At 44.8% G+C, this 57,671-nt stretch carries 55 protein-coding genes (2 of these 55 only partly in view); 8 read left to right on the top strand and 47 right to left on the bottom strand.

The genetic code is table 11. The features are described 5' to 3' along the window. The 14 genes from vasI to AC6R00_RS14420 form a co-directional block, all read right to left on the bottom strand. On the bottom strand, positions 1-523 hold the 5' portion of the coding sequence (gene vasI, locus AC6R00_RS14355; RefSeq protein WP_500640850.1) for a type VI secretion system-associated protein VasI. It extends 122 nt beyond the left edge of the window; only the first 523 of its 645 coding nucleotides appear in the window; the start codon lies at positions 521-523; its stop codon lies off the left edge, out of view. Next, the gene (locus tag AC6R00_RS14360; protein ID WP_500640851.1) at positions 520-2,115 is read right to left on the bottom strand and encodes a sigma-54 interaction domain-containing protein; all 1,596 of its coding nucleotides are present in this window, start codon (positions 2,113-2,115) and stop codon (positions 520-522) included. Before AC6R00_RS14360 ends, vasI begins: the two co-directional genes overlap by 4 nt. Before the next feature lie 2 nt (positions 2,116-2,117). Continuing rightward, entirely contained in the window at positions 2,118-4,727 is a 2,610-nt protein-coding gene (tssH, locus tag AC6R00_RS14365; protein ID WP_500640852.1) for a type VI secretion system ATPase TssH, read from the bottom strand. 29 nt (positions 4,728-4,756) lie between these two features. Further along, positions 4,757-5,530, bottom strand: coding sequence for a type IVB secretion system protein IcmH/DotU (gene icmH, locus AC6R00_RS14370; protein WP_171382080.1), 774 nt, complete (start codon positions 5,528-5,530; stop codon positions 4,757-4,759). A 3-nt stretch (positions 5,531-5,533) separates the two neighbouring features. Beyond that, positions 5,534-6,868 (bottom strand): type VI secretion system baseplate subunit TssK, encoded by a 1,335-nt coding sequence (gene tssK, locus AC6R00_RS14375; protein WP_500640853.1) that lies wholly within the window; start codon positions 6,866-6,868, stop codon positions 5,534-5,536. Positions 6,869-6,873: 5 nt separating this feature from the next. Next, a complete protein-coding gene (gene tssJ, locus AC6R00_RS14380) occupies positions 6,874-7,353 on the bottom strand; it encodes a type VI secretion system lipoprotein TssJ (RefSeq protein ID WP_500640854.1) in 480 nt (159 codons plus the stop codon). Positions 7,354-7,355: 2 nt separating this feature from the next. Continuing rightward, a complete protein-coding gene (tagH, locus tag AC6R00_RS14385) occupies positions 7,356-8,840 on the bottom strand; it encodes a type VI secretion system-associated FHA domain protein TagH (protein WP_500640855.1) in 1,485 nt (494 codons plus the stop codon). Positions 8,841-8,842: 2 nt separating this feature from the next. Further along, positions 8,843-9,859 (bottom strand): type VI secretion system baseplate subunit TssG, encoded by a 1,017-nt coding sequence (tssG, locus tag AC6R00_RS14390; RefSeq protein WP_500640856.1) that lies wholly within the window; start codon positions 9,857-9,859, stop codon positions 8,843-8,845. Then, positions 9,823-11,592 carry a type VI secretion system baseplate subunit TssF gene (gene tssF / locus AC6R00_RS14395; RefSeq protein ID WP_500640857.1) on the bottom strand — a complete coding sequence of 590 codons (1,770 nt, stop codon included), beginning with the start codon at positions 11,590-11,592 and terminating at the stop codon, positions 9,823-9,825. The genes tssG and tssF overlap by 37 nt, the downstream gene beginning before the upstream one ends. Positions 11,593-11,597: 5 nt before the next feature. Next, on the bottom strand, positions 11,598-12,035 hold the full coding sequence (tssE, locus tag AC6R00_RS14400; RefSeq protein ID WP_500640858.1) for a type VI secretion system baseplate subunit TssE: 438 nt from the start codon (positions 12,033-12,035) through the stop codon (positions 11,598-11,600). Positions 12,036-12,040: 5 nt separating this feature from the next. Next, positions 12,041-13,516, bottom strand: a complete 1,476-nt coding sequence (gene tssC, locus AC6R00_RS14405; RefSeq protein WP_500640908.1) for a type VI secretion system contractile sheath large subunit — start codon at positions 13,514-13,516, stop codon at positions 12,041-12,043. Positions 13,517-13,565: 49 nt separating this feature from the next. Further along, positions 13,566-14,063, bottom strand: coding sequence for a type VI secretion system contractile sheath small subunit (tssB, locus tag AC6R00_RS14410; protein WP_500640859.1), 498 nt, complete (start codon positions 14,061-14,063; stop codon positions 13,566-13,568). Between the two features lie 331 nt (positions 14,064-14,394). Continuing rightward, complete coding sequence (locus AC6R00_RS14415) at positions 14,395-15,402, bottom strand: SEL1-like repeat protein (RefSeq protein WP_500640860.1); 1,008 nt, start codon at positions 15,400-15,402, stop codon at positions 14,395-14,397. After that, positions 15,386-15,670, bottom strand: a complete 285-nt coding sequence (locus AC6R00_RS14420; RefSeq protein ID WP_500640861.1) for a type VI secretion system PAAR protein — start codon at positions 15,668-15,670, stop codon at positions 15,386-15,388. The genes AC6R00_RS14415 and AC6R00_RS14420 overlap by 17 nt, the downstream gene beginning before the upstream one ends. 591 nt (positions 15,671-16,261) lie before the next feature. Here AC6R00_RS14420 and AC6R00_RS14425 point away from each other — a divergent pair. Together AC6R00_RS14425 and AC6R00_RS14430 are read left to right on the top strand one after the other, a co-directional pair. After that, positions 16,262-16,510: a YkgJ family cysteine cluster protein gene (locus AC6R00_RS14425; RefSeq protein ID WP_500640862.1), complete on the top strand. Its 249-nt coding sequence runs from the start codon at positions 16,262-16,264 to the stop codon at positions 16,508-16,510. Between the two features lie 92 nt (positions 16,511-16,602). Next, the gene (locus AC6R00_RS14430; protein ID WP_239826242.1) at positions 16,603-17,244 is read left to right on the top strand and encodes an outer membrane beta-barrel protein; all 642 of its coding nucleotides are present in this window, start codon (positions 16,603-16,605) and stop codon (positions 17,242-17,244) included. A gap of 92 nt (positions 17,245-17,336) precedes the next feature. Here the strand turns inward: AC6R00_RS14430 and recR are convergent, their stop codons facing one another. The 7 genes from recR to AC6R00_RS14465 all read right to left on the bottom strand — a co-directional run bounded on the left by recR (position 17,337) and on the right by AC6R00_RS14465 (position 23,089). Then, positions 17,337-17,939 (bottom strand): recombination mediator RecR, encoded by a 603-nt coding sequence (recR, locus tag AC6R00_RS14435; RefSeq protein ID WP_500640863.1) that lies wholly within the window; start codon positions 17,937-17,939, stop codon positions 17,337-17,339. 14 nt (positions 17,940-17,953) lie between these two features. After that, complete coding sequence (locus AC6R00_RS14440; protein WP_004748326.1) at positions 17,954-18,283, bottom strand: YbaB/EbfC family nucleoid-associated protein; 330 nt, start codon at positions 18,281-18,283, stop codon at positions 17,954-17,956. Between the two features lie 72 nt (positions 18,284-18,355). Next, positions 18,356-20,491, bottom strand: a complete 2,136-nt coding sequence (gene dnaX, locus AC6R00_RS14445) for a DNA polymerase III subunit gamma/tau (RefSeq protein WP_500640864.1) — start codon at positions 20,489-20,491, stop codon at positions 18,356-18,358. 29 nt (positions 20,492-20,520) lie between these two features. Then, positions 20,521-21,066 (bottom strand): adenine phosphoribosyltransferase, encoded by a 546-nt coding sequence (apt, locus tag AC6R00_RS14450; RefSeq protein ID WP_500640865.1) that lies wholly within the window; start codon positions 21,064-21,066, stop codon positions 20,521-20,523. 168 nt (positions 21,067-21,234) lie between these two features. Next, positions 21,235-21,627, bottom strand: coding sequence for a YbaN family protein (locus AC6R00_RS14455; RefSeq protein ID WP_038197396.1), 393 nt, complete (start codon positions 21,625-21,627; stop codon positions 21,235-21,237). A gap of 19 nt (positions 21,628-21,646) precedes the next feature. Continuing rightward, positions 21,647-21,778: a hypothetical protein gene (locus AC6R00_RS14460; RefSeq protein ID WP_004748332.1), complete on the bottom strand. Its 132-nt coding sequence runs from the start codon at positions 21,776-21,778 to the stop codon at positions 21,647-21,649. A 210-nt stretch (positions 21,779-21,988) separates the two neighbouring features. Next, positions 21,989-23,089, bottom strand: a complete 1,101-nt coding sequence (locus tag AC6R00_RS14465) for a response regulator (protein ID WP_500640866.1) — start codon at positions 23,087-23,089, stop codon at positions 21,989-21,991. Positions 23,090-23,330: 241 nt separating this feature from the next. Between AC6R00_RS14465 and AC6R00_RS14470 the strand changes: the two genes are divergently transcribed. Continuing rightward, positions 23,331-24,206: a LysR family transcriptional regulator gene (locus AC6R00_RS14470; RefSeq protein WP_004748335.1), complete on the top strand. Its 876-nt coding sequence runs from the start codon at positions 23,331-23,333 to the stop codon at positions 24,204-24,206. A 51-nt stretch (positions 24,207-24,257) separates the two neighbouring features. On the opposite strand, the gene AC6R00_RS14475 is transcribed toward AC6R00_RS14470, so the two are convergent. The 3 genes from AC6R00_RS14475 to fadI all read right to left on the bottom strand — a co-directional run bounded on the left by AC6R00_RS14475 (position 24,258) and on the right by fadI (position 28,330). After that, positions 24,258-24,806, bottom strand: a complete 549-nt coding sequence (locus AC6R00_RS14475; protein ID WP_069665855.1) for an NAD(P)H nitroreductase — start codon at positions 24,804-24,806, stop codon at positions 24,258-24,260. Between the two features lie 93 nt (positions 24,807-24,899). Next, entirely contained in the window at positions 24,900-27,023 is a 2,124-nt protein-coding gene (gene fadJ, locus AC6R00_RS14480) for a fatty acid oxidation complex subunit alpha FadJ (RefSeq protein ID WP_500640867.1), read from the bottom strand. Then, positions 27,023-28,330, bottom strand: coding sequence for an acetyl-CoA C-acyltransferase FadI (fadI, locus tag AC6R00_RS14485; protein ID WP_500640868.1), 1,308 nt, complete (start codon positions 28,328-28,330; stop codon positions 27,023-27,025). Before fadI ends, fadJ begins: the two co-directional genes overlap by 1 nt. A gap of 658 nt (positions 28,331-28,988) precedes the next feature. Between fadI and AC6R00_RS14490 the strand changes: the two genes are divergently transcribed. From AC6R00_RS14490 to AC6R00_RS14505, 4 genes are all read left to right on the top strand, one after another. Next, positions 28,989-29,495, top strand: coding sequence for a sigma-70 family RNA polymerase sigma factor (locus AC6R00_RS14490; RefSeq protein WP_253649379.1), 507 nt, complete (start codon positions 28,989-28,991; stop codon positions 29,493-29,495). Beyond that, positions 29,488-30,216, top strand: coding sequence for a DUF3379 domain-containing protein (locus tag AC6R00_RS14495; protein WP_500640869.1), 729 nt, complete (start codon positions 29,488-29,490; stop codon positions 30,214-30,216). Before AC6R00_RS14490 ends, AC6R00_RS14495 begins: the two co-directional genes overlap by 8 nt. Positions 30,217-30,482: 266 nt before the next feature. Next, positions 30,483-31,781, top strand: coding sequence for an outer membrane protein transport protein (locus tag AC6R00_RS14500; RefSeq protein WP_500640870.1), 1,299 nt, complete (start codon positions 30,483-30,485; stop codon positions 31,779-31,781). 332 nt (positions 31,782-32,113) lie between these two features. Then, on the top strand, positions 32,114-33,418 hold the full coding sequence (locus tag AC6R00_RS14505) for an outer membrane protein transport protein (protein WP_500640871.1): 1,305 nt from the start codon (positions 32,114-32,116) through the stop codon (positions 33,416-33,418). 63 nt (positions 33,419-33,481) lie between these two features. Here the strand turns inward: AC6R00_RS14505 and AC6R00_RS14510 are convergent, their stop codons facing one another. The 23 genes from AC6R00_RS14510 to sixA form a co-directional block, all read right to left on the bottom strand. After that, a complete protein-coding gene (locus tag AC6R00_RS14510; protein WP_500640872.1) occupies positions 33,482-34,237 on the bottom strand; it encodes an MlaA family lipoprotein in 756 nt (251 codons plus the stop codon). Between the two features lie 65 nt (positions 34,238-34,302). Further along, positions 34,303-35,520: a c-type cytochrome biogenesis protein CcmI gene (gene ccmI, locus AC6R00_RS14515; RefSeq protein ID WP_500640873.1), complete on the bottom strand. Its 1,218-nt coding sequence runs from the start codon at positions 35,518-35,520 to the stop codon at positions 34,303-34,305. After that, positions 35,520-36,005, bottom strand: coding sequence for a cytochrome c-type biogenesis protein (locus tag AC6R00_RS14520; protein ID WP_500640874.1), 486 nt, complete (start codon positions 36,003-36,005; stop codon positions 35,520-35,522). The genes ccmI and AC6R00_RS14520 overlap by 1 nt, the downstream gene beginning before the upstream one ends. Then, positions 36,002-36,556 (bottom strand): DsbE family thiol:disulfide interchange protein, encoded by a 555-nt coding sequence (locus AC6R00_RS14525; protein ID WP_239851930.1) that lies wholly within the window; start codon positions 36,554-36,556, stop codon positions 36,002-36,004. Before AC6R00_RS14525 ends, AC6R00_RS14520 begins: the two co-directional genes overlap by 4 nt. Then, positions 36,556-38,514 carry a heme lyase CcmF/NrfE family subunit gene (locus tag AC6R00_RS14530; protein ID WP_500640875.1) on the bottom strand — a complete coding sequence of 653 codons (1,959 nt, stop codon included), beginning with the start codon at positions 38,512-38,514 and terminating at the stop codon, positions 36,556-36,558. Before AC6R00_RS14530 ends, AC6R00_RS14525 begins: the two co-directional genes overlap by 1 nt. Further along, positions 38,511-38,996, bottom strand: coding sequence for a cytochrome c maturation protein CcmE (gene ccmE / locus AC6R00_RS14535; protein WP_500640876.1), 486 nt, complete (start codon positions 38,994-38,996; stop codon positions 38,511-38,513). Before ccmE ends, AC6R00_RS14530 begins: the two co-directional genes overlap by 4 nt. Further along, complete coding sequence (ccmD, locus tag AC6R00_RS14540) at positions 38,993-39,199, bottom strand: heme exporter protein CcmD (protein ID WP_004748648.1); 207 nt, start codon at positions 39,197-39,199, stop codon at positions 38,993-38,995. The genes ccmE and ccmD overlap by 4 nt, the downstream gene beginning before the upstream one ends. Positions 39,200-39,201: 2 nt before the next feature. After that, entirely contained in the window at positions 39,202-39,954 is a 753-nt protein-coding gene (locus AC6R00_RS14545) for a heme ABC transporter permease (protein ID WP_500640877.1), read from the bottom strand. Positions 39,955-40,057: 103 nt separating this feature from the next. Further along, positions 40,058-40,726: a heme exporter protein CcmB gene (ccmB, locus tag AC6R00_RS14550; RefSeq protein WP_004748646.1), complete on the bottom strand. Its 669-nt coding sequence runs from the start codon at positions 40,724-40,726 to the stop codon at positions 40,058-40,060. 2 nt (positions 40,727-40,728) lie between these two features. Then, positions 40,729-41,349, bottom strand: coding sequence for a cytochrome c biogenesis heme-transporting ATPase CcmA (gene ccmA, locus AC6R00_RS14555; RefSeq protein WP_500640878.1), 621 nt, complete (start codon positions 41,347-41,349; stop codon positions 40,729-40,731). A gap of 192 nt (positions 41,350-41,541) precedes the next feature. Next, on the bottom strand, positions 41,542-42,033 hold the full coding sequence (locus tag AC6R00_RS14560; RefSeq protein WP_500640879.1) for a DUF2802 domain-containing protein: 492 nt from the start codon (positions 42,031-42,033) through the stop codon (positions 41,542-41,544). Next, positions 42,033-42,527, bottom strand: coding sequence for a chemotaxis protein CheW (locus tag AC6R00_RS14565; RefSeq protein WP_004413313.1), 495 nt, complete (start codon positions 42,525-42,527; stop codon positions 42,033-42,035). Before AC6R00_RS14565 ends, AC6R00_RS14560 begins: the two co-directional genes overlap by 1 nt. A 37-nt stretch (positions 42,528-42,564) precedes the next feature. Next, a complete protein-coding gene (locus AC6R00_RS14570; protein ID WP_500640880.1) occupies positions 42,565-43,560 on the bottom strand; it encodes a chemotaxis protein CheW in 996 nt (331 codons plus the stop codon). After that, a complete protein-coding gene (locus tag AC6R00_RS14575) occupies positions 43,553-44,329 on the bottom strand; it encodes a ParA family protein (RefSeq protein WP_500640881.1) in 777 nt (258 codons plus the stop codon). The genes AC6R00_RS14570 and AC6R00_RS14575 overlap by 8 nt, the downstream gene beginning before the upstream one ends. Positions 44,330-44,338: 9 nt before the next feature. After that, a complete protein-coding gene (locus tag AC6R00_RS14580) occupies positions 44,339-45,460 on the bottom strand; it encodes a protein-glutamate methylesterase/protein-glutamine glutaminase (protein WP_500640882.1) in 1,122 nt (373 codons plus the stop codon). Between the two features lie 24 nt (positions 45,461-45,484). Further along, positions 45,485-47,728: a chemotaxis protein CheA gene (locus tag AC6R00_RS14585; protein ID WP_500640883.1), complete on the bottom strand. Its 2,244-nt coding sequence runs from the start codon at positions 47,726-47,728 to the stop codon at positions 45,485-45,487. 9 nt (positions 47,729-47,737) lie between these two features. Beyond that, positions 47,738-48,457 (bottom strand): protein phosphatase CheZ, encoded by a 720-nt coding sequence (locus AC6R00_RS14590; protein WP_500640884.1) that lies wholly within the window; start codon positions 48,455-48,457, stop codon positions 47,738-47,740. 39 nt (positions 48,458-48,496) lie between these two features. After that, complete coding sequence (cheY, locus tag AC6R00_RS14595) at positions 48,497-48,865, bottom strand: chemotaxis response regulator CheY (protein ID WP_006879571.1); 369 nt, start codon at positions 48,863-48,865, stop codon at positions 48,497-48,499. Between the two features lie 45 nt (positions 48,866-48,910). Continuing rightward, positions 48,911-49,645, bottom strand: coding sequence for an RNA polymerase sigma factor FliA (locus tag AC6R00_RS14600; protein ID WP_500640885.1), 735 nt, complete (start codon positions 49,643-49,645; stop codon positions 48,911-48,913). Next, complete coding sequence (locus tag AC6R00_RS14605; protein ID WP_038197399.1) at positions 49,638-50,525, bottom strand: MinD/ParA family protein; 888 nt, start codon at positions 50,523-50,525, stop codon at positions 49,638-49,640. Before AC6R00_RS14605 ends, AC6R00_RS14600 begins: the two co-directional genes overlap by 8 nt. A gap of 13 nt (positions 50,526-50,538) precedes the next feature. Then, complete coding sequence (flhF, locus tag AC6R00_RS14610; RefSeq protein ID WP_500640886.1) at positions 50,539-52,017, bottom strand: flagellar biosynthesis GTPase FlhF; 1,479 nt, start codon at positions 52,015-52,017, stop codon at positions 50,539-50,541. A 29-nt stretch (positions 52,018-52,046) separates the two neighbouring features. After that, complete coding sequence (gene flhA, locus AC6R00_RS14615) at positions 52,047-54,140, bottom strand: flagellar biosynthesis protein FlhA (protein WP_500640887.1); 2,094 nt, start codon at positions 54,138-54,140, stop codon at positions 52,047-52,049. A 156-nt stretch (positions 54,141-54,296) separates the two neighbouring features. Beyond that, positions 54,297-54,761: a phosphohistidine phosphatase SixA gene (sixA, locus tag AC6R00_RS14620; RefSeq protein WP_500640888.1), complete on the bottom strand. Its 465-nt coding sequence runs from the start codon at positions 54,759-54,761 to the stop codon at positions 54,297-54,299. A gap of 306 nt (positions 54,762-55,067) precedes the next feature. Between sixA and AC6R00_RS14625 the strand changes: the two genes are divergently transcribed. Beyond that, positions 55,068-57,671: the 5' portion of an insulinase family protein gene (locus AC6R00_RS14625; RefSeq protein WP_500640889.1), read on the top strand. Its footprint extends 171 nt past the window's final position; 2,604 of the gene's 2,775 nt are visible here — the first part of the coding sequence; the start codon lies at positions 55,068-55,070; its stop codon lies off the right edge, out of view.

The following is a 57,671-nucleotide window of genomic DNA, read 5'->3' on the forward strand; positions in this document are numbered from 1 at the left end:
CCTTCATCATCGATATCGCAGGAACTCCTCGTGCCGAAGAGAACAACACACCAATATCATCACTTCTCCAGCTTTGATTAGGACCACCAGCCACAGAGACTCTAATTCGAGCATCTTCCATCGCTTGAGGAAGCGCCAGTTCGATACGACTAATTTTGTTGATACAACTCATCATCAGAACAGGGGAAGGTACTCCATCAGAATGCTTAGCCGTTACAGTGACCCAAGCATCCCCTTCTTTCTCGGTACCTTTCTCAACAACATTCAAAGGCCCATTCCCTTTCGAGCTATCAAACGCGGTATGCCAGGCGGGCGGTCTATCATCAGACTTAACCGCAAGATTCGACACTGTTGGCGTTTGGAATGCCTCGTCAAAACAGCTCAAGCGTTCTAACCGCTCTGATATAGAGGTGCATTGCTGCGCTTTTTCTAGCAGCATAGTAGTCGTTGTATCCGCAGCACTAACTCCTGTTGCAAACACACTGGCGGTAAACACCAAAGCAAGCGAGTTCAGCATCTTCATACAGCTTTGATCTCCAGCTTTTGGCATTTATAAGCAAGCGTTCGCTTGGGAATACCCAAGCTTTTTGCAGCCTTGCCTCTATCACCAGAGAACTGATTTAAACGCTCGCGAATGATACTTTCCTCGTAGTCATTCATGGCTTGTTTCAAATCGTTGATAGCTGAGAAATCACCTTGTTGTGCTGGGTATGGGTTATCAGTAATAAATGTCGATTGAGAAAGTGCTTGAGTCATGGCTGGCTGCTCCGCACTTTGTAACTCAAAGTTGAGGCAGGCAATACGATTGGCAAAGCTTCCTTCACTGACTTCTAACTCATCGCGACATTGAGCACAGCCAAATTCAATTAAGTGCTTTAGCTCACGCACATTGCCAGGGAAAGTGTATTGTTTTAAGCAATCTAACGCTCGATAGTGCAAACCACGAATCTGCGTACCATGTTGTAAGTTGAACTCTTTGACAAAGTGCTGGCTTAAAAGATCAATATCCTCAAGACGCTCAGATAGTTTGGGTAACGTCAACGGATACTGGAACAAGCGGTAGTATAGATCTTGCCTAAACTGTTTATTTCTCACCTGAGCAAGCAGGTTAACGTGGGTTGCAGAAACAAGGCGAAAGTCTGAACTGAGCTCCTCTTTACCACCGATAGGTCTGAACTGTTTTGTCTCGAGAACACGGAGTAACTTCGCCTGAAGAGACAGCGGCATATCACCGATTTCATCCAAGAACAGTGTTCCACCATCTGCCTGTGCAATTAAGCCTTTTCTATCCGACTCAGCCCCAGAGAACGCCCCTTTGGAATACCCAAACAGTTCACTTTCGAGCAAGTTTTCTGGAATCGCCGCACAGTTGATCGCCACTAAAGGCTCTGAATTGCGGCTCGATAGCTGGTGAATAGCTTGAGCGACTAACTCTTTACCTGTCCCCGTATCACCTTGCACCATAACGGATAACTGAGATTCAGCTGCACTGACTATCTGCTGACGTAACCTCTGCATCACTGGGCTCTGACCAATCAGGGACTGAGAAAGTTGATCGGCTTGATCTCTTTGCTTGGTATCTCGCTGCATGTCATTTAATGACTCAGTAAGCACTTGAATATCTCGTTGCTCACGCTCCATTTCTTCAAGCAAATTCCACTGCTTAGTAAATACATCAATAAATTTGATGCCATCTGCATTGTTAAACGCTTTAGAAATGGCTCCCTCATCACCCAACATAAACAACACGAGCTGAACCTGATTGGAACGCAGTGGTAAAGGTTGAATGCAGACACTTTCAAACATACCAACATTTGACACTAATTCAGCAAATGCTCGATCGGATTGCCAAAATAAAAGTTCATCGGCAGTGAGCGACATACTCTTCGCGCTTTGGAGTACATGCGCAAATGGATTGTTTAAGTCATTCACTGCCCAAGACGCGTCGATTTGACCTTCATGAGGTACCAATCGACGACCATCTGATGTCGGCATTAGAATCAAGCATTGTGATAGACTGAGTTCATCACTAAGAATCACTGCAAACTTCGCCGTAAGCTCATGTTTGGTTTTGATTCCGATTAGGTCAGTCACTCGTTCTAGCCAATTAGACATAGCTACTCTACCTCTCCGATAAACTCACCGTCTTGAGCTGCTAAATAAATCCGTGTGATTGGTTGCTGCTCAGAAAGCTTATTCAATAGGGCCAGTGATATTGGCGGAAGCAGTTGGCCTTCGATAATTGCCTCGAGCATACGAGCGCCATTTTCAGAACGCGTTGCTCTCGACAGGATTTCATCGATCAACGAGTCTTCAATAACCACTTCAGCGTCGTAACGTTCTCTAAACAGTTTCTCTAGACGAGTCAGTTTGCCACGCACAATTTGCTCTAGAACTTCTGGGTTGAGTGGCATGTAAGGAATCACTTCCATACGAGCAAGCAATGCAGGTTTGAAGAAGGCTGCTAGCTCAGGATAAAGCGCATCATCGAGTTCATCTAACTTCTCTTCATGATCAACAATCGTCTGGAAGCCTAAGTTTGAGGTAAGGAAAAATACAATGTTTTGACAATCAATTAAGCGACCTTCGCCGTCGGCAAGCTCGCCCTTATCAAACGCTTGATAGAAAAGATTGAGTACTTCTGGATGCGCTTTCTCAACTTCATCAAGCAGGACAACAGAATATGGCATCTTGCGGATTGCTTCGGTCAGTACACCACCTTCACCATATCCAACATAACCCGGAGGAGAGCCGATCAAGCGTGATACAGTATGCTTTTCTTGGTACTCTGACATATTAATCGTCGTCAGGAACTGCTTACCTCCGTAAAGGTTTTGAGCAAGCTGAACAACGGTTTCGGTTTTACCAACCCCACTAGGCCCAACAAGTAAGAATGCCCCCTTCGGACGACCTGGTCGACGCAAATCAGCTCGAGCAGTCAGAAGATGTTTATGAACGCGTTTAATCGCCACATCTTGCCCTTTAATGGCTTCACCAAGAATCGAAGTAAGGTGAGTGATCTTGTGTAGCTCGTCACTGTTCATCTGGTCGACAGGCACACCCGTCCAGTCAGCGATCACCTCAGCCACCTGCTGGGCGTCAACTTGAGGGTGGATCAAACGTTCATCATGTGGAATCGCTTCTAACTCTTCATACTTAGTACGAATTTGAGCTAGAGTTTCACTGCGTTGCTCTTCAGTAAGCGGCTCTTCACCGTTGACTTCATTGAGTGAAGCTCTAAGTTCAATAATCTCTTCAACTAATTGCTTTTGTTGCTGCCACTGCTCGGTTAAACGTTCACGTTCTTGCCCGTCAGCGACTTCTTCTGTTTTGAGTTCATCAAGTCTTTGTTGATTAACATCTTTGCCCAATAGCTGAGCACGCTCGAGCATATCAATTTCAAGTTGGCGTTGATGACACGCAGTTTCAATAAATGCCAAACGTTTTGGCGGTGCCGTTAGGTTAATAGCAATCCGTGCGCAAGCCGTATCAAGAACATCAATCGCTTTATCCGGTAACTGTCTACCTGAGATATAACGTACAGAAAGTTCAGCTGCTGCTTTTAGCGCGTCATCGGTAATAAGAACATCATGAGTTTTCTCGTATACCGAGTTCAGCCCACGCAGAATGTCCACCGCTTGCTCTACACTTGGTTCGTCAAGCTTAACCAGTTGGAATCGACGCGTTAACGCTGGGTCTTTTTCGAAATACTTTTTGTACTCTTTCCATGTGGTAGCAGCAATGGTCGATAGCTCACCACGAGCCAAAGCAGGCTTAAGCAAGTTAGCCGCATCACCACCACCTTCTTGGTTTCCGGCACCGATCAAGGTATGAGCTTCATCGATAAATAAGATGATTGGCTTTGGAGAGTGCTTAATGGCATCAATTACCCCTTTTAAGCGCTTTTCAAATTCACCTTTCACTGACGCGCCTGCTTGCAGTAGCCCCAAGTCTAGAGAATAGAGCTCAACACCTTGAAGCTGCATAGGCACTGTGCCTGCTACGACACGAAGTGCTAGTCCTTCGATCATGGCACTTTTACCAACACCTGCATCACCGACCACAATAGGGTTGTTTTTACGACGACGGCAGAGGATATCAATCATCAAATTGATTTCACTTTCACGGCAGAGAACAGGGTCTAACTCGTCCTGACGCGCTTGCTCGGTCACATTTGTACAGTACTTTGCTAAAACAGAGGTATCTGCATTGGCGTTTGTCGGTAAAGCACCCTTGGTTTGTTCAACCACTTGGGTTTCTGAAGATTCTGACAAAATCACATCGAAGTGCTTTTTCAAACTTTCTCGGTTAATCACATCCAATAGACGAACCAGCTTCTGCTCCATGTAGCGATCCGCGCGAGTTAAAGCGGCAAGCAGAATCGCACCAGAGCGAAGTTCCGTTTGATTCAGTTCTGTCGTCGACAGCAACCAAGCTTCTTGAAGAAGTTCAACAAGTAATGGAGAAAACGCAGGGTAGCTATCTAAAGACTGATCACGCACAAAGCTACTGGATATGGCTTGCTTAACATCGTCCATCGCCAGTTCAGACTGCTTAAAAATGACTCGAATATCTGAAAGAGGGTTGTCTAAAAGAACCTCAAGGTAATGTTCAAACGTAATTTCACTGTGCTGGCGCTCCATACACACGGTCGCAGCTTGTTCTAGTGCAAGCTTACTTTGTTCATTTAGTTTTGAGATTAGTGTCGGTAGTTCAATACGTATCACGGCAATCACCTAGCCTTTAATTATTCTATTTATAAGATTTGATTTAGTTGTTCGATAACGTCACTGGTTTTGACGTGTAGTAGGTAGCTATAACCAAGGAAAGTCCCGACCCAAAGCAATACAAAACCAGCAAAAATCGACCATAATGGGATTTGCTTGCTTAGCTTGTATTTCGAACGCACAACGTGTTCAGTCGCACTGGTTAAATGAGCGATATCGACTTCTTGATCTTGATTAATCAGTTTATGTAAGTGAGCAATGACTTTTTCTCGCTCTAACTTGCCTGACTCAATAACACGATATTTGCCTTCAAAACCCAAAACTAGGCACTGGTAGATAAACTCAAGCAGTGGTTTGTATTGCTGCGGTTCCGCCTCTAATCGTTTCAGAATGGTAAAAACCTTTTCTCCACCCCAGGTTTCATTATGGAAGCGTGACAGCATCGAGTGCTCAGCCCAGACCGTGGAAGAACCCCACTCGGTTCCCATTACCGCTTCATCTAGAAACGTACATAAGATGTAGCGGTAAGCCATCAATACTGCATGTTCGAAGCCCTGCTCAGTGAGCTCAATTTCGATGGTTTTAATCTCTTCAATCGTTTGCTCGTAAATCGCTTCAATATTTTCGCACTCAGACAACTGTCTAACACGCAGTGACAAGCCTAGCAGTGGCGTCGCTGCATCAATTAAAGGGTTAGACAAACTCCCTCTAAGTTGAAACCAATAATCCTGATCATGGTTTATTTTTTCTACATCATCGAAAAGTAAGCTGCTGTACTTACTCTCTTTTTTATTGATATCCATGGATTAACTCCTAATGGCCCAGAACTGAAGGTCGAGTTCTTCAAAGGCAGCAGCAACATGGAAAGCAAATCCACTAGAGTGCGTTAGCATCTCCCACTCACTGCTCGATTTATCAAGTTGGTAATAGGTATAGCCAGCGTGGTATGGCAATTGACGAGGAGCAACCGGCAACACCACCAAAGGGATACCCGGTAATTGCAATGAAATAAGCTCACGAATTTTCTCAACTGAAGAAACTTTCGTTTGTTGAGTAAACTGACGGCGCAGCTCATCCATTGGCATACGAGCCTTAACAGCAATGATGAAATCTGCCGTCTCCATTAATTGAGGGTCTTGAATCGGTGCAACCATCAAGCCGTACTTACGTTTATCTAACTGAATAGATACGGCTCTTGGCTCAAGAACCACACTGAGAGACTGACGTAGATTACGGATCAACGGCCAAAAAGACTCTGTTGGCATGTCGTGGTTGTAACTTATCGCTTTAGGTGGTAAACGACTTTCGTCAGTAAAGGTGGCTAACTCACCCGCAATAGTAGACAAGCACTCAAATAAACGCTCAGGGTGTAGGCTTCTAAGCTCTGCCAAATGCTGAATTTGCGGCTGTAAACGGTTTAGCGCTTGTAGCAACATAAAGTCCGACACATCAGCAACACCGCCTTGAGATGGAGAGCTAATACGTTGAGCGATGTTTTTGGCTCGCTCACGCATCAAACCAGATATCTCATTAACGAAACGGTGCAACGCCAAATTGCCAACGACATTGAGATGACATGGAATAAAATCAGGATCCATGACCACACTACCATCTGGTCGTTTCTCTAGAATGCGCCCCACTGCCATCGATGCATAAGCACTTCTGTCTTCTTTTTCCAACATGAGTTGGATTCGCATTGGTGACACATCTATGGTCGTCATATCACCTTGCACGGTATGGACATCGCGCACTTCAAGACGGCGGCTTTCGTAACGGCCTGTACCTTGCATATCTGGCCAGTTGATTTCCATCAACGACTCACTGCGCAGAGGAATCGCTAAATAAACTAGCTGGTTAGCCAAAGACGCGTCATCAATTTCTAGCGCATCAGGTAGCGTATCTTCTTGAGGAATACGAAAAGCCGTTCCATCAGGCATGATGCCAACGGCACGCTCAATAGCGATACGACCAAACGATAAATATTCTGGGTTGAGAGAAAACTCTGAAACACCATACAAGTAGCGACTGACAGAACTTAAACGCTCATCTATGTAATATTCCGTATAGCGTTGCTGTTGTTGGAAATGCTGTGGTTTGATGAACAAACCTTCGTTCCAAATAACACGATTTCGTGAAAACATCTTGTTTATTCCACCTTTTCCAACTTGACGTCATAGTCGCTAAGAAGCATCAACAGGTGATACTCCCTACCTTTGTTCAACACTTTGACAGCTTTTTTCCATTCACTCAGTTCGATATCAGAGAAGTTAGCCATAATCCCGATATAGTTGGTCTCTTCATCAACTTCTATTTCGTTAACGAACTTGAACTGACCTGGAGTCAAAACGTAGTCGTAACTTTTGACAAAGTTACTTTTCAGCGCTTTCTTATAATCTTCTTTCATCTGGTCATAGCTCGATGACATAAACATCGAGTCATCCACCAGCTCGAACACCTGGATCTCTACCGGAGAAGCCTGCCCCCAGATACTTGGGTTCACTCCCTCTTGAGCAACAATGCTGAAAGTCACTTTTGTCGGTAATTGAGTCGGGTCGTAGGGTTCAGGTTCACTACTGCAAGCCGTAAGAAAAATCGAGAGAAAGCACATCCATAGCAAATTTCTCACGTTTAAAACTCCAACTGTTTCTCGCGGATTTTTTTATCGTAAGCTTGCTCAAAAATCTCCCAGAACAACTTTTCAAAACCTTGTTGACGATGTGATGTCAGTTCTTGGTAGTAATTGCAGTACATATTCCACGCCCACTCGTCACCGTTTTGCGAGATGTCTTGGTGTGAACGCTTATAGTTTTGGAATCGACGCAGAAGTACTTGTGGTGAAAATGCACCTAGAATTTGAGTCAACGCCTCGCCTGTCGCATGCTGCATCGCTTCATTGTGAGCTTGTACATTTTTTAAACTCTCTTCAATGGCGGCGGGCGCTGAAAGGTGTACAGCACTTTTCTCGGAGTCGTAGAGCGTTTTGATTGTCTCTTCATAGGACAGACCAAGGCGAAGAGGATTATCTTCAATAGGCTGAAGGTTGCGATTTAAGGTACCAAATCGCCCTTCACTTACCTGTTGATGGAGATCTAAAATCCCTTGAATACAGGCTTGTAATGATTCACCCATTTCCTGTGACAACATATGCATACGCTCAATGTCGTCAGTATGGTTAACATTTGCTCCTAAACCATTAAGCATTGGCCCCGTTAACAGATGCCCGCCTGTCGTCGCAGGGCTTTTAACTGCCGTCTGCTCTGGTTGAATACTCTTCGCTACTTCTTCCTCTAGCAAATCTAGTGTTTGCTCATCCATTTGAAAGCCCTCTGAATCGTTGTTTGTCGTTGTTTGTTGAGACTCAAGCTCTACTGCTTGGTCTGAATTGAATACTTGTCGGTCTGATTTAGCGCTATGCTGCTTAGGCTGCTTCTTGCTACCAAAGCCGAAACTGAGAATTCGTTTTAGTGACATTGACGATGAAATCTCGTTATCGCTGTCAGCTTGCACGGTAAAATTGGGGTCTCTTAAAGTGAGATCTTCTTCAGGCACTAATCCTTGAGGTTCTAGCTCGTCATGCGATTTGGAAACCTCATCGCCAATCAGCGACTCTTCATCATTGGTTGCCATCAGTTCATCCAGTGCCGCCAAAGGTTCTGCGTTTTCATCTGTCTCATTCTTATCATCTTGCTCGATATCGAGTTCTTCATCTGAAAGCAGGTCATAGTGTGTGGTTTCGAATAAGCTCGTTAATGACCCCGTAGCGCTGTCATCCTCTAGATCCCCTAAAGCGACACGTATTTCGTAAGGTCCGATTTGTATTTGATCTTTATGGACCAACTTCGCGAGTAACCCTTTACCGACCGGCATTTCTGTACCATTGATGTAGGTTTCACCACATAAATCTCTTAGGCAGAAGGCACCATCAAACATAACGATTTCGCAATGTTCTGGATAAATACGCCCACTGGAATCTTTAAGGACCCATGCAGAAGCTGTAGACGAGCCAATCACGCCGCCGTTAGCATCCCAGTGCATTAGCGCTGTCAACCCAGACTCTAACTTTTGCGCATTGATAACCAAAAGATTTAAATTAAGTGTTTCAGTCGTTTCCATCTTTACTGCCTTACCTGAATTAGTACGCTTTTTTCTTGTTCACTGGATCCAAGGAATGAAGTCCATCCAAGGGCAATATCCGCAGAACTGCCTAACACGAAATCTGGCGCTTCGTTATCGTCCATTGTTAGCTCTAGGTCATAAGCCATTTGCTCACGTAAGATTAATTCAACCAATTTGCACAACGGCCCGTACTCTTGTCCTGAAGGTAAAAAATCAGAGAACTTCTTTCTCGATAACTGTTTAATGCAAATAGTGAATTTACCATTGCAGTCGACCACTGATTCCCCAACCATTGATGTCACACCTAACTGGGAGTTTGCACCTCCGACGCGAGATTGCTGTGAAGGGTCAATTTTTACGGTACGCCTTGTCCATTGGCGGATCTCTACTTCTTCGAGATCAAAGCAGTGCGCAATGATCCCCGATACCACTTGTGGAGAGCGACTACGTCCAGCCAACGTTCCCGAGTAAGCCAGCATCTTGCACCAGTTAATCGGGGTATCTCCGCGCAATTCTGGAGATCCCAAACCGACTAGCGAAAGCAACTGCGCTGAGAAATCATCCTGTGCATCCGGCTGAAAACGTACAAAGTAGCGGTACTTACGCCAGATTCGATAAACTAAGTTGATCAAGCGATTGTTGAAGAAGTCAAAAAACGGCTTCTTGAATCCACCAGGTTCTTCATTTAATAGCTGCTCAACCACATAACCTGGTAGTGGTGACTGCGCCCCAGACAGACCAAAAAAGTTAGTCATCATGACCATTCTCTCGTCGTTGAGCGTGTCTAGACGACTTACATCTGAGGGCGAAAAGCCTAAGCTTGGGTTAGCACTAAACACCAATTTGCACTGGCGCTCCCAATCGTCACCCTCCGGGTTCATCTCATTGAGTTTTTGCAGTAACTCAACCAGTTGATAAAAATTGTAATCATGGACGTCACTTGGCATAACAACCTCCTCAGGCTGTTCTGCTTGGTCCACTAAATCAGTGGCTGCATCCCCGCCTGAGTACCCCATGTATACCTCTCTTGATTAGTGACATTGACCACATTCAGTTCATGAAATGAGTTAATGCTCGCGTACAACGCAAAGAAATGGCTTAAAACAGTACCAAACAGGAATAAGTCGCCTTCAGAGCCAAACCCTGCCTGATCGATATATAAAGTCGATTGAAGACCACGTACGGGCAGTCCCCTAAGAATTTTATCTACGGGTTTCGATTCGATTTTTTGAATTGCTTCGAGACGCTGTCTAGAAACTCTTTCAGCCTGTCTGTCGACCAGAGCCTTAAAATCGTAGGCTCTAAGGACGCTGCTAAGGGCATCTTTTGATAACAATGACAAATAGTTGAGCGATAAGTTAGAAATCAATGTCCATAGCAAACTGCCATCCAAAACTGGCCTAAGCGATTGAGACGGCACAGAGATGTTAGCGAATGTCGCAAACGGTGGTGACGTATCGGTTGGCTCGCAAATGTCTCCAATTCCTAACTCCAGAGGCAGCAGTCGATTGGTACAATTCAATTTAATCGATACAGCTTCATCAACATCAACAGAAGTTGTTTCATCACTTCGAACAAATGAGATGAAAGATTCAAAGCCATCTCCTCTTATGCTCTGCTTTACTCGTGCTCGGTAGTAAAGCGCTGTTCTATTTCTGACTCTTTCCACTTCATGTTGGAAACTTTCAAAAGAGGAATACACACGCTTTGCACCTCGAATTCGTTTACCTTTCGATGTGGTGTCTTGCCACCCTGACACACTTTCTATATTGAACACTTCATAGTGAGATGGATAACGGCTCGAGGGTACAACTCGATATTCTGACTGACGACCAGAGAGCGAGATTGGATCGGCATCATGCTCAAACAAGTTGATAATGGGCGTACAGTAGAGCTGGAAGTTTTCTTTGGTCACCCGCACGTCGACAGGCAAAGTCTTCGAGAAATGAAGCTTTATCGTAAACCGCCCTGATACACTTTTCGGAATCGCCCTATCAAGCCCTGACAGATCAAAGAAATGAAAAGCCTCGGAAAATGACAAGTACTCTTGCAAGATGCGATAGCCTTCATAAACATTGGTTGGATAAGGCAGCAAAGCGTCTTCGCTCTCAAACCCCACCGTCTTAAAGTTGCCTTCTGCTAACGGAAATTCAGTGCCATTGACATCGATGCTCACTTTATCAAGGTAGTGATTTAGCCATAGATAAAGCATCTGAGAACTATATTTATCTCCCCCCAAGTAGAAGCGAAGATTATCAAGCATAGAGCTGCCGATATTGATATCACCATGCAAATCTAAAGTAAGATCAATGGTTGTCGCTTCACGAGTATGTTGCGCCTTAACATCGTTACAGCCCAATGGGTAAAGCTCTACCTCACGACAGGTTTGGAAGTGACACTTAGTACCAAAAACAGGCTTACTATCCACTTGTGTCCCTTTACGAATAACCTGTTTTTCACTAACACTTTTATCCGGAGAGAATGCCAGAATACTCATACTTGGAATCGGCCTTAGATAATTGGGCCAAAGCATGTTGATCATTGAATGAGTGAGTTCAGGGAATTCATCTTCCACTTTTTCTCGGAGCCTAGCGGTCAAGAAAGCAAAACCTTCGAGTAGACGCTCTACATCCGGATCCATGGTTCTGCCGTGGAGAAAGCGAGATAGCTGTGGGTGAATTTCAGTGAATTCACGCCCCTGCTCCTTTAAAAAGGCGAGTTCCTCTCTGAAGTACTTATCTTGAGTCATAATCCCTAAATCACTCGGTATTTTCTGTTTTGATCTAGTAACAAACTAATCTGAACACGATCATGTATCGCTTCACTATTGATCTGAGCTGTAATCTTGAACTGCAAAGACAAGGGGCTAAAGCTATCGGTATGGGCAGCAACTTCGATGTTTTTCAACCTTGGCTCAAAGTTGGATAAACAATCTTGGATGGCAAGTTTGACCTTAAGAGACAAATCAAGCGTATCTAGAGTCGCATCATTGAAATCGATTAGCCCTAACTCCGGCGAGCTTTGAGAGCCACCAACACGAGTGTTGAGTATCTTGGAGACATTGAGCTTAATCGACTCTAGTACATCACTCGGGTCCGGTCCTTGAGTTAAAGAGACGTTATTGGAATTGGCTTCTAAGCGTTCAAAGAAGCCAACACCAAACGTACTTTCTTCTGGTGCAAAGTACGTCATATCAATTAAGCCTGATCTAAACGACCAACCAGAGACAGCTCAAAGTTCGCACCCATGTACTTGAAGTGAGGACGCACAGAAAGTGAAACCTGATACCAACCTGGGTTCCCTTCTACATCAGCAACTTCAATCTTCGCAGCGCGAAGTGGGCGACGACTACGTACGTCTGCCGGCGGGTTCTCCTGATCAGCTACGTACTGCTTAATCCAAGTATTTAGCTCTCGCTCTAAGTCTTGACGCTCTTTCCACGAACCAATTTGCTCACGCTGCAATACTTTGATGTAGTGCGCTAAGCGGTTGATGATCATCATGTAAGGCAGTTGAGTACCCAGTTTGTAGTTGGTTTCTGCCTCTTTACCTTCTTTAGTATTCGGGAAGATTTTTGGCTTCTGGATAGAGTTAGCAGAGAAAAACGCCGCGTTATCACTGCCTTTACGCATCGTCAGTGCAATGAAACCTTCTTCAGCAAGTTCAAATTCTTTACGGTCGGTGATCAGCACTTCGGTAGGAATCTTGGCCTGCAGGGCACCCATAGATTCAAATACGTGTACAGGTAAATCTTCAACTGCACCGCCGCTTTGTGGACCAATGATATTTGGACACCAACGGTATTTGGCAAAGCTGTCAGTCAAACGGGTAGCAAACGCAAACGCTGTATTGCCCCATAGGTAGTGCTCATGAGATTGAGCAACACTCTCGGAGTAGTTGAAAGATTTGATTGGGTTTTCTGTTGGATCGTACGGTACACGCAGAAGGAAACGTGGGGCTGTTAAACCAAGGTAACGTGCATCTTCTGATTCGCGCAAAGAGCGCCACTTAGTGTATTTAGGGCTTTCAAAGATAGATTTAACATCTTTAATATTTGGTAGCTCTTCAAATGAATCGATGCCAAAAAACTCAGGGCCAACACTTGAAAGAAACGGAGCATGAGCCATCGCGCCTAGCGCACCCATATATTGAAGAAGCTTCATGTCTGGTGTAGAAGGAGTAAATGCGAAGTTACCTACAATTGCTCCAGTAGGCTCACCACCAAACTGACCGTAGCCTGAAGAATAAACGTGCTTGTATAAACCAGACTGAGTGGTTTCTGGAGCAAACTCGAAATCTTCTAACAATTCTTCTTTGGTTACGTGGAGAAGATCAATTTTGTTGTTTTCACCAAAATCAGTGCGATCAACAAGTAATTTAAGGCCTCGCCAAGAAGATTCCATTTGCTGGAACTTGCTGTCGTGCAGGATTTCATCCATCTGTGCACTGATTTTTTTATCTAGTTCAACGAGCATTTGGTCAACAAGAGATTTGTTCACCGCTTCTTCAGCTTGCTCAGAACCAATTAGATTTTCGATAAAGGCTGCTACACCCTTTTTGGCAATATCATAGCCATCTTCACTTGGCGCGATTTTCGTCTGCGCCATGATTTCATCCAGTAAGCCGCCTTCAGCCAGCTGGGGTCTTTCAAGTACCGTTTCTGTAGACATCAGGTATTTCCTAATCCATTAAATGACGAATGTTATTAGTCAGCATTTTGTTCTATTTAGCGTCTTCACTGACAAGGTTTAGCTCTTCTAATAGCTTGTCGCGCGAATCTTGTGAGTGAAGTAACTCTTGTAAGCGATCACGGAATGCTGGAATGTTGCCAAGTGGACCTTTTAGCGCAACTAAGGCCTCTCTAAGTTCAATAAGTTTGTTGAGCTCTGGAACTTGGTTAGCAATCGAGTCCGGTGAAAAGTCAGCTAGAGAGTTAAAACGTAGTTCAATAGGTAACTCTGCGTTTTCATCTTCAGTTAGTTTGCTTGTTACTGAAGTTGAAAGACTCAGTTCACTTTCACGCATCACAGATTCAAAGTTGTTTTTGTCAACTGAAACGGTACTACGCTCTTCGACAGGGGTTTCTTCGGTATGGCCTTTAAAGTCTCCAACCACTAGAGTTTTTAGTGGTAGTTCAACTTCAGCCTGAGCGTCACCAGTGGCAGGAATATATTTAATATTAATCCGCTCTTTAGGAGCAACGCTTCCTTCCTTAGACATAATCAAAGTTCTCCGATAATTAAATTTAAACAGGATGGTGTTTATATTGACAATAAAGTAACCAACCTATTACTCACAGGGAGAAAAGGTTAATTGACTTTATTGTCAGATATACTTTTTAGATGTTTTAATAATTCTTAAACGATCAATTATTAGAGAAAAGGAATTTATATTTTAAAAACATTATTCTCTTGAACCAATATCACATTTAAATAATTAATATAATTAGCAACACTAATTTAATACGGCCTATTAATATGACCTAAACAAAATAATGCACAGCATGAATCTGACCACAAAACAGTGTTCGGATTTCATACTTTATTCATGCTCAATAGGTGTTCCAAAGATAATCATGGTTATAGAAGTATGTGACTTCAGATAACTCATCCTTCAACGCTTGAGCTTGAGGAAGTTGAACCTCTGCTATTTTATCCACTATCTCTTTGTAATTGGTTTCAGCCTGATGGTACACGCTACTTAATCTGTCTTGCCCTGCGTTCTCCAGATAGAGCTCGAAGTAGGCTTTTGCTTTAGTCAGGTCTGTCTTTACAAAACTGTATCTTGGGCTGTTACCACTGTAGATATTGCCGAGGGTAACCAAAGATGTAATGTCACCTTGAACAACACCGACTTCTCTCCACTCTAGGGCTTCTTGAAACTTGCCCCGAGACTCCAAAATGGCAACATATCTTTTGATTGCAGGAATATACCCTTCCACCGCAGCATGCATATATCTCTTACGTGATAAGGCAACTCTTTCACTATCAAAAAAGTAGTCACCCTCTCCATTTTCTAATCTTTCGGCGCTTGTCATAAAAGCACTGGGGATTTCAAACTCCATCGCCTTTTCCAAGTAATACTCAGAGAGCTCTCTGTCCGACTCATGAAAATAGTCAGATAAGTGCAAATAGGCTAAACCCGGAGATAAAGCTCCCAAATCAATCAGACTGTTATAGTACGCGCTCTTATATTTATTACGCTTGGCATGACTCAACCAATCCCCGTTACGGTATAGGTATTTAAGTGCTGGCCTATTACCGCTTTCTGCGGCTTTTACCAAATATTCTCTCGCGTAACCCGTTGCACGAACGCCATCATGGTAGCCCATTGTTTCCATCGCGTACGCATAGGCTCCGTCGGGATAGTCATTGTCTGCAGAGTATTTAAGGTATTCTCTTGCTTCTGTGTTTTTGAACTGCGCTCGAAGCAATTTTCCATGCTTATAGGCATCTGCTGCAGACATCTTCTCTACATCATAATTATCACTCGCGAGGGCAGCGTTATTTAGCATAGCCACCGCGATGACGATGGCTAGGAATCTAACCGATATTGACACTGCTACCACCTTGCAACACCCCTCCACAACTCACAGGGTCACCAGCTCTTGCCGCTGGCTTTCCATCAATCTTTACCGTACCAGAACCTGCGGCAATGGAACGGTCATGTTTTGGGTTCTTGGGTTTATCGTGAGGCTCCAAAGGATCCCCTTGTCGGGCTGCAGGTATACCATCAATTTTCACGGTCCCCGACCCAGCGGTGACAGGCGTCGGTGGAAATCCATCATGCTCAGTTCCTATGTGCCCTACAATAATTCCATTTCCCATAAAAACCTCACAAGTTATAAGAATTTGAAAGACAACCTAGTAAGCAATTAACACACCAAAAATAAAGGCTAATGATATCCTGCTATATAAATCGCAAATATATATCTGAGCAAGTAGTTGCGAATTCTAGGCAAAGAGTCGCCTATGAATCAAGCAATTTTTTGCTCACCAATTAAGCATTAAAATTATCATTAGTATTTTGATAAAATAATAAATAAATAACATCACACAAATACCGTTTGGAATCCTAAATGTTATTTATAGATCTGATATTAATTTAATTTATTTTATTGTTATTTAATTAACGAAAAATCGATACACCCATTCCGATAAACAAGCAGATTTGGCAACAATCAATCAATAACGATTAACTAAACTCTAAATTAGCAATCATTAAATAAGCTAGGCATTAAAGCGTACGACACTAGAATTCTTGGGAGAAAAGTTCACAACAGAGGGGAAAAATGAGCATAATATTTTTTTCACATCGTGTAGTTCAGTGATAACTATCTAGGTTCAATTTTGAAAAATTTGGTGATATAGATCACACGGCCTGCTAACATGCGAAAAAATTACATGAGAGAGTGATGAATGGAATGTCGTTTAGGCTGCGGCGCATGCTGTATAGCCCCCAGTATTTCTTCACCTATCCCTGGCATGCCTAAAGGAAAGCCCGCAGGACAACGCTGTATTCAGCTAAATGAAGATAATCTTTGCAAACTATTTGGAAAGCCAGAGCGGCCAAAGGTCTGCCATGAGTTTAAACCATGCCCAGTGGTGTGTGGTTCTTCGAATCAACAAGCATTAGATAACATTACAGAGCTTGAAACCCTAACCTGATAAGTAAAAATTATCATCGTTATAAGACCTATTAATTAGTTCTCTAATTTAGCTCCAAAGATAATGTTTGTCTCATTTCTTTGGAGGTTAAAATGAAAAAACAGCTTAGCTTACTCGTGATTGCTAGCCTTTCTAGTTCGGTTTACGCCACTGAGTTCTTCATCGGTGCAGGTGGTGGCTACCAAGGAGTAAAGGGAGAAGTCAGCGATAGCGAATTCGGCACGTTCAGCGATAACGCTAAGGGTGGCGCGTTCCACATAAGAGCCGGCTTATATTTAGAGGATAACCACCGATTTACTGCCACGATCAACCACATGGTTGACTCTTCGCTCTATCGTAACCGTCTAAATGAAGAACCTGAGCACGTGAGCTCAGGTGTCGATCTTGCTCAAACAGAATACCTGATTTCTTATGATTACCTTCATGCACTAACTTCAGATTTATCTTTGTTTGGGGGTGCTACGGTTGGTTTGGTTAACAACCGAGTTGAAATGTCGATTTATAATCGTGATACAGGGGATGGCGCTTCTCACAAAGCCAGTCATACTGACTTCACTTACGGTTTACAAGTTGGTGCGCAATACCAAATTCTTGATAATTTATCTGCTGATTTACAATACCGTCATATGTTTGAATCATACGACAACACCATTAACTGGGACAGTGGCGAAACAACCAAGGTTTCAATCCCATACAACAATCAAATAAGTCTCTCATTCGACTACCGTTTCTAACGGGTTATTTCTCACGCGCAGTCTAGGGATGGATTGCTATCAAACATCGATTCCAATAAAAAACCGCAGTTTCCCGCGGTCTTATCATTTGATTAAGAAAGCTTCTGCCTACCAAGTAAAGAATGTGATAGCGTTGTGCCATCAACGAGCTCTAGCTCACCTCCGACAGGAACACCATGAGCGATACGGCTCGCTTGAACTTGATGCTCTCGGCATAGTTCAGCAATATAATGGGCCGTTGCTTCACCCTCAACCGTCGGGTTAGTGGCAAGAATCACTTCACTGATATCTCCGCGACGAAGGCGGAAGTCCAGCGTATCTAAACCAATATCACTAGGACCAATCCCATCGAGCGGTGAAAGGTGTCCCATCAGCACGAAGTAACGACCGGAGAATTGGCCGGTTGCCTCAACCGCTGCGATATCCGCAGGGCTTTCAACCACACAAATCTGACCATTTTCCTGTCTTTTAGGATTAGTACAGATATGGCAAGTTTCTTCTTCAGTAAAAGTACGGCACTTGCTACAGTGACCAATTTCGGTCATCGCATGGCTTAACGCATCTGCGAGCTGCAAGCCGCCTTTTCTATCACGCTGTAACAAATGAAAGGCCATACGCTGCGCCGACTTGGGGCCAACCCCAGGTAGACAACGTAAGGCCTCCATCAATTGCTCCAGCATATGACTGGTGCGCATTAATTCTTACTCTATTAGAAAGGCATCTTCATGCCTGGTGGAAGTTGCATACCACCAGTTACACCAGCCATTTTCTCTTTTTGAGTTTCTTCAACACGACGTGCTGCGTCGTTGAAAGCTGCTGCAATAAGATCTTCAAGCATTTCTTTGTCGTCTTCCATTAGACTTTCATCAATGTCAACACGACGAACACTGTGACTACCAGTAATGGTTACTTTCACTAGGCCAGCACCAGACTCACCTGTTACTTCCATATTAGCGATTTCTTCTTGAAGCTTTTGCATGCGATCTTGCATTTGCTGGGCTTGCTTCATTAGATTGCCCATACCGCCTTTACCAAACATGTTTATCTCTCTGGTTAGTTAGCTTGTTTCGTTATTAGATGGGGCCCAATTAGTAAAACTCAACCCCGACAATTATATTGGTCTAACGCTCTCTTTATCGAGCTGAGCAGCAAAGCGCTTCTCGATAAACTGAACGTTCTGATCTTGCTCTAAGCTGGTGAAAGCTTGCTGTAAACGCCCTTGATAGAGCTTATCTCGCAGCTCCAGTGGCGTTTCACCACTCTCTCCTACTTCGACACTCAGGTGACACTCTTCTCCGAGAACGCGATTGAGCTCCCCCAGCAGTTCACTTTGCGCTTTGTCTGTATTCAGATGCGCCTGTGTCGCTCTTAACGTCAATGAAATAGACGCGCCACTTTTCTCATAATATGAGTTTAGTGCAAGCTGCTCCGTTAGCTTCGCTGTTGTTAGCTGGCTAATCAGTTTCGCCCATTCATTTTTTTCTAAGCTCTCATCTACGAGCTTTTGCACCATTTCTGGTGTTTTCTCATGTTCTAACGCCTTTTTGAGTAACGTTGGCGTTAGCTCTATCGATTCTTTCTGAGTCTGAGGTAAGGTCGGTTTCCATTGATATGGTTCATCCTTAGCTGGCTCAGGTGCTGCATTGAAGTTGGATTGTGACAATGGCGACACCTGCGCTGATCCACCGTGTTTTTTTGCTACACGGTCTAAAACAGACTCTGGTTTTGCAGATGTCGCATTAGCCTTTTTTGGCGTATTACCTTGCCCAGGGTTTAACCCTTTTCTTTGCGAACGTAACTGATGACGTAGACCACTCAAAGGTGAAGAAGTTCGTTCACTCGGCTGCGATGATGGCTGACTTTGCGGCTGAGCTGCTGGCTGCCCCATATCTGGCTGAGGGGGAACAAACTGCTCACTTGGTGGCATGTATTGCTCAATCGGTGGCCCATCATATTGTGGCGGCTCGTAGCCATAATCCGCAACAGGAGGTACTACGCTTGCAGTTGGATCAGGTTGAGAAACCTGAGGTCGAGATTGAGGAATTGATGCCTTAGGCTGAGCACGCAGGGCTGGGTTGACCACAGGAACCGTGTTCACAGGTTTAAGTTCAACAGGAGCAGACGCTTCAACTTGAGTGCTAATGGCATTCGCTTGCGGCTGGGAAACAGGTCTAAACGCCATCATACGCAAGATAACCATCTCTAACCCCACTCTTTCAGAAGGAGAGAGAGGGAGATCTTGTCGTCCCTTTAACGCAATTTGGTAATAAAGCTGAACATCTTGTGGGCTTAATGCACGCGCAAGAAGCTCAACTTTTTCCGCATCAGGCTGGTTTTGGTCTAATGTCGCAGGCAATGCCTGATACATAGCAAGTCTATGCAGTTGTGTCGCTAACTGTTGGAGCAAACCATCCCACTCAACGCCATTTTGAGCGAGAGTTGCGATACACTCCATCGCCGTTTGTGGCTGCTTAGAACTGATAGTTTCAAGTAGGTGTAAAGCTTGATCGGTATCTAAGGTTCCGAGCATATGTGCGACGCTGTCCGTCAGAACTTGACCATTCCCTAGGGCAATCGCTTGGTCAGACAGGCTTAGCGCATCACGCATACTGCCATCAGCCGCATGTGCGATCATACCTAATGCTCTCGCTTCAGCATTAACGCTCTCGTGTTGAAGGATGTGATCAAGCTGCTCATGAATATTATCGACGCTGATTGGTTTCAGATGGAACTGAAGACAGCGAGATAAAATGGTCACAGGAAGTTTTTGAGGATCTGTGGTTGCCAGTAAGAATTTCACATACTCAGGTGGCTCTTCCAATGTTTTCAACAAGGCGTTGAAACTATGACGTGAGAGCATGTGAACTTCATCGATCAGATAGACCTTGAATCGACCACGTGCAGGTTTGTACTGCACGTTATCGAGAAGTTCACGAGTGTCTTCAACCTTAGTTCGAGATGCCGCATCGATCTCTAGTAAGTCAACAAAACGACCTTCATCGATCTCTTTACAGGTATCACATACTCCACAAGGTGATGCGGTAATGCCGGTTTCACAATTCAAACCTTTGGCGAACAGACGTCCGATAGTGGTTTTACCCACACCACGAGTGCCGCTAAACAAGTACGCATGATGAAGACGATTTTGCGCCAACGCATTTTCAAGCGCGGTGAGAACATGGGCTTGACCAACCACTTCGTTAAATTTGGTTGGTCGCCACTTTCGCGCTAAGGCAAGATAACTCATGAAACGATACCTATAAATAACCTACCCGATTAGTGACCTTCAAATTCACAGATGCTGTAAACGTTAAGGCCTAGGCCTTCAAGACGTTTATCACCACCAATCTCAGGCAGGTTGATAACGAAAGCAGCGTGCTCAACGTCACCGCCAAGCTGGCGAATCAGCTTTGTAGTCGCTTCAATCGTACCGCCTGTAGCAAGTAAGTCATCAACTACAAGAACTTTGTCACCTTCACTGATCGCGTCAACGTGGATTTCAAGCGTGTCTGTGCCGTACTCTAGCTCATAAGACTGAGCAACAGTCGCACGTGGTAGCTTGCCTGGTTTACGTACTGGTACAAAACCAAGACCAAGCTCTAAAGCCAATGGCGCGCCAAATAGAAAACCGCGAGCTTCAGTACCAACGATTTTGGTAAAGCCCATATCTTTGTACTTATCAACTAACAGCTGAATCGTCGCCTGATAAGCCGCTGCGTCTTCCATTAGACTTGTTACATCACGAAATAGAATGCCTGGCTTAGGGTAATCTGGGATGCTTTTAATACTTGATTTGATCTGTGAGATTGTTTCAGTAGTCATAATTCATTCTTAGATTGGCTAGTTGGCGCATTTTTCCAAACACTGACCATTTGCTAGCGTAATTCTGAGCACAACCTAACCTCTGGAAATGACTAACGTAACTGCCGCGGTTTATTGTGCCTAAAAAACAAACGCCCACTTCAAAAGCGGGCACACTTCTTCACAATCTTAGTGATTTTCTTCTCTATCGGCAAGGTACTCAGTCACAGGCAGACGAATAAACCAACTGAGTAAAATGATGAGCATCAATACAAGGGCAATCTTTAACCAGAAGTGCGGTACGACCCAAATTGAAAAAGCAAAACTGATGAGTATGCATATCACACCGCGCTTTTTGACCTTAGCGGTCACAGCGCCATTTTGATGCCAATTCGTCAGAATAGGACCAAATGTTTTGTGCTGATGCAGCCAACGATGAAACTTGGGGCTACTGCGCATAAAACAAGCGCTAGCAAGAAGAATAAACGGAGTGGTCGGTAGGAGTGGTAAAAAAATACCTATAAAGCCCAGAATTAGGCTGAGCACACCAACAAAATTAAGAAAGAGTCTGCGAATTAAGATGGTATGCTCCGAACGCTATTTAGAAGCCCGCATACCCATTAAGCACGCGAATCCAAGTCAAGGTTGCTGGTAGCGTTGGGATAAGCAGTACTGCTATGAATCCAAGAAAGTAGTAAATATTATAAGGTTCTTTAAAATCTTTGTCTGCCATGAGCTTGCTTCTCTAATTATAGGTGTTGACTTTACTCCCATGAGATTAATCAAATGTTAATAACTTGGGTTGTTTTTGTTTTATGGCGGACTATACCCTAATCGTTAGTCGACAAACACCGACTAACAAAAGGGTTATTTGAAATGTGTCTGTTGAGCCTTATACCTATCGGGATAAGTCATGCCCAGATAATGATTCTAGCTGTGGCGACTAGGCATTGCTGCCACGATAAATATCTAAGCTAAAACTGCTTGAACCCAAACGACTTAACGTTAACTGACAAGCGGATTGAATGGGCAAGTCAGAGGTAATAAAGTTTTTAACGCAATTTTCTCCTAGCATAACCCCTGCCGGAATATGCTGAGAAAAATACCCATTAGCCCATTGAGCATCTAATCCAGCAGGGAGAAGTGATAACGTTCCCTCGGATAAATCAGCGATACCAAATATGGCCTTAACTGGTGTACTGCAATCAGAGCACTTAATCCCCTTTTCAAGCAGGCTTGCTATGTCTTTAAGATCGGCATTAAAGCACTTGAGGTTACGTAGATAATCATGGAAAAGTGCCCGAACCAATAAGGTGGTTGCCGCTCCATGCTGCCCTTCACTGTCAGAATCAACGAGATAAAAAGCAAACTGACCGTTGATAAGCCATGCATAATCGAATACGAGTGGCATCACATCCGTTGACTGGAGCAAGCGATAGCTGCATTTCCAATCGCCTTGAGAAGTGTCCTTGTCTGGTAACAAAGCATGTAGCAAATCTTTGGCTGCGCTTGGATTCTCGTCAAGGTACTCTAAATGCCAATGCAACTCTTGCTCTTCTGGCATATCACCGCTATCGACTCTGAACCATTGACTGGAAAAATCACGTTGATCGCTTAAATGGTTATCCGAGTCATCGAGGGTGTTTTCGATCGCGCACGCTAGGTGCTCATGATTGCTAATCGGTTTAGGTAAAAAATCTTTAATCCCAAACCTCAGTGCTTTCGCCACATCTGAAATTTCATCAGTGGCAGAAACAACAATTAGCGGTAATGAGGGGTACTCGAGGCTCACCTCTTCAACGAACTCGATACCATCCAAAATGGGCATCGACAGATCACACAGAATCAAATCCGGTTCATTTGAACGCAGTTTTTGCAACCCATCGAGTCCATTCTCCGCCTCTACAACCTTGTAGCCTTGGGATTCTAGAAAGCCGAGTGTAATGCGGCGGAAGATCGGATCGTCATCCACCAGCATGATCACCTTTTGCCCAGCGGCGACAGGCACAGCCGCACTGGTTCCAACTTCAACTGTTTTATGCATAAATCTTTGCCTCACACAAACTAATGTTACTGCTCTTTATTGTTATTGTTGTATTTAGTTCTACACACTCCTTAAAAAGTAGTCTCGAACTGCGATTTATACAAATCTTCCACTTTGAAGCCTTGTTGCATACTATATGTATGGAATAACAAATATCGATAAACTTGTTGATGTGACTCAAACTTTGACGTTTGATATACATATAAATTAACCAAATTCGTAAAAATGTGTGTCTGATACAATGAAATTAGATGATCTAAACCTATTTAGACTGGTAGTCGAAAACGGGAGTTATACCGCAACTTCTCGTAAAACGATGATTCCTGTAGCGACAATAACGCGACGTATTCAGGCTCTAGAAGATTCTTTGAACCTACGCCTTCTCAATCGCCATGCTCGTAAACTTTCCCTTACAGAAGCAGGTGAACGTTTTTACAATGAATGTTCTCCTCTGCTTAGCCGCTTAGCCTCAGCTGCAGAGGAGTTAACCGATGAGTGCCGAGGGGCTGCGGGTAAAATTCGTATTACCGCGCCTTCAAACCTGACTAAGCGCATGATGATGCCTATGTACAATGCCTTTATGGCTAAGTACCCTGACATCAATATTGAGCTAACGACCAGCAACCACGCCGATCAGTTGGACCCAACTGAGTGGGATGTCATTTTTCGCGTTGGTCCGCAGCGTGACTCTAGTCTAATCGCGCGTAAAATCAGCTCAGTGGCTGATATTCTGGTCGCTAGCCCTGAATATCTGAAGTTAAATCCAGAACCTAAGCACGCAGAAGACCTGCATCACCACTCTTTGCTTAAAGGATCGCCACTGCTAAAATGGCAGCTGTCAAACAATAGCGGCGAAACCGTTATCAATAATGATAAAGGCCGTTTTCAAGCCAATACCTTAGACGTAGTAAGAAGCTCTTGTTCTTCTGGTTTAGGTATCACTCTTATGCCTGATGTCATGCTGAGGGAGTACATTGAGGATGGTAGCTTAGTTCGCGTTCTCGAAGACTGGAGTGCTAACCCGCGCGATATCTATATGCTCTATAACCATAAAGATCATCTACCAGAAAAAGTCCGTTTGTTTATTGATTTTGTTATTGCTTACAATCTTCACTAAACAATCGCCAAAAGTAAAAAAGCTTGGTAATCACCAAGCTTTTTTTAATTCTTACAGATACTCGACGAACTTACTCAAATCCCGCTCTGGTACTTTCATTGGTGTGCAACCTGGCGTACCAAGATAAAGGAAACCAACAATTTCATCGTCACCTTCGAGATTAAACGCTTGGTGCACTTCTTGGTGGAACATCCACTTGCCCGAACGCCAGAATCCCTGAAAACCTTGAGCAACCGCTGCCATCTGCATCGCTTGAACCGCGCAACCAGCTGAAAGGTATTGCTCTAGCGCTGGGACTTTCTCGTGTTCAGTCACTTTAGCAATAACAGTAATCACCATTGGGGCACGAAACGGCGCATTCTTCACCTTGTCCACAACGGCTTGTTCACTGTCCTCAGCTTGTGCGGCTTTGACTAGAATGTCAGACAACTTGTTGAGCCCCTCACCTTGCGCAATAACAAAGCGCCACGGTGTCAAACCAGCATGATCTGGCGCTCTTAGTCCTGCGCGAATAATGTTTTCCAGCGCTTTTCCTTCAGGAGCAGGCTCAGATAACTTTGCGATTGAGCGACGGTTCAACAATAAATCTAGAGCATCCATGAGACTTCCTTTTTAGTGTCTTGTTTTTCTTGATAATAACGCCCATAAACGAAAAAGGCGAACCCATTGGTTCGCCTTAGTAGAGCTTTGGTTTTAGTCGTAGAACTTAGCGCCAATGCCTGCTCGCGTGAGTAAACCATCACATGGAGCAAATCGATCGCCATATTTCTGCGCATGCTCGTTCATGATCTCCACCAATTTTTCGATTCCAATTTGATCCATATAACGGAATGGACCACCAAGGAATGGAGGGAAACCGATACCGAAAATAGCACCAATATCACCATCTCTTGGGCTGCGAATGATGCCTTCGTCTAAACAGCGAACCGCTTCATTGAGCATTGGTAGAACACAACGCATAGCGATGTCTTTCTCAGCAAGCTTGGATTCTGGGCTCAAGCTCAGTAACTTATACACTGACTTGTCGACTTCTTTCTTTTTGCCTTTGTAGCTATAGAAGCCTTTACCGCTCTTACGTCCTTTACGATCATCGTTGAGCAGCTTATCGAACACATCTGGCCCTTGGAAACGTTCACCGAGCTCAGCGACTAAAATAGGCATAATTTTGGCACCAATATCAACGCCGACTTCATCCAGTAGGGTGATTGGCCCAACCGGGAAACCAAAATTAAGCAGTGCAGTATCAAGCTGTTCGATTGGCTCTCCAGTCAACAGAACTTGCGCCGCTTCATTCATGTAGGGCGCTAAGATTCGGTTTACGTAGAAACCCGCACAATCTTTAACCACAATCGGTGTTTTGCCTTGCTTACGCGCAAATTCCACTACCGTTGAAATCGTTTCATCCGAAGTGCCTTGATGAGGAATCACCTCTACTAATGGCATTTTCTCTACTGGACTGAAATAGTGTAGACCGACGACGTTTTCCGGGCGCTCCGCTTTCTCTGCAATCTGATGGATTGGCAAAGACGAAGTATTGGTCGCGAAAATGGTACTATCTTTGGCGTTACTCTCGATATCTGCCACCATTTGTTGCTTAAGGTTGAGATCTTCGAATACCGCTTCAATAACAATATCGGTGTGGTTAAAGCGAGTAAAATCTGTCCCACCAGAAAGCTGCAACATTTTACTTTGCAGTTGCGCTTTAGAGAGGATGCGACGTTTTCTTTGCTTCTCAAACAGTTTGTAATTGTATTTGAGCGCGTTAAGTACACCGTCATTAGACACATCTTTGATTCGAACAGGCACTTTTGCTTTAGCCACACTGACATGACTAATCCCTGCGCCCATAAGGCCACCGCCTAGAACCGCTGCTCTTGCAATAGGTTTAGGTTGAGCATCACCGCCGTGCTCTTTTTTCATCTCTGTGGTTGCAAAGAAGATCGAACGTAGCGCTTTTGACTCAGAGGTCATCACTAACTCCCCAAAACGCTCAGCTTCTTTCTTCTGACCTTTTTCAAAGCCCTTTTCGAGACCAAAACGAATCACTTCTAAAATGGCGTCAGCTGCCGGGTAGTTACCTCGAGTCTTCTCTTTCGTCTTTTTAGCAGCTTGCTCAAAAATCACTTTTCGGCCTAAGCCTGTATTAGAGATAAGTTTCTCTTTAGTCGAAATCTTACGTTTGCCTTTCTTCTTATTAGAATTCTTTTCAACAAAGCTTTTAGCAACATCAAGCAACACCGTATGAGGAACGACCGCATCTGCCACGCCCAGTTTTTTCGCTTTCTTTGCTCGAAGCTGTTTGCCAGTAAGAATCATATCTAGTGATGGCAACAAACCAATCAGACGAGGCAGTCGTTGAGTACCACCCGAGCCTGGCAAAAGGCCAAGCTGAACTTCTGGTAAGCCTAAACGGGTTTTATCTGAATCACTACACACACGGTAATCACAAGCTAGTGCGAGCTCTAGTCCACCACCCAGACATGGGCCGTGAATAGCGGCAACGACAGGATAAGGCAAGTCCGAAAGCTGCTGGAACATTTGCTGACCTTTTTCTGCCAATGCCTGCGCTTCCTTAGCACTGCTACAAGCATCGAGCATACGCACATCAGCCCCTGCAATGAAGTTATCTGGTTTTAGCGAATGAACCACTAACCCCTTAATTGCCGCACCTTTCTCCGCAAGTTGGCTGAAGATCGCTTCCATTTCGTCAGCGAACGCTGCTTGAAGGGTATTCATTTTCTCGCCTGGGACGTCGATAGAAAGCCATGCGATATCTTGATCATCAATGGATAAATTAAATGCAGTTTTGTCGCTCATTACTCTACCTCCAGTACCATAGCTGCGCCTAAACCGCCTGCGGCACAGGCTGTATTCAATGCTAAACCACCACCTCTTCGTTGCAGTTCACGCAACGTTTGAGTGATCATGCGCGCGCCTGTCGCAGCAAATGGGTGACCATACGCAATCGAGCCACCTAACACATTGAATTTATCCATATCAATTTCGCCAATCGCTTTTGTTCGACCCAGCTTCTCTTGAGCAAACTTATCGCTTGCGAACATTTTAACGTTTGAAAGCGCCTGCGCGGCAAAGGCTTCATGCATATCGATCAGCGTAAGATCTGAAAGCTCAATCCCCGCGCGATCGAGCGCCATCGGTGTCGCGTAAGAAGGTCCCATTAGCATGTCCTTCTCCACACCAATTGCAGAGAAAGCGTAAGAGCGAATGTAACCCATGATATCTAAGCCAAGTTCCTTCGCTTTGCCTTCGCGCATCAACATAATTGCCGCAGCACCATCGGTAAGAGGCGTACTGTTGGCCGCGGTTACGCTGCCGTACTGGCGGTCAAATGCAGGACGAAGTTTTGCGTAACCCTCAATCGTTGAGTCTTCACGAATATTGTTATCTTTCGCGATCCACTTCTTGTAGGGTTCAGGGAATGCCGTCATGACTTCCCCTTCTATTTTGCCATCATTCCAAGCTTGAGCAGCAAGCGTATGAGAGCGGTGAGCAAGTTCATCTTGCGCCTGACGAGTAATGCCATGTGATTTCGCCATTTGCTCCGCCGTTTGACCCATTGACAAGCCAGTAGAATACTCAGCGACTGCAGGCGGTACTGGCATTAAATCTTTCAATGACAGAGTTTTAAGAATATTGAGCTTTTGGCTGAGTGTCTTGGTTTTACTCAGTGCTAGCAGGTTTGCCGCTAGTTTTTTAGAAACACCAATTGGCAGAACAGACGACGAATCTGCACCACCAGCAATACCGACATCAATGGTTCCCGCCATAATGCTTTCGGCAACGTTTACGGCCGATTGGAAGCTCGTCGCACAAGCACGTGTCACGCTGTAAGCATCGGTATTAATGTCCATCCCTGTTCCAAGCACGATCTCACGTGCGATGTTTGGTGCTTCAGGCATTTGCACAACCTGACCAAACACAACTTGCTCAATCAGTTTTGGATCGATTTCAGTGCGAGCAAGCATATCGCTCACGACCATTTTTCCGAGGTCTACCGCCGGGACTTGGCTAAATTCTGTACTTTGACGCGCAAACGGTGTTCGCAAACCTGCGACAATCGCTACACGTTCTCCTGAGCGAGTTTTCACTTCCTGCTTGCCCATTGTTGCTCCTTAATAAATAGAGGTCTGACCAGAATCATTGTAACGAGAATGTTAATTCAATCAAACGGTCGTTTGAATAAACGTGACTTACGACAGATTACGCTGCTTATCAGCCAATGGCGATAAATAACACTGGACTAAGAGATAACTTGATAAAATAGGTGTAACTTATAGGTAGAATGGTTGTCGTAGAGATTGCAGGCAAAAAAAAACCACACAAAGCTGTGTGGTTGGAATATATAAAGCAATTAACTTACGCCAATTGAAATAATCAGTTTCCTGATTAGGAGAAAGTAAAGTCAGCCTTCAAAAGGAAGTGTCATCTTGCTCAACTTGTCAGTGTAAACACCGACTAGATGACAGGTGTTACTATAACCTTTCGAGTGTGCCAGATTTTGAAATAGATCAATTTTAAGTGGAAAACTAGCTAACAGATGCTGTTATATTTCACTTCACCTATTCACAACATCAATTACTGCGCTTTTATTGCGGCTTCTAATCAAGCAATAACTTTAGCTTGCTAAGTAATGAATATGTACCACTGCCCTGCTAGTCGCAGTGACAACAACAATAAAATCACAGAGCAACGAGGGAGGCTCCTGTGTCAATCATCAACTTTTTTGGAAAGAAAAAGTCCAATGATCCGGTCAACTCGGATATGGACAGACAAAGAAAATACGAAGCGCTCGTTAGGGCCTATCACAGAGACTTATACAGGTACGCCTATTGGTTGTGTAAAGATCCAACCATTGCAGAAGATCTGGTACAAGAAACTTGCCTGCGTGCATGGAAGTCTCTCGATAGCTTACAAGACGAAAAAGCGGCTAAATCTTGGCTTATCACGATATTAAGACGAGAAAACGCGCGCCGTTTCGAGCGCAAACAATTTGACCTGGTAGATATCGACGACCATGGCAACGATGCTAAGGTTTCGGACGATCCTCACCATCAAACTCAATGGGTTCAAGCTCAGATAATGAAGCTTGAGGAGGATTATCGAGAACCACTGTTCCTCCAAGTTGTGGGGGGATTCAGCGGTGAAGAAATCGGCGAGATACTCGGTCTTAATAAGAATACGGTAATGACTCGGCTGTTTAGGGCGAGGAACCAGTTAAAAGAGATGTTAGATTCAGAGAATACACATAGGGGGCAGCAAAATGGATGAATTAGAATTTCGCCGACGCATCATGTCCGATCCTAAACACAGAGATAGTGAGATATGTGCGGCTATAAAAGAAAGTGAGCAAAACGCACAGTTCGCTGATGAAGTCCTCGATCTCGACAAACAGATTGCAAAAGCAATGGCAGTCGACGTACCTGAAGATCTGGCTGATAAGATCTTGTTTAATCAGACGTCTGTCGCCAGAGATAACGTTGTACGACCAAACTTTGCTCGCAAGGCGATGGCAATGGCAGCGTCGGTAGCATTTGTGGCAGGTTTATTGGTTGGCCAGCTAAATTGGAGCAATCTGGTTGTCTCTCCAGCACAAGCGAGCTTAGCAACAACGGCGCTTCAGCATGTCGTTGATGAAAAGCCATTTATCCAAAATCTTGATGAGCAGGTCAAATCATCACAAATCAACGCCAAGATGATGCCTTTTGACCACCAACTATCTGAAACCTTTCCGTACCATGTGTATTACTTAAACCACTGCGGCTTCGGTAAATCCAATGCGCTACATATGGTATTCAGAGGGGAAAAAGGCAAAGTCACACTGTTCTTAACCGGGATTCCATCTAACCAAGCAGTCGACTTCAATGAAGACGGTATGGCTGGAGTTGTGGAGCCAATGGGAGACACCAGTATGATCATTGTCGGTGATGAAGGTGAAGATGTGGCTAAGATCGCTGAAAGCATATCTAAAATCATCAAACCAATGATTTAACAAAATAGCAACATTTTGTGACCCACGTCATGGCTTGGACATCCTGTTCAAGCCATTTTTTTAGCACAAAATTAGAGTCAAGACTCTAAAAAGACGTTTTTTGCAGCACTTTCTTGCCAGATAACCATCATTTCCATAATTTTATCGTCCTGATCGGCAATGGTCGGATTTCTATATCATATACTTGAGTCTAGTATCAGCCACCACTGAGCTTTTGCTCAAATTTTATCGTCCACTTAGAGACGAACAAAAAGGAAAAAGCAAAAATGAACAAGACGCGTCTGTTTAAAAAATCACTATTAGCAGTGACAATCGCAACAACTTCTCTAGCTTCGCAGCAAGCTCTCGCTGCCGGTTTCCAACTTAACTCTCAATCTGCAACGGGCCTAGGCCGTGCATTTGCAGGTGATGCTGTTATCGCGGATAACGCTTCTGTTATGTCGCGTAACGCAGCAGCAATGGCTCTATTTGACCGCACTGAAATGTCACTTGGTTTTAATATCATTGATTCAGAAGTTGAGGTTAAAGACGTTACACACGTTCGACCTGCAGCTGCTGGCGGAACTAGAACCGATGTGGAAAACACCCAAAACGATGCAACCTCTTTCGTACCTAACTTATATGTATTGCATCCAGTTAACGACAAGTTTGCTGTAGGCCTTGGCCTATACTCGAACTATGCTACTACCAACGAGTTTGATGATTCTTGGGGACAAGGTACAGGAGCAATATTGCCGGGTCCTACAGCAATACCTGGTGCAGATGCCTTTGGTGGTACTACAAACCTAAGCACAATGAACGTTCTACTTGCAGCTTCTTATCGTCTAAACGAGCAGTGGAGCATTGGTGGCGGCCTTGATATTATTTACGGTCAAGGCGAACTAAAGCGCAAAACAAACTTCAATGGCGCAACGGAGCAGGAGCTTCTCGATATCGATGCTGACGGAATTGGTGTAGGCTTTAACCTAGGTACAGTGTTCGAACTAGATGAAAATAACCGCTTTGGTTTGAGCTACCACTACAGCCCTGAGATTGAAGCAAGCGGCACAGCGAAGAAATACAATAGTGCTACAGGCCAAGTCGAAGATATTGGCAAAGTAAAAATTGCTCTTCCTTCGCGTGCAGAGTTCTCAGGTTACCACCGCATAGAAGATACTAAATTCGCAGTGCATTACAGCATCCAGTACATTAGCTGGAGTGACTTTGAAGAGCTAGGCTCAACTAGCGGTACTCAGGTAAAAGAATACAAGTGGAAAGATACCTACCACTACTCGATTGGTGGTACTTACTACATTAACCAAAACTGGGAAGCACGCATTGGTTACATGTACGACCAAGGTGTACAAGATGAGCTAACTTCAGTGTCTGTACCAGACTCTGATCGCCAATGGTTCTCTGCAGGTGCGACTTACCACCTAAACAAAGACCAGTCGATTGATCTAGGCCTTACCTACCTGACAAGTAAAGAGAAGCAGGTCAAAGACGATTTGAGCGGTGTAACATTAGAGGCTAAGACACAAGCAACAGCTTTCCTATTTGGTATGCAATACACGCACAAATTCTAAGCTCAGCTTACAATTTCTATCCAAAGGCCAGCGCTTGCTGGCCTTTTTCTTTTAATTTAACTCGCTTTAAACTCTGCTCTTTCTCAGTTCGAATTGCATGACCATTCCCAAAATTCTAGCTTACACACGTACTCCATAAGCGATATTGGTGCTACAAATGTTCGCTGAAATATCAAAACATTACATTAACATCCAGTGTTTATATCTATTAAATATAATAATAGTTATATAAAACTCCAAATAGTATCGGTACAGTGTTTTTAATTTTTAAAGTAATAGCTCTAACCCTATGATCGCTCGACACAAATACAATCAGTTCAGCGAACATTACAATGAAAACGAATAAGACTCTTCTATCACTTGCTGTAGCATGCGGCCTAGTGGCAACCTCTTCAGCCGTAAACGCAGCGGGCTTCCAGTTGGCAGAATACTCAGCAACAGGTCTAGGCCGTGCTTACGCTGGTGAAGCGGCAATGGCAGACAACGCAAGCGCACAGTGGCGCAACCCAGCTATGCTGACTTATCTTGAAGGCACACAGATCTCTACTGGTGCGATTTATGTTAATCCAAATGTCGATGTTAGTGGCAACATCGATGGCTCAAAAGCTCAAGTAACTCTACCAGACTCATCCGTGTCTTCATCAGATTTTGCCAACGACGCTATTATCCCAAACTTGTACATTTCACATCGTTACTCAGACGAGTTTGCAGTGGGTTTTGCGCTAGGTACAAACTACGGTATGGAAACAAACCTCGGTAACGACTTTGCCGCTGCTCACTTCGGCAACGAAGCTAGTGTAACAACCATGGAAGCAAACCTAAATCTAGCTTACAAACTCAACGACAGTGTGAGTTTTGGTGGTGGTCTGCGCTATGTAATGGGTGAAGGTAGTTTTGGAGCTAAAACACCGAAAAGTAACCTTGTATCACCAGGCAATGTTACAACTCTCAAATATATGGAAGGTGACGACACTGCGTTCGGTTGGCAAGCAGGTACAGCATGGCAAATAAACGAAAACCATCGTATTGGCTTTGCATACAAATCTGAAGTAGAACTAAAGTTAGAAGGTTATGCTACTGGTATTGGTTTCGACCCAGCATTGGCCAATGCTCGTGATAATGGCTATATGAACTTAGCATTACCAGCTACCGCAGAACTAGCAAGTTTTCATCAGCTTACCAACCAACTTGCTATTCACGCCAGTATCAATTGGACTGACTGGAGCAGTTTCGAGAAACTTGAAGCCCAGCTAGATACGTATGGCACTAAAATGGTTAAAGAGGAAAACTGGAAAGACAACTACCGTTTTGCTCTTGGTGCTACTTACCAAGTAGACTCTAAGCTAGCAGTACGTACTGGTGTCGCATATGATACTTCAGCAGTTAGTGATCAGAACCGTACGATTACTATTCCGGAAACAGATCGTACTTGGCTAAGTCTTGGTGCAACATATGAGTTTACTAAGCAGTTCACCCTTGACGGTGGTCTGACTTACATTATCGCCAAAGACGCTCCGATCACTGAGTCTCGCGGTTATGCATCAGATGATGCCGCACAGGCAGTTGGTGGTCAGTTTACTGGTGAAGTGAGTGGCAACGTATGGCTAATCGGACTACAAGCGAACTACACTTTCTAGTCATAATTAAAAGCAAAAAGGCTTGGTTTCACCCAAGCCTTTCTTCTAACTCGCTATCAACCACTAAAACTCTTCCAAGTACTCATCTAAGTACTCTTCTTCTTCATGGTTGTAGTCATCCTTCTCTATCTCAGCATTATAGTCCTGACGCTGTATGTAAGCATCGCGCGCAACCGCATAAGGATCAGGTGAATTATCGAGTAGAGCTTCTTGATTGACTAAAGCCGCTCGCGTTTCCATCCCCTCCAATGCCCATTTCCCTAGGCCAGCCCAGAAATTGAGAAATGATAACGGAACATAGGTTTTATCAACGAGATCTGCGGTCTCACGAACAGTCCAAGGGCCGTAACCTGGCACCATCACATAAGGACCATTACCAACGCCATAATGACCGACGGCATCACTGAATGTTTTGTCGTTGTGATCGGTAATGCCCGCTTCAGAGGCAACATCAATAAGACCTGCAAGGCCAATAGTGGAGTTGATCCAAAAGCGGTTAAAGTGGTCGAGCGCTTTTCCACCATTCCCCATAATAAGATTGTTAACCATACTTGATGGCTCGTCGAGGTTACCTAAAAAATTACTGATACCGGTTCGAATCGGTGAAGGCACATAATTTACATACGCTAAAGAGACAGGTCGAACAAAATAAGGATCGAGGTAATCGTAGTTAAATGTCCACATAGAGCGGTTAAAACTCTCCATAGGGTCATAAACTTCGGATTCGCTGAATGCAGACTCATCTTCGGGCGCTGACGCACACCCGCCTAACCCAAGGGTTAGTAACAACATCCATATCTGCGGCTTTATTTTTCTCATTATTATCAATCCATAAAAAAGGCCGGTAATGTTACCGGCCTTCGTTAATTCATAATCAATAACTATTAATATTGACTATCAATCATAACTTCAACTGGTTCGCCTATTCTAACGGCTTCGCTCTCACCAAACCAGTCCCCTTGTTTGGTTGCAACGTTACCATCACTGTCTATACGTACGCGCACCATTAAAGATTCAAGAGAAGAGAGCTTTCTGCCTTCAAGCATACTATTGCCATCATCTAAGACAACGGTACGTGGAAAAGTTCCTAGCGGGTATCTCGCTGCTGCTACTGGCATTGGTGAACCATCAGCTGTATGAACAGAAACAATTAACGATGAGTTAGGATCTGCGTTAACGGCGTCGCCTAAAGAGATAGTGACTGGGACTGATTTTCCAGTTCCTACCTGTTGACCCATCTGCTTCTGCGCATTTTCGATGCTTCTTGACAGCATTTCATAACGGCTATCTTTCGGGCCAATCATCTGCTGCATGATACTCCAGTAACGAACCGCTGCAGGATAATCTTTTCGCTCATAAGCATCAAATGCCAAAAGTGAGAATACTCGCAGATCAACATAATCTTGCTGTACTAGCTGACCTAGTAAACGACGAGCCTTATCTTGATCGGTATCGTCTTGCGATAGCATCAGCGCTTGGGCGTAGCCCAACATGACATCAGGGTTGTCTGACTCAAGGTTGTAGGCCTTCTTCATCGCACCCACTGCGGTACCGACATCACGGTTAGCCAATGCAATACGGCCTAATAGCAACCAACCCGTTGAGTCATCAGGCTGATAGTGAAGACGTGTACGCAGCGCTAAAGTCAAATCCTGCATTTCATCTTCACTAAGAGCCGCCCCTTCCGGTGACATCAGCTTCTTAGATAGTGCAGGTAAGTTAGCACTAACTTCCTGCCACTGCTGCACATCTTCAGACGCACCAAATTTGAAGTACAAGCCGTAAGACAGACCAATGACAAGTAGCGTTGAAGGTACAAGCACAGCCATTGCAGAGATGCTGCTCTCTTGCTTTTTCTGCTCTTGGTTTGGAATATCATCAAGCAGCGACTGTTTAAGATCGTCGATTAACTCTTGTTGGTCTTCAACTAAACCTTCATCTGTCTCTTCTTCGAGCTCTTCTAAGCGATCCTTGTAAAACGCTTTATTGAGTTCGTCACGAAGCTGCTCGTCGTTGTTTGATTTCTTCTTGATAAAAGGTAGTGCAATCAGCAAAACACTCACTGCGACTAGAATGACAGAAGCTATCCAAAATAGTGTCATTACTGCTTTTCTCCATCATTCTTTTCATCAAGCAACGCTTTTAAACGTGCTTCTTTTTCTGAATCCCACTGCTGTTCGTCGTCTTCTATAACGTCTACTTTGCGTTTACGACTACGAACTAAGATAAATCCAAACCCAAAAAGCACGACAGCAATCGGACCAATCCATAAGATGGATGTCGCAATCGTAAATGGCGGATTGTAGGTAACAAAGTTGCCGTAGCGAGCAATCATATAATCAATGATCTCTTGCTTTGATTTACCCTCTTTGGTCATTTCATAGACTTTCTGACGCAAATCGACCGCTAGTTCAGCGTTGGAATCAGCAATGGTGTTATTCTGACATTTCGGGCAGCGTAACGTATCTCCAAGTTCTTTGAACTGAAGCTCTTGCTCCAAAGAGTCGAACTCGTGAATTTCAATCGCGGCATGCGCTGACATTGCAAAACTTAAGCTTGCAACTAGCGCAATCATCCATTTCTTCATGATTTCGCCTCCGCTAGCATCGCTTCGTACATCGGCTTAAGCTTCTCATTCCAGTTACGGTCGTTAACATCACCAACGTGACGGTAGCGAATAATGCCATTGGCATCGATAAGGAAGGTCTCTGGCGCGCCATAAACACCCAGGTCTAGCCCCAGCATGCCATTTCCATCGAATAAACTGATCAGGTAAGGATTACCAAGGTCCGTCAGCCAACCGACTGCTTTATCACGTTGATCTTTGTAGTTCAGGCCAATAATTTTGACGCCTTGGCCTGCTAGCTCATTAAGATATTGATGCTCGGCATAACAAGTCGGACACCAGGTCGCCCAAACGTTAAGCAAGAGCGGTTCACCTTTAAAGATCGCTTGGTCGTAAAGCTTACCCGGTTCTGCTAAGTCTTCTAAACGAAACTCAGGCACCTCTTTACCAACTAATACGGACTCAAGTTTCGTTGGATCGTCACCATGTTGGTTTTTAATCAGCTGGGTCGCAAAGACTGCGACCAAGCCTAAAAATGCCACTAAGGGGATAAATAAAAACTTCTTATTCATTATGCCTCCTGCTTCTTAGCACTTTTTCTAAAACGGTAGCGCTTGTCACTGATTGCGATTGCACCGCCGAGTGCCATCAACAATGACCCAGCCCAAATCCAGCGAACAAACGGTTTGTGGTAAATACGCACCGCCCATGATTTGTTGTCATCAAGGCGCTCACCCATTGCAATGTACAAGTCACGAGTGACACCACGGTCAATGGCCGCTTCTGTCATCATAGAACGCGCTGTGGTGTAGAAACGTTTCTCTGCATGCAGGGTGTTGATGTATTTGCCATCTCGCGTGATCTTAAAGTCCGCGATGTAACCATCATAGTTTGGACCATCTTTGTCACGAAGACCTTCAAAATGGAAATCGTAGCCTTGAATCTGGATATGTTCACCTGGCGCTAAACGAACATCACGCTCGATACTGTAGTTTTGCACCATCGCAATGCCAATAACACTCACCGCTAAACCTAGGTGGCCTAACATCATTGCCCAGTGGCTGCGTTGTAGCTTTTTAACACCTTCCATAAATGGATGACGGTGGGTCGCGCGCTCGTACAATTCAAAAGCGTGTAAGCAGATAATCCACAGAGACATTACCCAACCTAGGTAAGCCATAAATAGGAAGTGTTCAGAGAAGATAGTCACAAACACACCCGCCAATACCAGTGAGATAACCCCTGAAATTAGCATTGGCTTCTTAAGCGCTGATAGGTTGTCACGCTTCCAACGGATAAGCGGACCGATACCTAATAGGAATGCAAATGGGATCATTAACCACGCAAATAGCATGTCAAAGAATGGCGCACCGATGGATACGGAGCCTAAACCAATCTGCTTGTGTACAAGAGGTAGAAGTGTACCAACTAGCACTACCACAAGCGCAGCAATCAACAGAACGTTGTTAGCCAGCAACGCGTTTTCACGTGACACCAGGTCAAAATTACCACGCACTCTTACCGACGCACCTTTCAGTGCAAACAGAAGTAATGAGCCGCCAATAACAAAGACTAAGAAGCCAAGGATAAACATGCCTCGCGATGGGTCTGAAGCAAACGCGTGTACCGATACTAGAATACCTGAACGTACTAGGAAGGTACCTAATAAACTTAGCGAGAATGCGGAGATAGCTAATAGTACCGTCCACGCTTTAAACGTACCGCGTTTTTCGGTTACCGCTAAAGAGTGCATCAAGGCGGTACCCGCCAACCAAGGCATAAATGAGGCGTTTTCTACTGGATCCCAGAACCACCAGCCGCCCCAGCCAAGCTCGTAATACGCCCACCAAGAACCAAGCGCGATACCTAAGGTGAGGAATAACCAAGCTGCGGTTGTCCAAGGACGAGACCAGCGCGCCCATGCAGTATCTAAACGACCTGTCATTAAAGAAGCGATTGCAAATGAGAAAGCAACCGAGAAGCCAACATAGCCCATGTAAAGCATTGGTGGGTGAATGATTAAGCCCGGGTCTTGAAGCAGTGGGTTTAAATCACGACCATCAACTGGGAAGAATGGTAAGGTACGCAAGAATGGGTTCGACGTTAGGATGATAAACAGTAGGAAACCGACTGTGATCATACCCATAACCGCTAGAACACGTGCGACAGATTCTTGTGGCATACCACGACTGAATGTCGCAACCGCTACCGTCCATGCTGCTTGGATCAATACCCAAAGTAGCAATGAGCCTTCATGCGCGCCCCAAACTGCGGTTAAGCGGTAATACCACGGCAACTGGCTGTTAGAGTTGCTTGCAACATAGTTGAGCGTGAAGTCGTTGGTATAAAAAGCCCAAAGCAGAATTGCAAATGAAACCGCTAGTAGTAAGAACATGCCCCAAGACAAAGGTCTGGCGCTGTTCATCAGTAAAGTATTGTTTTTGGATGCACCAACCAACGGCAGAATACTTAGCAATACTGCTAATGCCAGTGAGATGATCAGTGCAAAGTGACCAATTTCAGCAATCATTGACCGCTTCCTTGTTTTTGTTGTTCTGTGTATTGCAATGCTTCATGGGTTTTCTTCATTGCTTCTGCGATTTCTGGAGGCATGTACTCTTCATCGTGCTTAGCCAATACTTCAAAGGCTTCAACTGTCGTCGCATCTTTTAACACGCCTTGAGCGACAATACCCTGCCCTTCACGGAACAAATCTGGAAGAATACCGTCGTAAACAATCGTTACTGTTGGACCGACATCATGCAAATCGAACGATACACGTAGGGACTCTGAGTCGCGTTTAACTGAGCCAACCACAACCATACCACCGATACGAAGGCGCTGACCGACTTCAGGTTTAGTACCATCAGGTTTACCGTTCACAAGCTCTGTCGGGGTGTAGAAAAGATCCATATTTTGATTCAGTGCATATAGCATCAAACCGATTGTGGCACTGATACCGATAAAGATCGCAAGAACAATGCCGAGCCTCTTTTTACGTCTTGGGTTCATAATGTGTTCTCCAAATTTTTCGCCGCATCAATTCGCGCTTGTCTGTCTATTTTCGCTTGTACTTCACCGAGTAGAGATTGACCTCTTCTCACACTCAATACCAATAAGACAATCATCACACCGAACGTGACACCAAATGCTGTCCAGACATAACCGGCATAGCCGCCCATGGCAAAGAAATCACTCAAAGATTCAAAATGCATGTTTAACTCCCTCTCTGAGACTTATCTGCTGCTAACTTGATCACCCAAGGGCGATGACTCTCTTTGCTAATAATTTCGTTACGGAAACGAATCATGGTGACCGAGGCAAAGAAGAAAGCAAATCCAAAAATGTTCATTAGCAAAGGCCACAACATATTGCTTGAGATAGATGGTTTCTCAAATTTTGTAATCGTTGCGCCTTGGTGAAGAGTGTTCCACCACTCTACAGAGAAGTGAATGATAGGTAAGTTCACCACACCGACGATTGCCAAAATACCCGCCGCTTTTGCTGCTGTTTTTTGGTCGTCAAACGCATGGTAAAGAGCAATAACACCCAAGTAGAGGAAAAGAAGAATAAGTTCAGAAGTTAAACGCGCATCCCATACCCACCATGTACCCCACATTGGTTTACCCCAGATCGCGCCAGTTAGTAGCGCAATAAAGGTGTAGACCGCACCAATAGGTGCCATGGCAGACGCTGCCATATCTGACAAACGAACTTGCCAAACGATACCAATGAAAGCTGCGATAGCCATAGACATATAAACGCCCATAGACCAAATAGCAGAAGGCACATGGATATAGATAATTCGAAAGCTATCACCTTGCTGATAATCAGAAGGTGCGAAAGCTAATCCCCATACTGTGCCGACGGTTAAACACACCAGCGCCAGTACAGAGAACCAGGGCAAAAGCTTACCGCAAAGCTGGTAGGCTGATTCGGGCTTGGCATAAGGATGGAGCCATTTCCACATCGTCGTTCTCACTCTTACTTCAAGTTCATTTAACTTTTTCGTTAAACAATTATTAGTTTTGTAATTTATATAAAGGGGAATTTTCGTGCTTGATCAAAAACAACTAATTGACACTTACTCGTAGTGCAGCACTAATTGCAAACGGCGTGAGAGTCATTGCTCCCATAAACATCGCACCTAGAATTGCTAACTGCCCGTTGTACGCCATTCCCAGTGACGCAGCATCAATGGCCGACGTCGCAAAAATCAAAATTGGAATGTAAAGCGGCAAAACGAGCAGGCTGAGCAACACGCCCCCTTTTTGTAACCCTACTGTCAGTGCAACACCAATAGCCCCAATAAAGCTGAGCGTTGGTGTGCCGACAAGTAGCGTCAGTACCACCGCTAACCAAGTATTGAAGTCTAGAGACAGCAAAATGGAGAGTAGTGGGCTAATCAGAATTAATGGCAAACCAGTTAAAAGCCAATGTGCAATCACCTTTGAAATAACCACAACAGGCAAAGGGACAGGCATCAGCATCATTTGCTCCAGTGCGCCATCTTGAAAGTCATCACGGAACAGACGCTCAAGAGACAGTAAAGCAGAAAGTAACGCAGCGACCCACACAATCCCTGCTGCGATCCTCGCTAGCAGATTAGGCTCTGGACCAATACTTAATGGAAACAGCGTAATAACAATAATAAAAAACCACAGAGGGTTAAAAATATCGGCTTGGCGACGAAAGGCAATCAACAGCTCGCGTCTTATAATACTATTTATGGTGCCGAGCATGATCAGTTACCTAGTTTAATTTTTCTGAGTTTAGGGTTATCTGCAAACATATCTTGGTGTGTAGTAAGCATGACAATACCACCGTTCTCTGCATGCTGGAGAAACAGCGACTCGAGCACTTTCACACCTTGTTTATCAATTGCAGTCAAAGGCTCGTCAAGAATCCACAATTTGTGAGTACTTAGCCACAAACGCGCTAAAGCGACTCGACGTTGTTGCCCTGCTGATAACTGAGCCACTGGCACGTCTTCACGACCAGCAAGTCCTACCTTAGTTAGTGCGTTATAAATGGTTTGCTTATCGACAGGCTCACGCGAATGGATGCTTAAATAGAAGCGCAGATTTTCGTAAGCCGTAAGCTCACGTTTCACACCCGTTTGGTGACCTAGGAAAAGTAGGTCTTGGTGAAAAGCATCTCGGTTAGATTCAATGTTCTCGCCGTTCCAATAGATCTCTCCATTATCGCGATCACCTAATCCGGTGATAATACGCAGTAACGTTGTCTTACCTGTTCCGTTGCGTCCTTCGACTTGAACTAATTCACCAGAATCTATGGTAAAAGAGAGGGATTCAAAGAGAATTCTTTCATCTCTTATTGCTGTCAGTTGAGATACTTCTAACATTTGCAGTCACTAGATAAACTTCGAGCTAGTATCTTACCACAGCCTATTCCTCTCAAAATAGAATTAGACCTATACGAATCACGAAACTAAGTAAGAATCTGTTAATATTCAAACATAAATCTTAGTAACTACCACTAAATGGTTACATTCGGATATAAAAAAAGTGCCCTAAGGCACTTTTTATGCAAACCATCATTTGGCGCTTCTTTTTTTTGCTGCAAACTTTTGCCGCTGTGGGCGAGTTTCAAGAGGGGGGACTTTCTCTTTTCCAGAGATTTTGTTTTGCAAAGACATCATCAGCTCAGCTTCAGCTTTCGGTAGCTCACATTCCTCAATAAGCTCGTTAACATCGGCTCCTAGCTGAACCATTTTACTTGCTCTTGAGTATAAGCGGCCATCGCTATCCGCTTGTTCTAGTTCTGTAATCCGCTCATTTAAGTGCTGAATAATATCTTGCTGTTCACTGACTCTTTGACCAAGCCCAACCACAACTGAGCGTACTTCGAGTAGCTGCTTGTTAGCTTTTTGTAGCTCTTTGTCGAGATGACGATTTTGCTGGCGTAAATGCTCTGCTGAACGCACTTGACCGCGTTTAAGTCTAAACAGCGCTAAGCAGATAAACAGAAAAACTAACGCTATTGCTCCAGCCATAACTGGAGCACTGGTCATCCAACTACTGTCCATTATAGGTGAGCCATCTCATCCCATTCTTCATCAGTCAGTAGCTTGTTAAGATCAACCAAAATAAGTAGCTTACCATCACGGTTGCTAACACCTTGGATAAACTTAGCACTCTCATCTGTACCAACACTTGGTGTGGTATCGATTTCTGAAGAACGTAGGTAAACCACTTCAGCAACACTGTCGACTAGGATACCAATCACTTGGTGCTCAGATTCAATCACGATGATACGAGTATTATCCGTGATTTCACCTTCCATCAAACCAAAGCGCGAGCGTGTATCAATAACCGTCACAACATTACCACGCAGGTTGATAATACCGAGTACGTAGTCTGGTGCTCCTGGTACTGGCGCAATCTCAGTGTAACGAAGTACTTCTCGCACCTGCATTACATTGATGCCATAGGTTTCTTCTTCTAACTGGAACGTCACCCACTGAAGCACTTCGTCGTTAGACTGCTCTTTTCTTACTTCTACTTCATTTGTTTGAGACATACCTTATCCTCTCCAAGCCTAAATCGGCACAAATGTTCTATTTATCTAATGCTTTAACATCAAGTCCTGCATTAAGCATAGCTATCAATGCTTCAACGTGGATCAAAGCACACATTTTTTCTTTTACCATACCAGCAAGCCAAGGGCGTTTCCCTGCCGTTTCTCGCCAGCGTACCATTTCTGGATTTAAAGCTTCAGTACCCATGAGCTGTGTTGAAGCTAAGCCCCACATGCTTGCGCCTAGCATTACTATATATTGGTACTGCTCTTTGTAACTGTCGTCTTGTAGCTTCTCAGCCATCACCCATTTTGCAGTGTCTACGACATCCAATTGCGCCTCACGGCTGGTCTGTAACCCTAAATACCAATCAGGACGGCCAATTAAATGGTTTAGCTCGGCTATTCTATGAATACCCCCAAGCTCATCAAGCGGGACCGCAAAAGTCACGCTATTGACATCAAAATAGAGCACTTGAAAATCAACATCTCGTTGCGTTGAATGCCAAACACCAAGCTCGCTGCCACCTGCCTGTGTTTCAAGGCTCTGCTCAGTTTCAATGCTGGTGTCAACTGCGACGTCTGGCCCAGAAATCACTGGTTCAGCGACAACTTCATCAAGGTCGGGCACATCAACCTTAAATTCAGGTTCTTCAACTACCCACTCTTGAATCTCTTCTTCTTCAACGGCAATTTCTGTCTGAACTTGAGCAATATCAGCCGTGTTTTGCTCCATCACCTCTTCAAGCTCGAGCTCAGCAACCGGGTTAGTGTTTTCTAACTGCTCTAAAAGACGCTCAACATCTTCTAGATTTGGCACCTCGACTTCTTCAGTTGGAAGCTGGTAATAGCTTTTTTCTTCCACTGATTGAACCATCGGCTCTAAAGCAACTTCGTCAAGTTCTGGTTCTGACACAACAGACAATTCTGGAGTGTGAGTCTGTTCTGTTGCATCCGCCTCGATAGAGTCTTCCAACAATGCTGAAAAGTAGTCATCTAACGCTTGTTCACTTGAGAGCGAAGAGTGGCTAGTCATCAATCGCTAACCTCTCTAGGTAAATTAACAGTTGCTTGTATGCAAATACACCGCGGCTACCCGAAGCAAAGTGAGAAACGGGTAGATGCTTCAGACTTGCATCCCTAAACTTGGTATCTATCGGGACTGCTGACGACCATACTTGACTTGGATAATCTTTCTTAAGCTGTTGCAAAGTCTGTAACGACGCGCGCGTACGCTTGTCGTACATCGTCGGAACAATCGTTACATTAAATGACTTATTGCGTGACTTTTGCATTATTGCCAAGGTGCGAATCATTCGCTCAAGTCCCTTCATGGCTAGGAATTCAGTCTGAACAGGGATCAGTATTCTGTCACTTGCCGCTAGCGCGTTGACCATCATGACACCAAGAATGGGAGGGCAATCGATCAAGACGTAATCGTAACGCTCTTTGATCGCCAAAAGTGCACGTTTAAGGATTAATCCCATGCCACTTCGATTTCCCATAACACGATCTAACGTCGCTAGTGACATATGCGCCGGAATCAAATCGATACCTTCGATATCAGATTGCATTACAAGCGGCATGACCATTTGTGCGGTGTACTCCTTAAGTTGGAATAAGTCGAACAGACTCGCAGGCACACCGTCGGAGTCATACCCAAGATAAGTCGTTAACGATGCATGAGGGTCGGTATCCACCAGTAAAACACGCTTACCTTGCTTACTTAGCAATCCTGCTAAAGTAATTGTTGTCGTGGTTTTTCCAACCCCACCTTTTTGGTTCGCGATGCTCCAAACAATCATGGGTTACCTCTATGCTAGACCGACTTCGACTAACATACGTTCAGCAATTCTTTCTAGCGGTAGATCCTCTGTTGAGATACCCGCTTTAGCAACCGCTTGAGGCATGCCATAAACAACGCAGCTTTCTTCGTCCTGAGCCCAAATGGTAGAGCCCGCTCCCTTCAGCATACGAGCACCTTCACGACCATCAGCTCCCATACCTGTCAGCACCATAGACAGTACCTGATCAGAATAGATTTTAGCCGCGCTACCAAAAGTAACATCGACACATGGCTTGTAGTTCATGCGTTCGCCGCCATCAATAATGCGCAGTTTCGCAGAGCCTGGACGGCCGTCAATCATCATCTGCTTACCACCCGGAGCTAAATAAGCCACACCAGGTTTCAATGGGTCACCATCTTCAGCCTCTTTCACTTGAATCTTACAAAGTGAGTTCAAACGACTGGCAAATGCTGCCGTAAACGTTGCTGGCATGTGCTGAATCAGCACAATAGGATGAGGATAATTAGCAGGTAGCTTAGTGAGTATTTTCTGCAGTGCAACTGGCCCACCCGTCGACGTTCCAATAGCGGTTAACTGGTACTTTTTGCCACTCGATTTAAAACGCGTCGCCACAGAAGGCTTAGCTACAGGGGCCGCTGTCGCGGGACGAAGTGACGAACGAGCTGTAGTAGGTTGAGCCGCTGGCTTACTAGGCGCTGCTGGCTTTGGCATACTACGGCGCATCATTGCACGCTTTGATGCAATTTGGATCACACGCTGCTGAAGCAAGGTTACTGCCTCATCACGATTGCGCGCTATGTCCTCAAATTTCTTTGGCAAAAAGTCCAAAGCGCCTGCATCGAGAGCATCCAGTGTTGCCTTCGCCCCGTCATGGGTTAGCGAAGAAAACATCAAGATCGGTACAGGACTTTTCGCCATAATCTCACGAACGGCAGTAATACCGTCCATGACTGGCATTTCGATATCCATGGTGATGACATCAGGCTTGATTCGTAATGCTTTATCTACAGCTTCCTTACCATTGGTCGCAACATCAATAACTTCTAAACGAGCTTCAGAGTTAATGATTTCGCTCACTCGGCGACGGAAAAAACTCGAATCATCTACAACTAATACTTTGATCGCCATATTTGTCCTTCTATATTTCGCGATTTAGATTCGAGAAGCAGCGGCATACTGCTTAAGCAAATCTGGCACATCTAGGATCAAGGCGATATGACCATCACTCGTAATAGTCGCACCCGCCATACCTGGTGTACCTTGTAGCAAGTTATCTAGCGGCTTAATCACCACCTCTTCTTGACCAATCAGTGTATTCACTACAAAGCCAACACGTTGGCTACCAATCTGCACAATCACAACATGACCATGACCTTTACGCAGCTCAACTTGACCGGCTTGAGGCGCTAGCCAGTTTTGTAGATAGAACAATGGGATCGACTTTTCACGTACGATGATGGTCAGTTGGCCATCAACAACATTAGTACGGCTTAGGTCTAAGTGGAAAATCTCGTTCACACTTGCCAATGGAAGTGCAAATGGGTGTCCAGCAACACCAACCATTAGCGTTGGCAATATCGCGAGTGTCAACGGTACCTTGATGGTGATCTTGGTCCCTTTACCCATTTCAGAGTCAATATCGATTGAACCGTTTAAGGTGTTGATCGCTGTTTTAACAACGTCCATACCTACACCACGTCCTGAGATATCTGAAATTTGCTCTTTACTAGAGAAGCCTGGCATGAAGATAAGATTGAAACACTCTTTATCTGTCAGTCGAGAAGCAGCATCTTCATCCATGATGCCACGTTTGACCGCAATGCCACGCAGCTTATCTGGGTCCATACCGCCACCATCATCAACGATAGCAAGTTCAATATGGTCACCTTCTTGCGATGCAGAAAGAATTACTTTACCTGTTTTGGATTTACCCGCAGCAACACGAGCGTCAGGCATTTCAATACCGTGGTCAACCGAGTTACGAACCAAGTGAATCAATGGATCGGCTAACGCTTCAACCAAGTTTTTATCAAGGTCAGTATCTTCACCACGCATTTCAAGATTAATGTCTTTTTTCAAGCTGCGAGCGAGATCTCGTACAACGCGAGGGAAGCGACCAAATACCTTTTTGATCGGCTGCATACGCGTTTTCATAACCGCGCCTTGAAGATCCGCAGTGACGACATCTAGGTTAGCAACCGCTTTCGACATTTCTTCATCGTTGCTGTTTAACCCCAAGCTAAGCAGTCGATTTCGAACCAGTACAAGCTCACCAACCATATTCATGATTGTATCGAGCGTTGAAGTATCAACACGTACCGTCGCTTCCGCTTGTGGCTTCTTAGCTTGCGCGGCTGGAACCGCTGCTTCTTTCTTCGCTGGCGGCTTAGGTTCTTCTTTAGGCACAGCCTTAGCCACTGGGGCTGGTTTTGGTGCAGGAGCAGCCTTAGGTTCAGGAGGTGGAGGCGTAGGGTTTGCTGCCGCAGGCTTAGTTGCTGCATCTAGCTCTTCAATAGAAGGACCTTTGCCCGACCCATGAAGATCATCGAGCAGTTTTTCGAACTCTTCATCAGTCATTAAATCACTGTCACCAGCGCCCGCTGCTGGAGCAGGAGCCGAAGGTGCTGACGCCGCGGGAGCCGCAGGTGATACTGGTGCAACATCGCCTTTGCCAGGACCTTGCCCTGTGCCATGGAGTTCATCTAACAGCTTTTCAAATTCATCATCAGTGATATCACCGCTCATATCTCCACCGGCGGCGGGTGCAGGTGGCGGTGGTGTCGCGGCGGCAGGAGCGGCTTCGCTTGAAGCAGCTCCAGGCGCACTACCTGAACCATGTAGCTCATCAAGCAATTTTTCAAATTCGTCTTGAGTAATTTCATCAATTGAGCCTGCAGAAACTTCCGCTTGAGGCGCTTCAACAGGTGCTGGCTCTTCGATAACAGGTTCTTCAGCCACAGGAGCGTCTACCGCTGCTGGAGCATCTGCCACGACTTCATCTTCAGACTCAGGTTTGCACAGTCGATGCAACTCATCCAAAAGAGACTGTTCGGCCAGAGGAAGGGGTTCACGATCTTGAACGGCTTGGAACTGCTCATTAACCGTATCAAGCGCTTGAAGCATGGTATCCATCAGGCCAGCGGTGACGGAACGTTGTCCATTACGCAAGATATCGAACACGTTTTCTGCACCATGACAGGTATCAACAAGTTCTGTTAACGCAAGGAAGCCCGCACCACCTTTCACCGTGTGGAAACCACGGAAAATGGCATTGAGGAGATCTTTGTCTTCAGGATTATTTTCCAGCTCGACCAACTGCTCTGAGAGAAGTTCCAAAATCTCCCCTGCTTCGACTAAAAAGTCCTGTAGGATGTCTTCGTCTAAATCGTAGCTCATATGTTACCTCTAAAACCCAAGACTTGAGAGTAAGTCGTCGACTTCGTCTTGTGATGAAACGGCATCATCCCTTTCTTGAGGGTTAAGGATTGGACCTTCAGGGTCCGTCGATGCTTTGTTCTTGTTATTCGTGCTTTCTTCCAGTTGACTCGAACCAAACGCTGTTAGTATTTCGACTAACCTACCTTCGACTTCGTCGACTAAGGTAATCACGCGACGGATGATTTGACCGGTCAGATCTTGAAAGTCTTGAGCCATTAGAATCTCGGTCAATTGCCCGCGAAGCTCAGAGCTGTCTCCTTCAACCTCACCGAGTAGATCATCGATGCGATGACAGAGCGCTTTAAACTCTGCGAGTTCAATTCGACCATGCATAAGTTCATTCCACTGTGGGCGAACTTGCAGCAGCCCTTCATGGAGGTTATCCGCAATAGGCATACAGCGATCGACTGCATCCATGGTTTTATTTGCTGCAACCTCAGTTTTGTCAATGACGTATTGGAGGCGATCCCTTGCATCTGGGATTTCGTCATTGGCAATTTCACTCATACGGTCATCCATGCTGAAATGTTTAATTGACTCATGTAAGTCACGAGTCAACTCTCCAATTTCTTGAAACATTGGATTCGTGTCGCTTTGGTAGATGTCTTTAACAAGAAGATCCGCTTCCTGTTGCTGACCAGCTTCCAACATCTCTACGAGTTGCTTTGCCTGTTCTAATGAAATCATTCTGAATTGGCCTTTAGCGCCTTAAGTCAATACCTTGACTTATAAACGTTCAAAAATTTTGTCTAGTTTTTCTTTTAGTGTTGCTGCAGTGAATGGTTTTACGATGTAACCATTGACACCCGCTTGCGCAGCTTCGATGATCTGCTCGCGTTTTGCTTCTGCAGTAATCATCAATACTGGAAGATGCTTAAGCTCATCGTCTGCTCGAATATGCTTTAGAAGGTCAATACCTTGCATGCCTGGCATATTCCAGTCTGTCACGACGAAGTCGAACTCCCCTTTTTTGAGCATAGGTAACGCCGTTAAGCCATCATCCGCTTCTTGTGTATTGTTGAACCCAAGGTCGCGAAGTAAGTTCTTAACAATACGGCGCATTGTTGAAAAGTCGTCAACAATAAGGATTTTCATGTTTTTATTCAAAATTGCCTCCACTGAGTTCGAGATCAGTGATGTTTACTCATTATTTGTCCAAGCACTTAACTTTGTGCGTAGACGCTGCATTGACTGGCTTAGTATTTGGCTAACGCGTGACTCGCTAACACCAATCACCTCACCGATTTCTTTTAAGTTTAACTCTTCATCATAATAAAGCGAAAGTACTAGAGCTTCACGTTCTGGAAGCGATTTAATTGAATCTACTAGCGCTTTTCGGAAAAACTCATCTGCTACACCTTGGAATGGAAGGTTCTCTTTATCAGTATCTTCGGGTGAAATCGCATCTTCTGAAACGCCCAGATCTTCGATACCGACCAAACGGGAGCAGTTAATATCTGTTAAAATTGTATGGTATTGATCAAGGCTAATCCCTAAATGCTGTGCAACTTCTGCATCCGTTGGGTCTCTATTAAGTAAACCCTCTAGAGTCGATATAGCCTGACTAACCTCACGATTATGTTTATGAACAGAACGAGGTACCCAATCCCCTCGACGTATATCGTCAAGCATAGCACCTCGGATACGAATGCCAGCATACGTTTCAAAACTCGCGCCTTTGCTACCATCGTAGTTCTTTTGCGCTTCGAGCAATCCGATCATGCCCGCTTGAATAAGGTCTTCTACTTGGACACTAGGTGGCAGACGCCCTAGCAAATGGTGAGCAATACGCTTCACCAACACCGAGTATTTCTCTAAAAATGCTCGTTGGCCATCTTGATTCGCATACTGTTCATAGGTCAAAGCCTTATTCACCAAATGGTTCCTCTAGCATCTCAGGTCTATTTAGTAAGCGTTCTACAAAAAACTCAAGATGTCCACTCGGTGTTTTCGGAATTGGCCATGTCAGCGCTTTATTCGCTAAGGAGCCAATTGCGAGAGCCGCCGGAGATCTTGGGAACGCGTCTACAACAATCTTTTGTTTCTTAACAGATTGTCTAACTTTATCATCCAACGGAATACATGCTACGAGCTCTAGGCTCACATTCAAGAATCGCTCTGTGACCAAGGTCAACTTTGCGAACAATTCTCTGCCTTCACGATAGCTTCTGACCATATTTGCAACGATTTTAAAACGTTGCACCTGATGTTCTTTGCTTAACAACTTAATTAAAGCATATGCATCAGTGATTGACGTAGGTTCGTCACAAACTACTACGACAACATCTTGCGCAGCTCGAGAAAAACTCACCACCATGTCTGAAATACCCGCCGCCGTATCAATCAGCAGAACGTCCATTTCATCTTCTAAACTGCCAAACGCCCGGATCAAGCCAATATGCTGAGCGTGCGAAAGCTCGGTCATCGACTGGGTTCCGGATGTCGCAGGAATGATCCTAATGCCATGCGGACCTTCTACAATCGCATCTTTAAGCTCACATTCACCCGCAAGCACATGGCCTAGGTTACGCTTTGGCCGAATACCGAGCATTACATCGACATTGGCCAGTCCCAAATCGGCATCTAACACCATGACTTTTTTGCCCTGGCGCGCCATTGAGATAGCCATACCCAACGTTACGTTTGATTTACCAACACCGCCTTTACCACCAGTTACAGAAATAACCTTGGTTAATGATGGCTGTGTTAAGCGGCGTAGTCCGCTTGCTTGGTCTTGTATCATATCTTTAGTCATAATCGTCCGCCGCCTAGAACCTCTCAGCTTCACTATTCCAGTAGTGAGGTTCGTCATCTGTCGACTTCTCTAATAATTCGTTTGCTTTAGCGACCATGTACTTCGGTTGCGCTATTACAATATCTTCCGGAACTCGTTGTCCATTCGCTATGTAAGCAACGGGCAGAGAATTCTGTACAACTACACTGACAAACTCACCGAGACTTAGCGATTCATCCAGTTTAGTCATAATGCACCCTGATAACGGTATGCGCTTAAAGTGGTCAATGGTCTCTTGCAGTACTTTTCGTTGCGCCGTTGCAGGCAAAACCAAGTAGCTGTGAATCATTTCTCCACTTTCATGCATAAGCGTATCTAATTGTTCAGACAACCTTACATCACGCTGTCCCATACCTGCGGTATCAACCAGAATTAGACGACGATTTCTTAATTGATATATTACATCGGCTAACTCATTGGAATCTTTAGCGACTTTTACAGGACATCCCATAATTCTTCCGTAAATCGCCAATTGCTCGTGGGCACCAATACGATATGTATCTGTCGAAACCAGTGCCACATTGTCTGATCCGTACTCCATTGCAGCGCGCGCCGCCAGCTTTGCAACTGTTGTAGTTTTACCCACGCCAGTTGGGCCTAACAGTGCAACCACACCACCACGCTTTAAGATGTCTTGACGGGAAATAGGAATCTGGTCCGAAACTAAACCAAGCAGCGCTTTCCACGCTTTAGTTGGTGGCGTATCTTCAGGAATATAGCACGCGAGCTGATCAGCAAGGTCTGAAGAGACTCCCATACGTTCAAGGCGTTTAATCAACATGGCACGTAAAGGCTCACGGCGCTCTACCTCTTGCCACATTAAGCCTGACACTTGATGTTCTAGAAGCTGACGAATAGAAGTCATCTCTTCTTTCATCTCTTCTAGGTCTTCATTCGATACTGAAGGGTCTTCGCGGCGTTGACGCTCATAACGAGTCGGATCAAGTTTGGCTGCTGGCCTTTCTACTCGTCGATCTTCTGCGATCAAACGCGCTAACGGTGAATCTTCTTTAATCTGGACGTTTTCACGAGATTGGTCTCGCGTTGCCGATTGCCTTTTGAGTAAGGCTGATAATGAATCTGGATTGTCATCTCGTTCCTGCTGTGAGTCGTCTGCGCCATTGCTATACTGCTTAAGCATGTTGGCAAAACGCTTGGTCATAGAACGACCAGAATCCGCTTGGGACTGCAAGCTTACACGGTCATCATCCAATGCACGTTGGTTTGGTGTAGGAATACTTGCAGGTGCCTGTCGAGTGTTATTATGGCGAGGGCTGGAGTTATAACCGTTGCTTTGACGCTGCGCTCCTTCAGCCCCATCAACAGCAGCGACAATTTCTACACCACCTGCGACTTTTTTATTTGACATGATCACCGCGTCATCGCCTAACTCCCCTTTCACTTGGAGTAAGGCGGTACGCATATCCTTGGCAAAAAATCGTTTAATCTTCAAATTAAGTACCGTATATCAACGCATTAGACCTAGTTTCCGACAGCCTGAACAATGCGAATTTGTTTCTCGTCAGGGACTTCTTGATAAGAGAGAACTCTTAGTGAAGGAATCGTGTTCTTAACAAATTTAGCGAGTGTAGAACGCAGCACGCCAGATGTCAGAAGCACCGCAGGTTCACCTTTTAGCTCTTGCTCTTGAGTTGCTTGGCTCAATGATGATTGTAGTCGCTCTGCTAAGCCTGGCTCAATTCCCGCAGATTCCCCGCCAGAAGCCTGCATTGTCTGATGCAATATTTGTTCCAGTTCTGGAATGAGAGTTATCACTGGCAATTCAGGCTCTATCCCATTGATTTCTTGAACAATTAATCGTTTAAGCGAAATACGAACCGCAGCGGTGAGAATGTCGGGTTCTTGACTCTTACTTGAGTACTCTGACAAGGTTTGAACAATAGTTCGGATATCTCGGATCGGAACGGCTTCATTAAGCAGGTTTTGCAGCACTTTCACCACTACACCCAATTGAAGCTGATCTGGCACAAAGCTTTCCACCAACTTAGGCGTGCTTCGACCCAGCATTTCAAGCAGATTTTGAACTTCTTCATGGCCGATAAGCTGAGAAGCATTGTTGGTCAACAATTGGCTTAAATGAGTAGCCAGTACCGTCGATGAATCCACTACGGTATAGCCAAGCGCCTGTGCATGCTCTCGTTGCTCTTCGCGAATCCAAACCGCTTCTAGGCCGAACGCAGGGTCGATTGTCGGTTCGCCTTCAATCATCCCATAGACCTGTCCCGGGTTAATGGCGAGTTCCATATCAGGTCGAATTTCTGCTTCACCAACCGCAACGCCCATTAAAGTAATACGATAGCTATTGGGGGTAAGCTCTAGATTATCGCGAATATGGACTGCTGGAATTAAGAATCCGAAATCTTGCGATAGTTTTTTACGTACCCCTTTGACACGCTCCAACAACTCGCCACCTTGATCTTTATCAACCAGAGGGATAAGTCGATAGCCCACTTCTAAACCGATGATATCGACCGGCTGAACGTCGTCCCAAGAAAGCTCTTTGGGTGTCGCCGTTTCTTGTTCGGTTGTTGCAGGAGTACTCGGTTGCTCTGCTGCTTTCTTCTGTTTGCGGTAGATCCAGTAAGCCCCGCCACCAGCGATAATCGCTAGCAGCAAGAACGCAAAATGTGGCATTCCAGGGACTAACCCCATTACACCGAGGATGCCAGCAGTGATCATCAAGGCTTTAGGATTGTCGAACATTTGGAAGACAACCTGCTGCCCCATATCTTCATCAGTATTTTGGCGAGTCACCATGATCGCCGCACCGATTGAAAGTAGTAACGACGGAATTTGAGCAACTAAGCCATCACCAATCGTCAACAAGGTGTAGATTTGAAGCGCTTCTTGAAAACCTAGGTCATACTGCGCCATACCGATGGATAGGCCACCGATAATGTTGATAAATAGGATCAAGATACCGGCGATCGCATCACCTTTTACGAATTTTGACGCACCATCCATTGAACCGTAGAAGTCAGCTTCTTTGGTGACTTCTTGGCGGCGAGTTCTTGCTTGGTCTTGGTCAATCAACCCAGCATTTAAATCGGCATCAATCGCCATCTGTTTGCCCGGTAAGGCGTCTAAGGTAAAACGTGCGCTTACTTCAGAAATACGACCTGCACCTTTGGTCACAACCATGAAGTTAATGATCATCAAGATCATAAAGACCACGAGACCAACCGCGTAGTTTCCACCAATCACGACGCTACCAAACGCTTCGATTACTTTACCAGCCGCGCCTGAACCTTCATGACCATAAAGTAGTACAACACGCGTTGACGCTACGTTTAACGCCAATCGCAAAAGTGTCGAAATCAGGAGTACAGTAGGAAACGCTGCAAAATCGAGTGGTCTGCGGGTATATACCGTCACCAATAGGACAACCATCGCCAAAGCGATATTGAAGGTAAAGAATAAGTCGAGCAAAAATGCTGGAATTGGCAAGATGACCATTGCCAATGTAGCCAGTACCATGACTGGCGCGCCAATAGCTGGCATCGCTCTTTGAGGAATTGATGGTAACTTGTCCGCAAACGGCAAAGAAAACTTCATAGTTGAGTAGCTACAATAGTCGGAAAAAAGAAGAACTTGGACTAGTTATGCAATATCTAGTCCAGCTACTCTGTCAAATTAATGGCTGAGCGACGATTAAGCGTAGGAACATAGGATTAGCAGGAACGTCGTCTTGATCCCTGCTAAACGCTGCAGTTACGGTTGAATATTGAAGGCGATCTCACCAGACCTTTTTTCCGGCGAATATTCAATGCATGTTAAACCAGAAGTTGGAAACATAGGTGGGTGAATGTCAGTGACAAACTCAGCAGTCAGATAGCCGACTAATGGAAGATGCGACACTAATAAGATAGTTTCGTATTGATGAACATCGATAAGCGCGGATACGTAATCCGCGACCTGCTCGGATTCACCGTAGGGTGTAATGTCTTCACATGTTTCGACTTGCTCAGATTGAAAACAGCTCGATATTTCTCGCCAAGTTTGCTGAGCACGAACATAAGGGCTAACTAACACTTTATCGAACTGTGAAAAACCTCTATCTGCACAAGCGCGGGCTACGGCAACAGAGGCACTTCTACCATTTTGAGTGAGCTCTCTTTCAGCATCTGATTGGGCAAAATGCTCGGCTTCTCCATGACGCATGATGAAAATTTTCATGGCATATTCCTAATACTATCCACTGTGGTTTTATGCGGATTATTGTTGTCTCACTGTTTATTCACAGCGTAATTATTATTGAGCGGAAAATTCTGAAACCGCTAAATTTTCGTTGAACTGTAAATAATTATATCAATTCTTTGAACAAAGACGCTGACTTTCTTAACACTATTTAAAGTCAAAATGTTAACTATCATTAATCCATTTTGCTCATATTTCTCAAACAGATAGTTTGCAGTCGCTCATATCCGAGTCATAATTACTCTATTGTCTATAAGACCACTTCATAAGTTCGGAGAGTGTATTGTGCACATTAGTCCAAATGATACGAACCAGTACCGTTACCTCACCTTAGCTAACGGTGTACAGGTTTTACTAATTCACGATCACAGTGCGCAAAAGTCCGCAGCTGCGTTGGCAGTGAATGTTGGTCACTTCGACGACCCCACCGATAGAGAAGGTCTCGCCCACTACTTAGAGCACATGTTATTTTTGGGCACAGAAAAGTACCCTAAAGTTGGCGAGTTTCAAAACTATATTAACCAACACGGCGGTAGCAATAACGCATGGACTGGCACGGAACACACATGTTTCTTTTTTGATGTCTCTCCTAGCGCCTTTGAACAAAGCCTCGATCGTTTTAGTCAGTTTTTTACCGCGCCTCTTTTTAACCCAGAGGCGCTAGATAAAGAACGTCAAGCGGTTGAATCTGAATACAAGCTAAAACTTAATGATGACTCTAGAAGGCTGTACCAAGTCCATAAAGAGTTGGTTAACCCTGCCCATCCTTTTAGCAAGTTTTCGGTCGGTAATTTAGAGACTTTAGCTGATAGAAATGGGCAATCGATTCGAGATGAGATCGTCAACTTCCATTATGAACAGTACTCCGCCGACTTAATGACGCTCACAATGATTGGTCCTCAAGAGCTAGATGAGTTAGAAGCGTGGTGCCATGAAAAATTCTCGGCGATTCCTAATCATGAGCTATCAGGAAAATGTATCACTGCGCCGTACACCGACAATCAATCGACTTCTATCTTGGTCAATGTCGAACCTGTAAAAGAGATACGTAAACTCATACTAACCTTCCCAATGCCAAGTATGGATGAACACTATCAGTCTAAACCTTTGTCCTACTTTGCCCATCTACTCGGCTACGAAGGTGCAGGAAGTTTGATGCTGGTGCTAAAAGATAAAGGCTGGATTACCTCTTTATCTGCTGGAGGCGGGACAAGTGGCAGTAATTATCGCGAGTTTACAATCAGTTGTGCGCTCACCCCTCTTGGCCTTGACTACATAGACGATATTACTCAAGCGGTATTTAGTTATATCTCTTTAATCGCACAAAGCGGATTAGATGAATGGCGTTACCTAGAAAAGCAAGCCGTTCTAGAATCTGCATTTCGCTTCCAAGAACCCACTCGCCCTCTCGATCTGGTAAGTCACTTGGTTGTCAACATGCAGCACTATCAAGAGCAAGACATCGTTTACGGTGATTTCATGATGGAGCACTACGATGAGGTGCTGCTTAAATCACTACTTGAATATTTTTCACCGACGAATTTACGTACGACGCTGGTCGCGCATGGCTATGAATACGATAAAACGGCCAATTGGTACTTCACACCCTACTCAGTGACAGAGTTTACTCAGCATCAAATTGAACACTATCTTCAGCCAAGTCCACTAGTGTTTAAACTACCAGAGAAAAATCCTTTCATTTGCTACGACCTTGACCCTAAAGAGCTAGAGATTTCGCACGCGACCCCTCAAGTGTTGGAAGAGTTACCAGGTTTTAAACTGTGGCATTTACAAGATGATGAGTTTCGCGTACCAAAAGGCGTCGTTTACATCGCGATAGATAGCCCACATGCCGTCGAAAACCCTCGAAACATCGTCAAGACGCGCCTTTGCGTAGAGATGTTTTTGGATAGCTTAGCTGCTGATACCTATCAAGCAGAGATCGCAGGGATGGGCTACAACATGTACGCCCATCAAGGTGGAGTGACGCTCACTATTTCAGGGTTTAGCCAAAAACAACCCGAGTTAATGAAACAGATCCTTGAGAGGTTTGCCAAGCGTGAATTCAGTAGCCAGCGATTTAACACCATCAAACAGCAGCTGCTAAGGAACTGGCGTAACTCCGCCCAAGATCGTCCAATTTCACAGCTTTTCAATGCACTTACGGGCATTTTACAGCCAAACAACCCTCCTTACTCAGTCTTAGTTGAAGCCTTAGAGTCGATAGAAGTGGACGAGTTAGCCAGTTTTGTCGACGCAATTCTGGCCGAGTTACACGTCGAAATGTTTGTCTATGGTGATTGGACGAGAGCTGATGCACTGTCACTTGGCAACACGCTCAAAGATGCATTGAGAGTCCAAAACCAGCAATATGAAGAAGCTTTGCGTCCCCTTATCATGCTTGGCAAAAATGGTTCATTCCAGAGAGAGGTCTTCTGCGATCAAGAAGATTCGGCCACCGTGCTGTACTACCAATGTGATGACACCAGCCCAAAGAGCATCGCTTTGTACTCTTTAGCTAACCACTTGATGTCTGCAACTTTCTTCCACGAGATCCGGACCAAGCAGCAACTTGGTTATATGGTCGGTACGGGGAACCTACCGTTGAATAGACACCCAGGGATTGCGCTTTATGTTCAATCGCCTAATGCGGCACCAATCGACCTTATCAGTTCCATTGACGAGTTCCTCAACGCCTTTTATATGGTGCTACTCGAGCTGAATGAGTACCAGTGGCATAGTAGTAAACGAGGGCTGTGGAACCAAATCTCTACCCCAGATACTACCTTACGCGGACGCGCTCAACGCTTATGGGTGGCTATTGGCAATAAGGATACAGAATTCAACCAGAGAGAAGTGGTGCTAGAAGAGCTTAAGGCGTTAACCCGC

It is taken from the genome of Vibrio sp. R10-SF1-ISO8 (genome assembly GCF_059833805.1).

Coding starts and splice junctions, on each gene's coding strand:
- AC6R00_RS14570 (WP_500640880.1), bottom strand. CDS start 43,560: ATGACTAGCCACTCTTCGCTCTCAAGTGAACAAGCGTTAGATGACTAC.
- tssG (WP_500640856.1), bottom strand. CDS start 9,859: ATGGGGTACTCAGGCGGGGATGCAGCCACTGATTTAGTGGACCAAGCA.
- AC6R00_RS14470 (WP_004748335.1), top strand. CDS start 23,331: ATGAAATTAGATGATCTAAACCTATTTAGACTGGTAGTCGAAAACGGG.
- AC6R00_RS14460 (WP_004748332.1), bottom strand. CDS start 21,778: ATGGCAGACAAAGATTTTAAAGAACCTTATAATATTTACTACTTTCTT.
- AC6R00_RS14420 (WP_500640861.1), bottom strand. CDS start 15,670: ATGGGAAATGGAATTATTGTAGGGCACATAGGAACTGAGCATGATGGA.
- AC6R00_RS14580 (WP_500640882.1), bottom strand. CDS start 45,460: ATGGCGATCAAAGTATTAGTTGTAGATGATTCGAGTTTTTTCCGTCGC.
- AC6R00_RS14490 (WP_253649379.1), top strand. CDS start 28,989: ATGGACAGACAAAGAAAATACGAAGCGCTCGTTAGGGCCTATCACAGA.
- fadI (WP_500640868.1), bottom strand. CDS start 28,330: ATGGGCAAGCAGGAAGTGAAAACTCGCTCAGGAGAACGTGTAGCGATT.
- fadJ (WP_500640867.1), bottom strand. CDS start 27,023: ATGAGCGACAAAACTGCATTTAATTTATCCATTGATGATCAAGATATC.
- AC6R00_RS14585 (WP_500640883.1), bottom strand. CDS start 47,728: ATGAGCTACGATTTAGACGAAGACATCCTACAGGACTTTTTAGTCGAA.
- AC6R00_RS14530 (WP_500640875.1), bottom strand. CDS start 38,514: ATGATTGCTGAAATTGGTCACTTTGCACTGATCATCTCACTGGCATTA.
- AC6R00_RS14590 (WP_500640884.1), bottom strand. CDS start 48,457: ATGATTTCATTAGAACAGGCAAAGCAACTCGTAGAGATGTTGGAAGCT.
- AC6R00_RS14505 (WP_500640871.1), top strand. CDS start 32,114: ATGAAAACGAATAAGACTCTTCTATCACTTGCTGTAGCATGCGGCCTA.
- ccmA (WP_500640878.1), bottom strand. CDS start 41,349: ATGTTAGAAGTATCTCAACTGACAGCAATAAGAGATGAAAGAATTCTC.
- AC6R00_RS14510 (WP_500640872.1), bottom strand. CDS start 34,237: ATGAGAAAAATAAAGCCGCAGATATGGATGTTGTTACTAACCCTTGGG.
- apt (WP_500640865.1), bottom strand. CDS start 21,066: ATGACTACTGAAACAATCTCACAGATCAAATCAAGTATTAAAAGCATC.
- AC6R00_RS14605 (WP_038197399.1), bottom strand. CDS start 50,525: ATGACTAAAGATATGATACAAGACCAAGCAAGCGGACTACGCCGCTTA.
- ccmI (WP_500640873.1), bottom strand. CDS start 35,520: ATGACACTATTTTGGATAGCTTCTGTCATTCTAGTCGCAGTGAGTGTT.
- AC6R00_RS14560 (WP_500640879.1), bottom strand. CDS start 42,033: ATGGACAGTAGTTGGATGACCAGTGCTCCAGTTATGGCTGGAGCAATA.
- ccmB (WP_004748646.1), bottom strand. CDS start 40,726: ATGCTCGGCACCATAAATAGTATTATAAGACGCGAGCTGTTGATTGCC.
- AC6R00_RS14360 (WP_500640851.1), bottom strand. CDS start 2,115: ATGTCTAATTGGCTAGAACGAGTGACTGACCTAATCGGAATCAAAACC.
- AC6R00_RS14525 (WP_239851930.1), bottom strand. CDS start 36,556: ATGAATAAGAAGTTTTTATTTATCCCCTTAGTGGCATTTTTAGGCTTG.
- AC6R00_RS14440 (WP_004748326.1), bottom strand. CDS start 18,283: ATGTTTGGTAAAGGCGGTATGGGCAATCTAATGAAGCAAGCCCAGCAA.
- icmH (WP_171382080.1), bottom strand. CDS start 5,530: ATGGATATCAATAAAAAAGAGAGTAAGTACAGCAGCTTACTTTTCGAT.
- AC6R00_RS14575 (WP_500640881.1), bottom strand. CDS start 44,329: ATGATTGTTTGGAGCATCGCGAACCAAAAAGGTGGGGTTGGAAAAACC.
- cheY (WP_006879571.1), bottom strand. CDS start 48,865: ATGAAAATCCTTATTGTTGACGACTTTTCAACAATGCGCCGTATTGTT.
- tssK (WP_500640853.1), bottom strand. CDS start 6,868: ATGTTTTCACGAAATCGTGTTATTTGGAACGAAGGTTTGTTCATCAAA.
- flhA (WP_500640887.1), bottom strand. CDS start 54,140: ATGAAGTTTTCTTTGCCGTTTGCGGACAAGTTACCATCAATTCCTCAA.
- AC6R00_RS14545 (WP_500640877.1), bottom strand. CDS start 39,954: ATGTGGAAATGGCTCCATCCTTATGCCAAGCCCGAATCAGCCTACCAG.
- recR (WP_500640863.1), bottom strand. CDS start 17,939: ATGCGCACCAGTCATATGCTGGAGCAATTGATGGAGGCCTTACGTTGT.
- sixA (WP_500640888.1), bottom strand. CDS start 54,761: ATGAAAATTTTCATCATGCGTCATGGAGAAGCCGAGCATTTTGCCCAA.
- ccmD (WP_004748648.1), bottom strand. CDS start 39,199: ATGCATTTTGAATCTTTGAGTGATTTCTTTGCCATGGGCGGCTATGCC.
- AC6R00_RS14430 (WP_239826242.1), top strand. CDS start 16,603: ATGAAAAAACAGCTTAGCTTACTCGTGATTGCTAGCCTTTCTAGTTCG.
- tssB (WP_500640859.1), bottom strand. CDS start 14,063: ATGTCTAAGGAAGGAAGCGTTGCTCCTAAAGAGCGGATTAATATTAAA.
- tagH (WP_500640855.1), bottom strand. CDS start 8,840: ATGGAAACGACTGAAACACTTAATTTAAATCTTTTGGTTATCAATGCG.
- AC6R00_RS14565 (WP_004413313.1), bottom strand. CDS start 42,527: ATGTCTCAAACAAATGAAGTAGAAGTAAGAAAAGAGCAGTCTAACGAC.
- AC6R00_RS14425 (WP_500640862.1), top strand. CDS start 16,262: ATGGAATGTCGTTTAGGCTGCGGCGCATGCTGTATAGCCCCCAGTATT.
- AC6R00_RS14495 (WP_500640869.1), top strand. CDS start 29,488: ATGGATGAATTAGAATTTCGCCGACGCATCATGTCCGATCCTAAACAC.
- AC6R00_RS14475 (WP_069665855.1), bottom strand. CDS start 24,806: ATGGATGCTCTAGATTTATTGTTGAACCGTCGCTCAATCGCAAAGTTA.
- tssE (WP_500640858.1), bottom strand. CDS start 12,035: ATGACGTACTTTGCACCAGAAGAAAGTACGTTTGGTGTTGGCTTCTTT.
- AC6R00_RS14520 (WP_500640874.1), bottom strand. CDS start 36,005: ATGAAGAAATGGATGATTGCGCTAGTTGCAAGCTTAAGTTTTGCAATG.
- ccmE (WP_500640876.1), bottom strand. CDS start 38,996: ATGAACCCAAGACGTAAAAAGAGGCTCGGCATTGTTCTTGCGATCTTT.
- AC6R00_RS14465 (WP_500640866.1), bottom strand. CDS start 23,089: ATGCATAAAACAGTTGAAGTTGGAACCAGTGCGGCTGTGCCTGTCGCC.
- tssF (WP_500640857.1), bottom strand. CDS start 11,592: ATGACTCAAGATAAGTACTTCAGAGAGGAACTCGCCTTTTTAAAGGAG.
- dnaX (WP_500640864.1), bottom strand. CDS start 20,491: ATGAGTTATCTTGCCTTAGCGCGAAAGTGGCGACCAACCAAATTTAAC.
- AC6R00_RS14500 (WP_500640870.1), top strand. CDS start 30,483: ATGAACAAGACGCGTCTGTTTAAAAAATCACTATTAGCAGTGACAATC.